At 68.3% G+C, this 57,671-nt stretch carries 41 protein-coding genes and 1 pseudogene (2 of these 42 running past the window's edge); 26 read left to right on the top strand and 16 right to left on the bottom strand.

Features of this window, described 5'->3' with window-relative positions; all coding sequences use genetic code 11:
- From ACH4YP_RS14255 to ACH4YP_RS14230, 6 genes are all read left to right on the top strand, one after another.
- Positions 1–21 carry the final stretch of a CHAT domain-containing protein gene (locus ACH4YP_RS14255; RefSeq protein ID WP_361062444.1) on the top strand. Its footprint begins 1,185 nt before the window's first position, so only the last 21 of its 1,206 coding nucleotides appear in the window; its start codon lies off the left edge, out of view; the stop codon is at positions 19–21.
- A 186-nt stretch (positions 22–207) separates the two neighbouring features.
- A complete protein-coding gene (locus ACH4YP_RS14250; protein ID WP_361062447.1) occupies positions 208–2,760 on the top strand; it encodes a hypothetical protein in 2,553 nt (850 codons plus the stop codon).
- 360 nt (positions 2,761–3,120) lie between these two features.
- Positions 3,121–3,570 carry a DUF4158 domain-containing protein gene (locus ACH4YP_RS14245; RefSeq protein ID WP_398490723.1) on the top strand — a complete coding sequence of 150 codons (450 nt, stop codon included), beginning with the start codon at positions 3,121–3,123 and terminating at the stop codon, positions 3,568–3,570.
- A gap of 73 nt (positions 3,571–3,643) precedes the next feature.
- The gene (locus ACH4YP_RS14240) at positions 3,644–4,039 is read left to right on the top strand and encodes a hypothetical protein (RefSeq protein WP_361062453.1); all 396 of its coding nucleotides are present in this window, start codon (positions 3,644–3,646) and stop codon (positions 4,037–4,039) included.
- A complete protein-coding gene (locus ACH4YP_RS14235) occupies positions 4,036–4,626 on the top strand; it encodes a hypothetical protein (RefSeq protein ID WP_361062456.1) in 591 nt (196 codons plus the stop codon). Before ACH4YP_RS14240 ends, ACH4YP_RS14235 begins: the two co-directional genes overlap by 4 nt.
- Positions 4,623–5,018, top strand: coding sequence for a hypothetical protein (locus ACH4YP_RS14230; RefSeq protein WP_398490722.1), 396 nt, complete (start codon positions 4,623–4,625; stop codon positions 5,016–5,018). Before ACH4YP_RS14235 ends, ACH4YP_RS14230 begins: the two co-directional genes overlap by 4 nt.
- Positions 5,019–5,096: 78 nt before the next feature.
- On the opposite strand, the gene ACH4YP_RS14225 is transcribed toward ACH4YP_RS14230, so the two are convergent.
- The gene (locus ACH4YP_RS14225; RefSeq protein WP_361062462.1) at positions 5,097–6,023 is read right to left on the bottom strand and encodes an alpha/beta hydrolase; all 927 of its coding nucleotides are present in this window, start codon (positions 6,021–6,023) and stop codon (positions 5,097–5,099) included.
- 130 nt (positions 6,024–6,153) lie between these two features.
- On the opposite strand from ACH4YP_RS14225, the gene ACH4YP_RS14220 reads away from it, so the two are divergent.
- On the top strand, positions 6,154–7,032 hold the full coding sequence (locus tag ACH4YP_RS14220) for a helix-turn-helix transcriptional regulator (RefSeq protein WP_361062465.1): 879 nt from the start codon (positions 6,154–6,156) through the stop codon (positions 7,030–7,032).
- Between the two features lie 541 nt (positions 7,033–7,573).
- Positions 7,574–8,059, top strand: coding sequence for a recombinase family protein (locus ACH4YP_RS14215; RefSeq protein WP_398490721.1), 486 nt, complete (start codon positions 7,574–7,576; stop codon positions 8,057–8,059).
- 561 nt (positions 8,060–8,620) lie between these two features.
- Here the strand turns inward: ACH4YP_RS14215 and ACH4YP_RS14210 are convergent.
- The 4 genes and pseudogenes from ACH4YP_RS14210 to ACH4YP_RS14195 all read right to left on the bottom strand — a co-directional run.
- Positions 8,621–9,190 carry a hypothetical protein gene (locus tag ACH4YP_RS14210; RefSeq protein WP_398490720.1) on the bottom strand — a complete coding sequence of 190 codons (570 nt, stop codon included), beginning with the start codon at positions 9,188–9,190 and terminating at the stop codon, positions 8,621–8,623.
- Between the two features lie 240 nt (positions 9,191–9,430).
- A complete protein-coding gene (locus tag ACH4YP_RS14205) occupies positions 9,431–12,787 on the bottom strand; it encodes a S8 family peptidase (RefSeq protein WP_398490719.1) in 3,357 nt (1,118 codons plus the stop codon).
- Between the two features lie 287 nt (positions 12,788–13,074).
- Entirely contained in the window at positions 13,075–13,386 is a 312-nt protein-coding gene (locus ACH4YP_RS14200) for a hypothetical protein (RefSeq protein ID WP_398490833.1), read from the bottom strand.
- A gap of 104 nt (positions 13,387–13,490) precedes the next feature.
- Positions 13,491–13,793, bottom strand: a pseudogene (locus ACH4YP_RS14195) (ISAs1 family transposase); the annotation flags it as partial.
- Positions 13,794–14,807: 1,014 nt separating this feature from the next.
- Here ACH4YP_RS14195 and ACH4YP_RS14190 point away from each other — a divergent pair.
- A complete protein-coding gene (locus tag ACH4YP_RS14190; RefSeq protein WP_398490718.1) occupies positions 14,808–15,401 on the top strand; it encodes a tyrosine-type recombinase/integrase in 594 nt (197 codons plus the stop codon).
- A gap of 106 nt (positions 15,402–15,507) precedes the next feature.
- On the opposite strand, the gene ACH4YP_RS14185 is transcribed toward ACH4YP_RS14190, so the two are convergent.
- The 3 genes from ACH4YP_RS14185 to ACH4YP_RS14175 all read right to left on the bottom strand — a co-directional run bounded on the left by ACH4YP_RS14185 (position 15,508) and on the right by ACH4YP_RS14175 (position 18,520).
- Positions 15,508–17,037: a UDP-N-acetylglucosamine 1-carboxyvinyltransferase gene (locus ACH4YP_RS14185; RefSeq protein WP_361062482.1), complete on the bottom strand. Its 1,530-nt coding sequence runs from the start codon at positions 17,035–17,037 to the stop codon at positions 15,508–15,510.
- 63 nt (positions 17,038–17,100) lie between these two features.
- Positions 17,101–17,304: a DUF4236 domain-containing protein gene (locus ACH4YP_RS14180; protein ID WP_055614328.1), complete on the bottom strand. Its 204-nt coding sequence runs from the start codon at positions 17,302–17,304 to the stop codon at positions 17,101–17,103.
- 478 nt (positions 17,305–17,782) lie between these two features.
- On the bottom strand, positions 17,783–18,520 hold the full coding sequence (locus ACH4YP_RS14175; RefSeq protein ID WP_398490717.1) for a dienelactone hydrolase family protein: 738 nt from the start codon (positions 18,518–18,520) through the stop codon (positions 17,783–17,785).
- 620 nt (positions 18,521–19,140) lie between these two features.
- On the opposite strand from ACH4YP_RS14175, the gene acnA reads away from it, so the two are divergent.
- Complete coding sequence (gene acnA / locus ACH4YP_RS14170; RefSeq protein WP_398490716.1) at positions 19,141–21,858, top strand: aconitate hydratase AcnA; 2,718 nt, start codon at positions 19,141–19,143, stop codon at positions 21,856–21,858.
- Positions 21,859–22,007: 149 nt separating this feature from the next.
- On the opposite strand, the gene ACH4YP_RS14165 is transcribed toward acnA, so the two are convergent.
- Positions 22,008–23,009: a helix-turn-helix transcriptional regulator gene (locus tag ACH4YP_RS14165; protein ID WP_361062491.1), complete on the bottom strand. Its 1,002-nt coding sequence runs from the start codon at positions 23,007–23,009 to the stop codon at positions 22,008–22,010.
- Between the two features lie 124 nt (positions 23,010–23,133).
- On the bottom strand, positions 23,134–26,865 hold the full coding sequence (locus ACH4YP_RS14160) for a S8 family serine peptidase (RefSeq protein WP_398490715.1): 3,732 nt from the start codon (positions 26,863–26,865) through the stop codon (positions 23,134–23,136).
- Positions 26,866–27,123: 258 nt separating this feature from the next.
- On the opposite strand from ACH4YP_RS14160, the gene ACH4YP_RS14155 reads away from it, so the two are divergent.
- The 5 genes from ACH4YP_RS14155 to ACH4YP_RS14135 all read left to right on the top strand — a co-directional run bounded on the left by ACH4YP_RS14155 (position 27,124) and on the right by ACH4YP_RS14135 (position 35,655).
- On the top strand, positions 27,124–27,486 hold the full coding sequence (locus ACH4YP_RS14155) for a hypothetical protein (protein WP_398490714.1): 363 nt from the start codon (positions 27,124–27,126) through the stop codon (positions 27,484–27,486).
- A complete protein-coding gene (locus ACH4YP_RS14150; protein ID WP_398490713.1) occupies positions 27,483–29,141 on the top strand; it encodes a sensor histidine kinase in 1,659 nt (552 codons plus the stop codon). The genes ACH4YP_RS14155 and ACH4YP_RS14150 overlap by 4 nt, the downstream gene beginning before the upstream one ends.
- A gap of 308 nt (positions 29,142–29,449) precedes the next feature.
- Positions 29,450–30,544 (top strand): lytic polysaccharide monooxygenase, encoded by a 1,095-nt coding sequence (locus ACH4YP_RS14145; RefSeq protein WP_398490712.1) that lies wholly within the window; start codon positions 29,450–29,452, stop codon positions 30,542–30,544.
- A gap of 341 nt (positions 30,545–30,885) precedes the next feature.
- Complete coding sequence (locus ACH4YP_RS14140) at positions 30,886–34,194, top strand: GH92 family glycosyl hydrolase (RefSeq protein ID WP_398490711.1); 3,309 nt, start codon at positions 30,886–30,888, stop codon at positions 34,192–34,194.
- A gap of 96 nt (positions 34,195–34,290) precedes the next feature.
- Positions 34,291–35,655 carry a hypothetical protein gene (locus ACH4YP_RS14135; protein ID WP_398490710.1) on the top strand — a complete coding sequence of 455 codons (1,365 nt, stop codon included), beginning with the start codon at positions 34,291–34,293 and terminating at the stop codon, positions 35,653–35,655.
- A gap of 40 nt (positions 35,656–35,695) precedes the next feature.
- Here ACH4YP_RS14135 and ACH4YP_RS14130 read toward each other — a convergent pair whose 3' ends face one another.
- Complete coding sequence (locus ACH4YP_RS14130) at positions 35,696–39,535, bottom strand: GH92 family glycosyl hydrolase (protein ID WP_398490709.1); 3,840 nt, start codon at positions 39,533–39,535, stop codon at positions 35,696–35,698.
- Between the two features lie 595 nt (positions 39,536–40,130).
- Here ACH4YP_RS14130 and ngcE point away from each other — a divergent pair.
- The 9 genes from ngcE to ACH4YP_RS14085 all read left to right on the top strand — a co-directional run bounded on the left by ngcE (position 40,131) and on the right by ACH4YP_RS14085 (position 52,291).
- Complete coding sequence (ngcE, locus tag ACH4YP_RS14125; RefSeq protein WP_361068842.1) at positions 40,131–41,582, top strand: N-acetylglucosamine/diacetylchitobiose ABC transporter substrate-binding protein; 1,452 nt, start codon at positions 40,131–40,133, stop codon at positions 41,580–41,582.
- A gap of 75 nt (positions 41,583–41,657) precedes the next feature.
- Positions 41,658–42,581, top strand: coding sequence for a sugar ABC transporter permease (locus ACH4YP_RS14120; protein WP_361068844.1), 924 nt, complete (start codon positions 41,658–41,660; stop codon positions 42,579–42,581).
- An 11-nt stretch (positions 42,582–42,592) separates the two neighbouring features.
- A complete protein-coding gene (locus tag ACH4YP_RS14115) occupies positions 42,593–43,522 on the top strand; it encodes a carbohydrate ABC transporter permease (protein WP_361068847.1) in 930 nt (309 codons plus the stop codon).
- Between the two features lie 196 nt (positions 43,523–43,718).
- Positions 43,719–44,918, top strand: a complete 1,200-nt coding sequence (locus tag ACH4YP_RS14110; RefSeq protein ID WP_361068850.1) for an ROK family transcriptional regulator — start codon at positions 43,719–43,721, stop codon at positions 44,916–44,918.
- A 133-nt stretch (positions 44,919–45,051) separates the two neighbouring features.
- Positions 45,052–46,158, top strand: coding sequence for a sugar ABC transporter substrate-binding protein (locus ACH4YP_RS14105; RefSeq protein ID WP_361068866.1), 1,107 nt, complete (start codon positions 45,052–45,054; stop codon positions 46,156–46,158).
- A gap of 218 nt (positions 46,159–46,376) precedes the next feature.
- Complete coding sequence (locus tag ACH4YP_RS14100) at positions 46,377–47,168, top strand: ATP-binding cassette domain-containing protein (RefSeq protein WP_361068853.1); 792 nt, start codon at positions 46,377–46,379, stop codon at positions 47,166–47,168.
- Positions 47,165–48,457 (top strand): sugar ABC transporter permease, encoded by a 1,293-nt coding sequence (locus ACH4YP_RS14095; RefSeq protein WP_361068855.1) that lies wholly within the window; start codon positions 47,165–47,167, stop codon positions 48,455–48,457. The genes ACH4YP_RS14100 and ACH4YP_RS14095 overlap by 4 nt, the downstream gene beginning before the upstream one ends.
- Before the next feature lie 231 nt (positions 48,458–48,688).
- Positions 48,689–50,608, top strand: coding sequence for a 1-deoxy-D-xylulose-5-phosphate synthase (dxs, locus tag ACH4YP_RS14090; RefSeq protein WP_398490708.1), 1,920 nt, complete (start codon positions 48,689–48,691; stop codon positions 50,606–50,608).
- A 159-nt stretch (positions 50,609–50,767) separates the two neighbouring features.
- Positions 50,768–52,291, top strand: coding sequence for an amino acid permease (locus ACH4YP_RS14085; protein WP_361068861.1), 1,524 nt, complete (start codon positions 50,768–50,770; stop codon positions 52,289–52,291).
- Between the two features lie 160 nt (positions 52,292–52,451).
- Here the strand turns inward: ACH4YP_RS14085 and ACH4YP_RS14080 are convergent, their stop codons facing one another.
- Positions 52,452–52,826, bottom strand: a complete 375-nt coding sequence (locus tag ACH4YP_RS14080) for an NTP pyrophosphohydrolase (RefSeq protein WP_361073163.1) — start codon at positions 52,824–52,826, stop codon at positions 52,452–52,454.
- Between the two features lie 69 nt (positions 52,827–52,895).
- Here ACH4YP_RS14080 and ACH4YP_RS14075 point away from each other — a divergent pair, with 69 nt between their 5' ends.
- A complete protein-coding gene (locus ACH4YP_RS14075; protein ID WP_398490829.1) occupies positions 52,896–53,915 on the top strand; it encodes a hypothetical protein in 1,020 nt (339 codons plus the stop codon).
- Positions 53,916–54,300: 385 nt separating this feature from the next.
- Here ACH4YP_RS14075 and ACH4YP_RS14070 read toward each other — a convergent pair whose 3' ends face one another.
- On the bottom strand, positions 54,301–54,612 hold the full coding sequence (locus ACH4YP_RS14070) for a hypothetical protein (RefSeq protein ID WP_361073160.1): 312 nt from the start codon (positions 54,610–54,612) through the stop codon (positions 54,301–54,303).
- An 8-nt stretch (positions 54,613–54,620) separates the two neighbouring features.
- Entirely contained in the window at positions 54,621–55,130 is a 510-nt protein-coding gene (locus ACH4YP_RS14065) for a SigE family RNA polymerase sigma factor (protein WP_361073157.1), read from the bottom strand.
- Between the two features lie 196 nt (positions 55,131–55,326).
- Between ACH4YP_RS14065 and ACH4YP_RS14060 the strand changes: the two genes are divergently transcribed.
- On the top strand, positions 55,327–55,695 hold the full coding sequence (locus tag ACH4YP_RS14060; RefSeq protein WP_361073154.1) for a hypothetical protein: 369 nt from the start codon (positions 55,327–55,329) through the stop codon (positions 55,693–55,695).
- Between the two features lie 93 nt (positions 55,696–55,788).
- Here the strand turns inward: ACH4YP_RS14060 and ACH4YP_RS14055 are convergent, their stop codons facing one another.
- Together ACH4YP_RS14055 and ACH4YP_RS14050 are read right to left on the bottom strand one after the other, a co-directional pair.
- Positions 55,789–56,535, bottom strand: coding sequence for a hypothetical protein (locus ACH4YP_RS14055; RefSeq protein WP_398490707.1), 747 nt, complete (start codon positions 56,533–56,535; stop codon positions 55,789–55,791).
- A 505-nt stretch (positions 56,536–57,040) separates the two neighbouring features.
- Positions 57,041–57,671 carry the end of a 3-hydroxyacyl-CoA dehydrogenase NAD-binding domain-containing protein gene (locus tag ACH4YP_RS14050; RefSeq protein WP_361069736.1) on the bottom strand. The gene runs 1,496 nt beyond the window's last position, so only the last 631 of its 2,127 coding nucleotides appear in the window; its start codon lies off the right edge, out of view — the gene reads right to left on this strand; the stop codon is at positions 57,041–57,043.

Raw genomic sequence — 57,671 nt, 5'->3', positions numbered from 1 at the left:
TTCACCCACACCGGACCCTGAACCTGCACCCGCGGAGGGCAGGGCCCTGGACGACTGGAATGCACAGGACTCCGGCGGAGGCCCGCATGCCGGGAAAGAATGAACCCGACCGGGACCGGCACATTGTCAGCCTGTCTGTATGACCGAGTTGGCGAAAGCGGTCCTGCACTCAGAAAACCGAAGTGACTACAGATACTGGTACTGATCATGACGCAGAACAGCCAAGACTTCAGCGAGATGCGCGACGTGATCAGATCGGCTGCTGCCGCACTCACGGTCGACGCCAATCCCGCAAGGGTCAGTTGTCGGATCGACTCGCTGGCGCGGGAGTTCTTGCGATGCGCTGATCAGTTGCCTTCGGATCCGATTGCCGACAATGGGGTATCGGATGCCGCGACGTTGGCGTGGATTCGTATCCTGGCAACTACAGACCTGAGCGGCATTGCCGCCCGTCAAAATCTGGCATCGATTGCGAGGGACAGCCTGGCGAATGATTTCAACGTTGAGATCCAGGAGCGAGTGAGTCAAGTAGTTTCAGGCGGATCTCGTGACCTCTTCGGCAGCATTGTGGAACTCGTGGCTGCTGTCTCGGCCTCTTCTGGAATAAATTTGACAATTTTGGCGCTGGAAGGCCTTGGCGGGGCGGCGAAACCTGACGATCCGTTTCGCTGGGTTGTGCGGTCCATTCTAGCGTCTGCATTTAGGGACCGATATCGCTCACATGGACGCCGGGATGATCTCGCGAAATGTCTGCAGTATTTTTCCGAAGTCTTCGAATCTGATTCGGATCTGAGGGTTCTTCATGGATCCCGATACGGTGCGGCTCTTCGAGCTCAATTCGAGCAATCGGGCGAATTGTCGGACTTTGAAAAGGCAACCTCTCTATTGAGGACGATCTGCGTTTCGGGTGACGGTGCATTTCTGGCGACGGCGTGCCTCGAACTCGCAACGACTCTCCTCGTCGGATTTCAGCACCTGGAGAATACCGACCTCCTCGATGATGCGATCGTGGAGCTGCGTTCCCTGGTTGAGCTGGATGACACGGAAAATTTCGACGAGAATCGAGCTCGGAATAACTTGGGAAGCGCACTCTATCTGCGATTTGAAATAGGGGGAGACGGCTGCGACCTTGACGAGTCGATTGATGCGTATCGGAGAGCCGTTGATTCCGAATCCGAATTGGACGAGCGCGATAGGTCGATGTATCGAGAGAATTTGGGAGCAGTACTGTGTGTGCGCTTTTCGGAGCGAGGGGACTATCGTGACCTGCAAGAGAGTTTGTCAACTCTGGAAATGTCACTTGGTGAACCGTCGTCGGATCCGGGTGCGCGTGCAGAAGTGATGGGCAACTACGTTACCGCGCTTCAGCTGGACTATGCCCATACCGGAGATGTAGCCAGTCTCGACCGGGCTATTGGCGTCGCAAAGGAAACTGTTTCTATAGCGATTGAAAGTGGCCCCAAGGTGACCGCGAAGCGAAATCTCGCCCATTTGCTTTGTGGCCGCTACGCGACCTCAGGTGACTTGGTGGATCTCGATACGGCAATTATCGAATACGAAGAGGTGTTGGAGCTTGTTTCGGAGTCTGGCTCCGACATGGCTACACATCTTGTCGACCTCGGTGGATCTCTTTGCGATAGGTTTAACTATACGGGAGACGAAGCGGATCGTGACAAGGGAATCAATTTCCTGCGGCAGGGTTTTTCTCTTCGGTCGCGAGTCTCGCCGTACTGGTGTATTGATGCGCACGCTCTTGGTGTGGCGCTCCATACTCGTTTTCAGGTTCGTGGCGCAATCGGAGATCTGGAGGAGGCGACCGGGCTGCTGCGAGATTCTCTCGATGCAATGCCAGGGGGTCATGTTTACAGATCAGTCCATTTGAGCTCTTTGGCGACTTGTCTGCACACCAGGTTTGAGACGTTCCATGAGGGTGCCGACATTGATGATGCCGTCGAGTTGCTTGAGCAGGCGCATGCAATCGGATTTCGCGGCCCGGTTGGTACAACCGCCCTTTCTAATCTCGGTGGCGCGTTGGTCGACCGGTATAGATTTTTCCATGACTTGGATGATATCGAAAGAGCAATCAGCTTCCATCGCATGGCTGTTGAAGAGTCGGATGACTTCGCAAACAACTGCTCGTACCGGGCAAATCTGGGAGAGGCTCTCGCCCTCAAGGCGCGTGAAACTCGCTCAATGGAGGACATAGACCTTGCTCTGGCGGTCTTGTGCGAGACCGTTCGCGTTGCCGATGAACGCCATCCGGACTTCATTTCAATGATTCTTTTCTGCGGTCGGGCTTACGCAGTAAGGGCAGATCTGGCTGGAGATGACAGCGATCGGAAGCTAGCCATTGGAGAATTTCGTCGGGCGGCTCGGCTTCATACCGGATCCCCTCGAAGAAGGTGGGAGGCTGCGCAAGAGTGGGTGACCCTTGCCGAACAGTCGGGTAATTCGCAAAGTGCGACCGAGGCTCACTCTGAGAGAGTCTCGCTGCTGACTCTTCTGGCGTGGACCGGGTTGCCCAGAGGTGACCAGGAAAGAATTCTAGCCGAGTCGCAAAATGTAACCGCCGACGGCGTTTCATGGGCTATCGGAAATTCTGATCCTGAACTAGCGCTCCAGTTCGCTGAACAAGGACGTTCGGTTCTCTGGGCGCAGACATTGCATACTCGCGTAGATCTCGCTCGACTGCTTTCTGTGCGACAAGACCTTTCTATGGCCTTGACCGCCGTGACGATAAAGATGAACAGTTTGGCATGAGTGCGGTGTGCTGGAGGCTATGTCTCCACTATGGCGGCCGGAGAAAGTAGTGCGGCCGGCCGTGGCAGCCCATGATCGGCCCCGAAGACGAGGGGCGGCCTGTTGGTAATGACGCTCGTTTGGCGCTCTGGTGTGCCCGCGCGCGAGACTGCGAGCCGAGGGGCGAGGTCTGACCTGGTCTTTTCCGAGAACTATGCAGGTCGGCATGTTTCCGATGACGCATCATGTGGAGTGCGTGTTTGACGCACGCAGTGCACGTTTGACGCACGTTCTGACGAGCAGTCAGGTGATGAGAAGTTGCGAGCCCACGCCCCTTTCGATGGGTCGCCAGGTACCTCTCGTCCTTGATCCAAGTGGCGGATGGGTCGCCTTGGCATGAGTGCGCGCCGGTCTTGGACGTCGCCTGGGCCGGTCATCTGCAGACTGCGCGGCGTGCCTCTCGTTGGACGGGGCAGGCAGTCTGAACGAGTGACGGTCAGGGGTGGGGTGGATGCGGCAGGACTGGGAGCCGGAAGACCTGATCGAGGTCTGGACGCTGCTCGAAGACGACATGAAGAGGGTGCGGAACAAGTCGGGGCGACCCGGTTGGGCTTCGCGTTGTTGCTCAAGTCTTTCGAGGTGGAGGCCCGGTTCCCGGAGTCCGCCAAGGAGATGCCTGCGGCGGTGGAGTACGTGGCCCAGCAGGTGAAGTTTCCGGCCGGGGCGTGGGCGGACTACGACTGGCAGGGCGACCGGATCAAGAGGCACGCACGGAGATCCGGGAGGCATACGGGTTTAGGGCGAACACCGAGGAGGACCAGGAGCGGCTAGCCGAGTGGCTGGCTGCCGAACTGCGTCCGGTGGAGTTGTCACGGGAGCGCTTGGCTGCGGCGGTGGTGGCCCGGTGCCAACGACCGCATCGAGCCGCCGGGTCGGGCGGCTGGTGGGCAAGGCGGTCAAGGACTTCGAGGTCCGGTTCTGCCGCAGCATGGTGGAGCGGATCTCGCACGCGACGCACTCGCGCCTGGAGGACCTGGTCGCCGGCAGCGAGGACGAGACGGGCGAAGGAGCGGACGGTGAGGGTGCCGTGTCGGGCGGCGGGCGATCGCACTTCACCGAATTGAAGGCCGACCCGGGGGCGCCAAGGCTGGAAAGTCTTCTGGCGGAGGTGAACAAGCTCCAGCGGGTGAGACGGCTGGAGCTGCCCGCAAACCTGTTCGCGGACGTGTCGGAGAAGCTGGTGGACGCGTGGCGGGCTCGGGCGTCGAAGGAGTACCCGGCGCGAGCCTGGAGTGGATGAAGCCTCCAAGGCGCCTGACCCTGCTGGCCGCGCTGTGCCATGTGCGGCAGACGGAGATCACGGATTCACTGGTGGACCTGTTTGCCCAGCTCGTGCTGAAGATCAACACACGGGCGGAGCGGAAGGTCGACAAGGAGCTCAACGCCGAGCTGAAGAAGGTCCGGGGCAAGGAGGGCATGCTGCTGCGGGTCGCGGAGGCCGCGTTGTCCGAGCTGTCCGGCACCGTGCGGCGGGTGATCTACCTGGTGGTCGGCGGGGAGAAGACGCTCAAGGCACTTGCGGCGGAGGCCGCGGCGAACGAAGCCCGCTACAAGGCCCGGGTCCGCACGGTGCTGCGGTCGTCGTACTCGGCGCACTGGCACCGGATGCTCTCGCCACTGCTGTGCGTGCTGGAGCTGAAGTGCAACAACACCGCCTACCGGCCGGTGATGGACGCGATCGGCCTGCTCCAGCGCTACCTGGACCAGCCGTTGAAGGAGGGCGCGTTCTTCGATCCGGCGGAGAGCGTGCCGCTTGCGGGGGTGGTGCCCGAGCGCTGGCGGCCGGCGGCGGTGGACGACAAGGGCCGTGTAGCGCATCCCGTATGAGCTGTGCGTGCTGGTGGCGCTTCGGGACGCGGTGCGGTGCCGGGAGGTCCGGGTGGTGGTGGTGGTGGTGGGCGAACCGGTGGCGTAACCCGGAGGACGACCTGCCTGCGGACTTCGAGGACAACCGGCACGTGCACTACGCCGCGCTGGGCCAGCCGCAGGACGCCGGGGAGTTCATCGGCGCCCTGCAAGGCAAGCTCCGTACCCCGCTGGACCGCTTCGAGCAGGCCCTGGCGGAGGGCACGACGGGCGGGGCGGCGATCGTCAAGAAGCACGGCGAGCCGTGGATCAGGGTCTCCCCGCAGGCGAAGCAGGAGGAGCCCGAGAGCCTGGTGGCGATCAAGGACGAGATCGAGCGGCACTGCGGGACAGCGACCTGCTGGACATCCTGAAATACGCCGAGTTCGACACGGACTTCATCGTCGAGTTCACCTCGGTCGCCACCAGAGAGATGCTTGGGGGTGAGGGTGTCAGACCGTCGCGTGCGCGGGCTGCGCCGCGAGGTTCTGGGTGAAGAACGGGAGGAGTTCGGTGGTGACCTGGGGTACGTAGCGGTCGTAGAGGTCGACGTGGCTGGCTCCTTCGATCCGGTGCAGCCGCTTGGGCTCGTTCGCCTTCTTGACCGCTTCCTCGGACATCCAGGCGGTGGCCGCTTCGTTGCCGGCGACCATCAGGAGCGGTCGCGGGGCGAGCAGACCGATGAGATGGAAGGCGTCGAAGTTCACGATCTTGTCGACGCTGGAGAAGGTGAACTCGTCGGCCTGGCGCGGGTGCCGGCCGCGGTCGGTGCTGTAGTACTCCCAGGCTTCGTAGGCGTAGCGGCCGCCGGCGCGTGCCTCTTCCTCAGCCGGGCGCACGGACATCGTCGGGAGCGGCTCGCCGGCCGCCTCGGTGGTGCGTGCCGCGGCCGCCGCGTCGAGCAACGCCTGGAGGACGGCGGGGTCCTGGGTGCCGTCGGCGCCGACCCGGAAGTACAGTCCGAGGTCGACGGCGCTGGCCGTCGCGACCGCGCGGATGCGGTGGTCGGTGACCGCGGCGGGAATGACGTAGCCGCCGGAGGCACAGATGCCCAGGGCGCCGATCCGGTCGGAGTCGATCTCCGGGCGGGTGGTGAGGTAGGAGACGGCGTTCTTGATGTCCTCGACACGCTGGGCGGGGTCCTCGGTGCCGCGCGGGGTGCCGCCGCTCTCGCCCTGGTAGGCGGCGTCGTAGGTGAGCGCGACGAATCCGGCGTCGGCAAGTCGCTGGGCGTAGGCGCCGACGGTCTGCTCCTTGACGCCGGCGCCTGGGTGAGCGACGACCACGGCGGCGAGCGGGCCGTCGGCAGCGGTGTCGGGGGTGTACAGGTGGCCGGCGAGGGTGATCCCGGCGCTGGTGAAGGTCACATCGGTTCGCATGACCCCACCGTGCCCGCTGTGCTCCATGTGCGGGAGAGGAAGGTTCCTGCCTGGGGAAAGGCGTGCCGGGGAAGATTCTTTCCCCCCTTGACGGCCCGAGTCCGCGGCACGGTGGAACCATAGTGGTGTCATGTCCGATTCGAGTTCATCCCGATCCGAGTTCGGTGCGTTCCTCAAGGCTCGCCGGGCCGAGCTGACGCCCGCGCAGGTGGGTCTCGCCGATGACGGGACCCAGCGGCGTGTCCCGGGGCTGCGCCGCGACGAGGTCGGCCGCCTTGCCACGATGAGCACCGACTACTACACCCGCATCGAGCAGGGGCGCGTGCGGGCCTCCGCGACCGTCCTTGCCTCCCTCGTACGGGCGCTGCGGCTCGACGAGGCACAGCAGGCTTACCTGTACGAGCTGGCGGGCAAGACCCCCGCCCCGCGCCGCCGCGCTGGGCATCGGGTGCGGCCGTCGGTGCAGTGGATGCTCGATGCCCTCGGCCACTTGCCGGCGATGGTGCTGGGCCGCTACAACGACATCCTCGCCTGGAACACGGCCGCGGCGGCCCTCTACCAGGACTTCGGCAAGCTGACGCCGTCCGAGCGCAACTACACCAGACTGCTGTTCCTCGACCCGGCCATGCGCAGCCTCTTCACCGACTGGGAGGACACGGGCCGGCTCAGCGCGGCACTGCTGCGGATGGAGACGGCCGGCAACCCCGACGACCCGCGCCTGGCCGCACTGGTCGGCGAACTGTCGGTACGCAGCCCCGAATTCCGCGAATGGTGGAACGGACGGATCGTCTCCGACACCACCTACGGCTCCAAACGCTTCCGGCACCCCCTCGTCGGCCCCCTCACCCTCGGCTGCGACACCTGGACCAGTCCGAACGACCCCGACGTCATGTTCATGGTCCTCACCGCCGAACCTGGCACCCCTGAGGACCACGCACTGCGGATCCTCAGCTCCTGGCAGACCGCCCCCGCCCCGGCTACACATCCGGCCGACACCCCCCACGACTGATCCGGTGATCCGACACGTCCGGACCCGCCACCCCATCGCCTTGGCGCCCAGTCACGCGGGACAGGTGTTCCCACCGCACTCACGTCCGAAGCGGACGACGTCGAGGACCACCCCTGCCCACGCTGTGACGCTCAGCCAGGCTCGCCCTGTCGCTCACGCTCCGGCGCGGTCGCCGGCGTCTACCACACCGGCCGCTTCACCAAGATGCCCCGGCTCGCGAAACTCCTGCGCGTGCCCACCCCCGCCGACCGCGGCCCCGGCCGGCCGTGGCGACCAGGCATCCCGGCGCCTGCGCCCGTCGACCCGGACACCCCGACGGCTGACATCCGCATCGGATACGCCAGCTGTTCGCCCCCCCCACCCAGGAACTCCGGACACAGCTCGACGCCCTCGCCGCCAAGCGCATCCCCAGGGACAAGATCTTCTCGGAGGAGATCAGCACCCGGGTCCGGGTCCGCCCGCAGTTCGAGGCAGCCCTCACCGCCGCCCGGGAGATCAAGCCCACGCCCCGCACTGCCGGGTGATCTTCACGGTGTACGAGATGAAGCGTCTCGGGCGCGATGCCGCAGAGCTGACCGCGCTCGCCGACCACCTCACCGCCCACGGCCTGGTCCTGGAAATGCTTGCCGGACCCCTCCCTGGGATGTACGACCCCAGCGGTCCGGAGCGCCTGCTGTTCGGGTTCTTCGCGGCGATGGCAGAGACCGAGCGCGAGAACCTCCGTGAGGCCACCCTCGAAGGACTCGACACCGCTGCCCGCAAGGGCAACCACGGCGGCCGGCCCCCGGTCATCACCGACGACATGCTGCACACCGTGCTCCGCCGCCGCGCGAACGGCGAGACCGTCGAGGACATCCGGCCCGACCTGCTCATCCCCACCGGCCGCCGCAAGGGACAGAGCCCCAGTCTCTCCAGCATCTACCGGGCGCTCGCCGAGTATGAGAAGGCCCGGGCGTACCCGGGGGCCGTCGAGACCGCGCACACCGACTTCGCCGCTCTCCAGCAGCGTGACCGCAGCCCCAAGTAGTTACTCAGCGCTACGCGCCACCTGGCGGTAGCCATACGCGAACAGGCCCAAGTCCGATGGCGAGGTTGCGCAGGGTGGCCGTGGCGCGGGGGTGTGGTGCCGGTGCGTATTCGTGAGGTGTCCTCGCCGTAGATGACGTCTCGGATGTGGTGCGGGGCCTCAACCGGCCAGTGATTCTGCGTGAGTTCGGTGAGTTGTGGCGGGCCGGTCTGCTCGGGCGGGAGGCCGCTGATCGCGTGGACGGTCTTCGGCTCGGCCTTGCCGCTCTTGCGGTGGGTGCGGCGGCGCTTGATTTCCATGGCCTGGACAGGGTGCGGGGACTTCTCCCGCGAGAAGGCGGCGGCCTTGATCCGCCGTTCGAAGCGTCGGCGGGCCCTGTCGCCGCACTTGGCCATCAGCGGTTCGGCGAGGAACCCGCGACACGACATCTGGTCGCGAGCGGCGGCTTCGGCCAGGTCGGGGAACTGAGCGCGGATGGTCGGCAGCCGCGGCATGCGGCATGCCTGGGCGACGGCGGCGTCGGCGGCCTGTTCGGTGTCAGCCCGCGGTGGCGTTGGAATGTCACGGCGTCACTCTCCCTGGATCGCGGGGCGGTCGGCCGGCTGCCTGGTTTTCAGCGGCTGGTCGTAGGCCGCAACCGAGGGCGGCGGCCGGGTGTCGGGCGGCAGGTGGGCCAGCCGCCGTTGAGCCAGGAACGTCACCGTTGCCCGGTCCGACGGGCGGGAACGGGCGGCTCGTCGATGTCGTCGGCCTCGGCTGCTTCCGCGACTCCAGTGCGACCGCGTCCGCGGTCAACGCGCCGGCCCGCAGAGCGGTGGCGAGTCCGGCGACCAGGTGCTCGTGAGTGAGGTGGCGGCCCAGCAGCAGGACCTCGATCGGAGCCCGAGTGCCGTCCCGGTCCCCATGAGCCTTGCAGGCCGCGGCCCACCAGGCGTCATGGACCGGGGTGAACTTGCCAGCGGACTTCGCCTGTTCCCACGCGGTCGCGCCCGGGAAGGCGCCAGGCTTCTTGACCAGCGCCTCCAGGTGGTGGTCCAGCACGAGGCGGGCCTGACCTTTGGCGATGAGGCGCTCGTGCCGGGCGACTTCCTTCTGCCCGTCGCAGACCACCAGCTCGGAGGCATGCAGCATGATCCGCACGGTCCGCAGCGTCTCCGCCGGCGCTCCCGCCCCCTCGGTCGACCGGAGTGACAAGAACACCCGCGACAGCCCGATCCGTTCCAGGCCGTCGACGACCGTCCGCTGTCTGCCCCGTGACGACAACCGGGTCGGATCGCTGTCGTCAGCCGAAGCGGACCGGCTCCGGGCCCGGGGGATGATCCCCGGGCACGGAGCCGGTGTCGTGTGCGGCCTTGCGGCCTTGGGGTCTTCTTAGTCGAGCAGGTAGGCGTCGGTGATCGTCAGGTCGTAGGTGTTGTCGTCGGTGTCCTTCAGGTTTGCCTTGAGGGAGACCGACTTCGCCGACTTCGGGTGGGACAGGGTCAGGCTCTTCTCGCCGTTCTCGGTGGTGGAGACCTCCACCGGCTTCCAGGTGGTGCCACCGTCGTACGACACCTTCACGGCGAGCGACTTGAAGCCCGGGCCGGCGGCCGGGCCCTGGATCGTTACCGGGACCGTCAGCTTCCTGCCCGCCTTCGCGGTGCTCTCCGGGGTCAGCTTCGGGGCGAATCCGAGCGTCGACATCGGCAGGTTGGCCTGGTCGTCACCGGGTGACTCGGACGCGAACGTCCAGCTTGCCTGGGTACGGGTGCTGGTGCCCGCCACCTCCGTGCTCCGTGACACATCGGTGGATATCTTGTACGTGGCCTTGGAGGCGCTCAGGCCGTCCACTCCGATGCAGGGCTCCTTCTCGGCGTCGTAGATCGTCTCGCCATCGGCGGTGATCACGGTGCGGGCCTTGGACAGCAGGGATTCGCCGATGTGTCCGGCACCGTCGGCGTGCGCCGACACGCAGGCCCAGATCTCGTTGCCGTACCGGTAGACATTGCCGGGATCGCCGATCCTCGGGCTGACGACGCCCACGTTGTAGGTGGTGTCGTAGGTCTTCCCCGCCTCGTATGTCTGGGGGTCCCTGAACGCGAACGACACCTCTTCGTCCTCCGGGCCGGCCCCCACCGCCTGCTGGGTGACGGCGAAGTCCCACTGGTATCCGTCCGGGGTGTTCATGTACTGCTTGGAGACGGCGGGGAGCGGGAACGGCTTCACGGGGGTGTGGATCGACATCCCGCCCTTCTGGCCGGAGTACTGCCAGATGGCCTGCACCCGCCCTTGCTTGTTCTTCGCCGAGGTGCCGGTCGCGACGTTCACCAGGGCGAGTTCGCTCGGGTCGACCTTGTGGGCGTAGCCGGTGAAGAAGCTGCCCCGGCGGCTGTAGAGCAGGTTGTAGGCGGTGGAGTCCTTGACGTACCGGACGCCGAGATTCGCCACGAACCGCTCGGCGGGCTGCGCGTCGCCGACGTTGGCGAAGGTGAAGCCCTCCGCCGAGTCGACCCAGTCCAAGCCGCTGTAGACGCGCTCACCCTCGGCGTTGAGAGCGTCGAACGTCCACCAGCCACCGTCGAACTCCGTGGCCTCCGGAGTGGTGATGGCGAGTGGTTTGGCCTCGCGGCCGTCCATGGTGATCGTGGTGTCCGCGGTCAGGTTCAGCTTCGGCTGGACCAGCTGCGCGATCTCGGCGGTGCCGCCCGCGGCCGGGGTGTGGACCTGGGTGTCGACGACGTACTCGCCCTTCGGCAACCGGACGGTGACCTGGCCGTCGCCGTCCTCGGAGGAGACGGACTCCTCGATGCCGCTTTCGAGGCTGACGAGGCTGGAGTAGGCCTCGGCGGGCGCGCCCTTGTTGTCGAGGAACTTCATCGTGACGTCGTACATCTCGACCTCGCGGAAGGCGCCCACGGTGGTACGCGCACTCTGGCCGCCCTCGGAGGCGGTCGCGACCACCGTGCCGGAGAAGGCACCGTCCACGGTGCCGAGCGAGGTGTCGGCGGTGACCTCCACATCGGCGGTCGCCCCCGGTTCCACGGTGATCTTCTGAGCGCCCAGTGTGAAGAACCCGGTCGGAGCGGCGCTGCCGTCCGGGCCGTAGCTCTCCAGTGCCAGGTCGAGGGTGACGGCCTTGGTGCCGTCGTTGCGGTAGGTGACCTTCTTCGCCACCGGCTTGTCATCGGTGTGCGGCCACCGCTGGGTGCCGAAGTTCACCGACACCTGTTCGCTGACGACGGTCTGGCCCATCGCCTTCGCCACGTCGGTACGGCCGGCCCCCTGCTGGTACGGGGTCAGCCCGGCCCCGGACTTCGCCGACGCGGTCAGCGCCTGCTTGATCCGCTCACCCGACCACTCCGGATGCCGCTGCGCGGTGATCGCCGCCGCACCCGCGGCGTGCGGGGCCGCCATCGATGTCCCCGACGCCGACACATAGCCGTCCGCCGCCGGGTCACCCATGTCGCCCTGGGCGGCCTTGGCCGCCACGATGTCCACACCGGGAGCGGTGATGTCCGGCTTCAGGGAACCATCGGCCGTCGGGCCCACACTGGAGAATTCGGCGATCTTGTCGGTCTTGTCCACCGCGCCGACGGTCAGTGCCGCCTCCGCGCTCCCCGGCGAACCGACGGTCTTCGCGTCGGGGCCCGAGTTGCCGGCCCCGACGACGAAGAGAATCCCCGTCTCCTTGGAGAGCCGGTTGACGGCCTCCTCCATCGGGTCGATCCCGGGGGTGTCCGCGATGCTCAGGCTCATGTTGGCGACCTTGGCCCCCTGATCGGCGGCCCACTGCATACCCGCGATGATCGATGAGTCGTAGCCGCCACCGTTGTCGTTGAGGACCTTGGCGTCCAGGATTCTTGCCCCCGGGGCGACACCCTTGTACGTACCGCCCGACTTGGCCCCGGAGCCGGCGGCGATCGACGCCACGTGTGTGCCATGGCCGAAGTGGTCGATGGAGTCGTCCGAGCCGGAGAAGTTCTTCTGCGCGATCTCGACACCCGCCAGATCCGGGTGTGTCTCGTCGACACCCGTGTCCAGTACGGCGATCTTCACGCCCTCGCCGGTGTAACCGGCCTCCCAGGCGGTCGGGGCGCCGATCTGCGGCACGCTCTTGTCCAGGGTGGCCTTTCGCTTACCGTCCAGCCAGACCCGCTCGATCCCCGTCGCCGCGACCCCCCTGAGCGACGGGGAGACGGAGCCGGTCAGCGACTGCCACACCTTCGACCCGCCGGTCTTCGGCGCCAGCACCGCCTCACCGCGCACCGCGGGCAGACTCCGCCCCGCCGACGCACCCGCCGCCGCGATGTCCGACTTCGCCGCCGCGGCGCCCTTGCCGTACGACACGATCAGCGGCAGCGTGTCCCGGCTCGCGTCGTCGTAGCCGGCCTCGATCAGCCCCGTCACATCGAACAACCGCCGGTCGAGCGTCCCCTTGGCGATCAACCGCTGGGTGTCCACCGGAATCACATAGGTGTTGCCCTCGATCTGCCGTACGGACATCTGAACGGACTCACGGCCCTTGGCGTTACTGATCTCCGTCACGGCGCCCTCGGCGTTCACGTGCACCCGGTCCCCGGTGATCAGCGTCACCACCGACGCGCCACGCGCATCGCCGCCGGCCCTGTCGGCGTTCGACAGGATCACCTCCGCCACCGGGGGCAGCGGCACCGCCGATGCCCCCGTCGCGAGCCCCGCCGCGAGTACAACCGCCACTGCGGCCGCGATGGTTCTGTTACTGCTGGTCACTGATCTCCCCAACCATGGACGAAGAATCGATTCCGCCTTTACCGGCCGGACGATTCACTGCACATCCATGACGGAGCGACGGTGCCGATGCGTTGATCGGTATCCAGCCATCGCGGCGCTTTTTTTCGGACCGTCCGGAACGATCGGACCGTCCGGAACGACAGGGCGGGCTCCGTATCCGGGGAGGTTTCCCGGATACGGAGCCCGCCCGCCCGCATTCAGGCGAGGCGGTTCATCCCCCGTTTCCACGGCGGATCTCGGGCAGACTCAGCGGAACAAGGTGCTGTTCATCGGGTTCTGGGCCCCCTTTTTTTGAGTTCGTCCGCGCGAACGGTGGTCAGACAGGCGTGGGCCGCCATGGCGAGGTTGCGCAGGGTGGCCGTGGCGCGGGGTGTGGTGCCGGTGCGTATTCGTGAGGCGTCCTGGCCGTAGGTGACGTCTCGGACGTGGTGCGGGGCCTCAATCGGCGAGTGATTCTGCGTGAGTTCGGTGAGTTGTGGCGGGCCGGCCTGCTCGGGCGGGAGGCTGCTGGTCGCGTGGACGGTCTTCGTCTCGGCCTTGCCGCTCTTGCGGTGGGTGCGGCGGTGCTTGGTTTCCATGGTCTGGACAGGGTGTGCGGGAAGAGCGGACCTGGCCGGACGGTGCAGGCCTTCGGACGGCGGGTCTCACGGCGGCCGCGCCCGGCCCCGGCGGTGCGGGCCTGCAGCGGGATCTGTTTCCAGGGCAGGCGTCGCAGTTGCTTGCGCAGCTTCTTCTGGTTGCCCTTCACGGCCAGGAGGTAGTGGCCGCCGACGGTGATCACGTGTTCGGCGTGGGCGCGTTGGGTGTGCATCGCATCGGCGGTGACGACGACGCCGCGCAGGTCGATCCGGTTCAGCGGCGGGGCGAAGGCGGGTATTTCGTTGCTCTTCGCGGCGATCTGGCGCTGGGCGATCACGGTCCGGCATGCATGGAGCGCGGCGGCGGGCAGGTGGACGGCGGTGCCGTCGGTGCGGGATCCGCGCACGGTCTTGTCGTCGCCGGCCAGACCGGCCAGACCGGCCAGACCGGCCAGGGTGTCGCCGGGTTCGTCGACCGGGTCGGCGGCGTACTGGGCGAGCCGGGCGCCCACGGCGTCGTCCAGGGCGTCGCCGTCCAGGCGGGCCGGGAGTCGTCCCGACGTGGAGGCGTTCGGCGTGCTGGAGGTCGGTCCGAGTTATCCACGTACGTCGGATTCGGTATCGGCGGCGAAGTGGGCGATGGCGGCCAGGGATGTGGCTCTGCCGAGGACGGCGACCATGCACAGCGCAAGCAGGGAGCCCGGGCGATAGCACGCGGCCCGGGCCCGGCGGGGATCGGGTATCCGGCCCAACACGTCCGCCAGGCAGGTGAGCTGTGACGGTTCCGATTCCCGGAAAGTGGAATCGGTATCCGCGCAGTGGCGCTGCAGGACAACGACCAGAGAGGACGGCACGCGAACGCGACCCCTGTTCGTGATCAAAGGCTTCGAGAACCTTGATCATCAGGGGTCACGTCTCTCCTTGCCGAACCGGGCGAACCGACTACGGCGGCGCGTAGCAGGCGATCAGCTCATCCCGCCGACTGAGAACGCATCAGCCCTGGCCCAGACCGACGCACGCCGAGGCGAGTTCGCCGATCCCCGCGATGGGGCCATCTCCTTCAAGGACTACATTGCAACGCACTGGTGTCCCACCCAGAGCGGTGCCCCGTCCACGATCGAGCGGAGAGTACGGAGACGCGTCGTTCCCCATCCGGGTGCTCAGCCGCTCAACGCCATCGGCACGGAAGTCCTGTGTCACTGGAAGAAGCGGCTGGAGACGGAACTCGGTCCGACCGCCATCCGTTTGGTTTGGGCGACGCTCTCCAGCGTCCTCCAGGCTGCGGCCGAGGACCGTCGCCCGGTACGCAACCCATGCCGGCCCAGCACGGTCGGCCCTCCGGCCGCCGCACCTGGCAGGGCAGAGGACCTGGCAGGGCAGAGGCGTGGCCACCAGAACGGGTGCTGGCCGTACGGGAGGTATTGCCGGACCGCTACGAACTCCTCGTCGTGATCGGCGCGGGCCTTGGGCTCCGACCGGGAGAGGCGCTCGGGCTCGCCTTGGACGACATCGATTTCGCCAAGGAAGTCGTCCACGTCCGGCGGCAGGTCAAGATGCTGCGGGCGAAGCTGTGTTCCGCACTTCCCAAAGGCCGCAAGGCCCGGGACGTGCCACTGCCGTCAAGCGTGGCCCGGGCTGTCCGGCAGCATATGGAGCAGTTCGCGCCGGTGCCGGTCACGCTGCCTTGGGACGACCCGACTCCTGCCGAGACGCCGGTGGAAGCCGAACACCGGCGGCCGAGAACCTACAGCCTTCTGGTGAACGGACGAGAGCGGAAGGCCGTCAACCGGAACAATCTCAACTCCCATGTGTGGAAGCCCGCTCCGGCCACAGCGGGCGTGATCGCTCCGCTGGAAGAGGAGGGCACCGACGGCGCCCGTGTGCGGGAGCCGTCCCGGGAGCGCGGAAGTACTCCCACTTCCTGCCCCGCGCCGGTGCACGCGGCAGCGCCGCCATCGACGCGATCTTCGCGCAGCCTCGAACGGGAGGCGCCGGGCCCGGAAAACAGCTCGTAGGAGCCCGGCTCGGTCTCAAAGTCCCAGAGAAGTCCCACGAGTGCCGCCGCACCCCTCCCCGACCGGCTTCACTGCAGGTCGGACGGGGTACGGCGGAATTCGCACATCAAATGTCCCGGAAGATCTCGATCTGTGCCCCCACCGAGTTGAGCCGCTCGGCCAGGTCCTCGTAGCCGCGGTTGATGACGTACACGTTCCGCAGGACGGACGTGCCCTCGGCCGCCATCATCGCCAGCAGGACGACGACGGCGGGGCGCAGGGCGGGCGGGCACATCATCTCGGCCGCGCGCCAGCGGGTCGGGCCCTCGACCAGTACCCGGTGCGGGTCGAGGAGCTGGAGGCGGCCGCCGAGGCGGTTCAGGTCCGTGAGGTAGATCGCGCGGTTGTCGTAGACCCAGTCGTGGATCAGCGTCTTGCCCTGCGCCGAGGCCGCGATGGCCGCGAAGAACGGGACGTTGTCGATGTTCAGGCCCGGGAACGGCATCGGGTGGATCTTGTCGATCGGCGCCTCCAGCTTGGAGGGCCGGACGGTGAGGTCCACCAGGCGCGTACGGCCGTTGTCCGCGAAGTACTCCGGCGTACGGTCGTGGTCGAGGCCCATCTCCTCCAGGACCGCGAGCTCGATCTCCAGGAACTCGATCGGCACCCGGCGCACGGTCAGCTCGGACTCCGTGACGACCGCCGCGGCCAGCAGGCTCATCGCCTCGACCGGGTCCTCGGAGGGGGAGTAGTCGACGTCCACGTCGATCGTCGGCACGCCGTGCACCGTGAGCGTCGTGGTGCCGATGCCCTCGACGCGTACGCCCAGCGCCTCCAGGAAGAAGCACAGGTCCTGGACCATGTAGTTGGACGAGGCGTTGCGGATGACGGTCGTGCCGTCGTGGCGCGCGGCCGCGAGCAGTGCGTTCTCGGTCACCGTGTCGCCGCGCTCGGTCAGCACGATGGGGCGGCCCGGGGTCACCTTGCGGTCCACCTGCGCGTGGTAGAGGCCCTCGGTGGCCGCGATGTCCAGACCGAACCGGCGCAGCGCGATCATGTGCGGCTCGATCGTCCGGGTACCCAGGTCGCAGCCGCCCGCGTACGGCAGCGTGAAGCTGTCCATACGGTGCAGCAGCGGACCGAGGAACATGATGATCGAGCGGGTGCGACGGGCCGCCGCCGCGTCCATCGATCCCATGTCCAGCTCGGCCGGCGGCACGATCTCCAGGTCGACGCCACCGTTGATCCACCGGGTGCGTACGCCGATGGAGCCGAGCACCTCCAGAAGGCGGTACACCTCCTCGATGCGCGCGACGCGGCGCAGCACTGTGCGGCCCCGGTTCAGGAGCGTCGCGCAGAGCAGCGCCACGCACGCGTTCTTGCTGGTCTTCACGTCGATGGAGCCGGAGAGCCGACGGCCGCCGACCACCCGCAGATGCATCGGACCCGCGTAGCCGAGCGAGACGATCTCACTGTCCAGCGCTTCACCGATTCGGGCGATCATCTCAAGGCTGATGTTTTGGTTGCCGCGTTCGATGCGGTTCACCGCACTCTGACTGGTGCCGAGCGCCTCGGCCAGCTGCGTCTGTGTCCAGCCCCGGTGCTGACGGGCGTCACGGATGAGCTTGCCGATGCGTACGAGGTAGTCGTCTGCCATGGCGGCAGGCTATCTCACATATGAGATGTGGCATCTCGGGGGGTCCGAGTGGGTGACGGTCCCTCAGCCGCGCTTGGGGCGCTTGGTCGTGGTGCGCCGCCAGCCGAAGGGGCCCGGCAGATCCATCGAGGTGGTCCGGCGGCCCGTGCTGCTGTGCGTGCGCCGCGGTCCGTTCTTGCCGCCGCTGGTGATGGACCACGAGCGACGGTTGATGTTCAGCCGTACCCCGGGCAGGATCCGGAAGCTCTTACGGAATGTGAGGGGCATGCGTGCCTCCTTGTCGTCCGTCGCCGGGTACCCCGGATGCCGGTCGATACGCCGAACGCGCTGGCGCCCAGGCCCGGTTCGGATCCCGCTCCGGATCCCGGTCCGCGTCAGAGTTGCTCCGGGTCCGGGTTCGCGGCTGCCCCGCGGTCCTGTTTCGGCCGTCTTGGGATGGCTCCCGGGACAGGCCGGCGGGCGTTCCCGTGCAACAGGACACACCTGTCCTGTTCGCACGTGGTCAGCACAATGAGGCCGCAGTAAATGCGTAGACCTCGCCCTGGCGGCCGGAACGGACCGCCGCGGTTCGTGAGGATCACGGCAGGGGCTCCGTCGCAGTGGATCCGGTATTTACTGCGGCAGTTGCGAACGCGTCTCCGCGATCGAGCATCCGCCCGAATGCGGTTCTGCTACGGGGACTTGAGGGGAGGGGACTGTGAGTGCCCGACGCGGACCAGGCCTGGCGCCAGGCTGTTTGCCTGGGTCAGGCCCGCAGATCTTCCGTCACGGGCAGGCACTCGGCGAGCAGGTCGACGACGTCGCGCCAGGCTCGCCGCGCGTGCTGTGGGTGGTGGCCGACGCCGGGGACCGTGGGGTGGTCGACCGGCGGGTGGTGGAAGGCGTGCAAGGCGCCGCCGTAGACCGAGAGGCGCCAGTCGACGCCCGCGGCCTGCATCTCGGCGGTGAACGCGTTCCGTTGTGCGGGCGGCATGATCGGGTCTTCCGACCCGACGCCGGCCCACACCGGGCAGCGAATGCGCGCTGCCTCGCCCGGTCGGCCCGTCGTCAGTGCGTTGACTGTGCCGATCGCGCGCAGGTTGACGCCGTCACGCCCGAGTTCCAGCCCGACGGCGCCCCCGGTGCCGTAGCCGACGGCGGCGATCCGGTCGGGGTCGGTCCGCGGTTCGGTGCGCAACACGTCGAGCGCCGCATGGCCGATGCCCCGCATCCGGTCGGGATCGGCGAGCAGCGGCAGGCAACGGGCCAGCATCTCCTCGGGGTCGCTCAAATAGCGCCCGCCGTGCAGGTCGAAGGCCAGCGCTATGTATCCCAGCTCGGCGAGAGCATCGGCCCGGCGGCGCTCGACGTCGCTGAGCCCCGTGCCCTCTGGTCCGAGCAGCACCGCGGGTCGGCGGTCTGTACCGGCCGGGAGCGCGAGGTGCCCGATCATCGTCAGACCGTCGGCCGGGTACTCGACCGTACGCGTCGTAATCGTCGTCATGAGACCGGACTGTAGTGATCGTCGAGCCCGGTCCGGCCGGTGTTCTGCTGCTGGCAGAGCAGTGCGGGTGTCCCTCTGAAATACGGGACGGGCCCGGCGCTCAGGGCTTCAAGATCATCTCGTTGCCCCTTTGGCGCGCACCTCGGACACACCCCAAGTACGCGCGTGTCGAGAGGGAGAGACGGTTCTTGCTGGCAGGGCCTCCGGCTCCCACCCGGAAAGTGCCCGCCGATCGGCGGGTGCCAGAAGCCCGCTGCGTCCAGCTCGGCCTCGGACAGCCAGCGCTGACGCGGTACAGCGAAGGTACGAAGGCCCGGACAGCCGTGCCCAGGGAAGACTGAGACAGGGCACCGTTTGCCCGCAGACGACTGAGACGCTGACCGATTTGCCCAGAGAAGACCGAGACTGCCCAGGGTTCATTGAGGCAGGACACACCCTCCGGGCATGACCGCCCAGCGGTCATGTACTAGAGTTATCTCGACATCGAGATATCTGCCGAGGCGTGCCGCAGCCGCCCGGACCGGTAAGGGTTACCTAACTTAGCCTTACCTTAGCGGATCGGCCAAGAGGGCGTGGCGGCAGGATGCGGTGGTACGCGCACATGAATGAAGGAGACTGTCGTGTCGGCGAACAGCTTCGACGCCCGTAGCACGCTCAGCGTGGGCGACGAGTCGTACGAGATCTTCCGGCTGGACAAGGTGGAAGGCTCGGCCCGCCTTCCGTACAGCCTGAAGGTCCTGCTGGAGAACCTGCTCCGTACCGAGGACGGCGCGAACATCACCGCCGACCACATCCGTGCTCTTGGCGACTGGGACTCGCAGGCCCAGCCCAGCCAGGAGATCCAGTTCACGCCGGCCCGCGTGATCATGCAGGACTTCACCGGTGTGCCCTGTGTCGTGGACCTCGCCACCATGCGTGAGGCCGTGAAGGAGCTGGGCGGCGACGCGGCGAAGATCAACCCGCTGGCCCCCGCCGAGCTGGTCATCGACCACTCCGTCATCGCCGACAAGTTCGGCACCAACGAGGCGTTCGCCCAGAACGTCGAGCTGGAGTACGGCCGCAACCGCGAGCGCTACCAGTTCCTGCGCTGGGGCCAGACCGCCTTCGACGAGTTCAAGGTCGTCCCGCCGGGCACCGGCATCGTCCACCAGGTGAACATCGAGCACCTCGCCCGGACCGTCATGGTCCGAGGCGGGCAGGCGTACCCCGACACCCTCGTCGGTACGGACTCGCACACCACCATGGTCAACGGCCTGGGCGTACTGGGCTGGGGCGTCGGCGGTATCGAGGCCGAGGCCGCGATGCTCGGCCAGCCGGTCTCCATGCTCATCCCGCGCGTCGTCGGCTTCAAGCTCACCGGTGAGCTCACCCCCGGCACCACCGCCACCGACCTCGTGCTGACCATCACCGAGATGCTCCGCAAGCACGGTGTCGTCGGCAAGTTCGTCGAGTTCTACGGCGAGGGTGTGGCGGCCACGAGCCTCGCCAACCGCGCCACCATCGGCAACATGTCGCCGGAGTTCGGCTCCACCGCCGCGATCTTCCCGATCGACGGCGAGACGCTGAAGTACCTGAAGCTGACCGGCCGCAGCGAGCAGCAGGTCGCCCTCGTCGAGGCGTACGCCAAGGAGCAGGGCCTCTGGCTCGACCCGGCCGCCGAGCCCGACTTCTCCGAGAAGCTGGAGCTGGACCTCTCGACGGTCGTCCCGTCGATCGCCGGCCCGAAGCGCCCGCAGGACCGCATCGTCCTCGCGAACGCCGCCGAGCAGTTCAAGAGCGACGTCCGCAACTACGTCGACACCGCCGACGAGGCCGGCAAGGAGTCCTTCCCGGCCTCCGACGCCCCGGCCAACCACCCCAACGGCGCCCCGTCCAACCCGGTCACCGTGACCGCCGCCGACGGTTCCACGTACGAGATCGACCACGGTGCGGTGACGGTCGCGGCCATCACCTCCTGCACCAACACCTCGAACCCGTACGTCATGGTCGCCGCCGCGCTCGTCGCGAAGAAGGCCGTGGAGAAGGGGCTCACCCGCAAGCCCTGGGTGAAGACCACCCTCGCGCCCGGCTCCAAGGTCGTCACCGACTACTTCGACAAGGCGGGGCTCACCCCCTACCTCGACAAGGTCGGCTTCAACCTCGTCGGCTACGGCTGCACCACCTGCATCGGCAACTCCGGCCCGCTGCCGGAGGAGGTCTCCAAGGCCGTCAACGACCATGACCTGGCCGTGACCTCGGTGCTCTCCGGCAACCGTAACTTCGAGGGCCGGATCAACCCCGACGTCAAGATGAACTACCTGGCCTCCCCGCCGCTGGTCGTCGCGTACGCACTCGCGGGGTCCATGAAGGTGGACATCACGCGCGACGCGCTCGGCGTCGACCAGGAGGGCAAGCCGGTCTTCCTGGCCGACATCTGGCCGACCGAGGCCGAGGTCAACGACGTCGTGGCGAACTCCATCGGCGAGGACATGTTCAACAAGTCCTACGCCGACGTCTTCGCGGGCGACGCCCAGTGGCAGGCGCTGCCGATCCCGACCGGCAACACCTTCGAGTGGGACCCGCAGTCCACCTACGTGCGCAAGCCCCCGTACTTCGAGGGCATGACGATGGAGACCACCCCGGTCTCCGACATCACCGGCGCGCGCGTCCTCGCCAAGCTGGGCGACTCGGTGACGACGGACCACATCTCGCCCGCCGGTGCCATCAAGGCCGACACCCCGGCCGGCAAGTACCTCACCGAGCACGGCATCGAGCGGCGTGACTTCAACTCCTACGGCTCGCGCCGTGGCAACCACGAGGTCATGATCCGCGGCACCTTCGCCAACATCCGCCTGCGCAACCAGATCGCGCCGGGCACCGAGGGCGGCTACACCCGCGACTTCACCGTCGACGGAGGTCCGGTCTCCTTCATCTACGACGCCTCGCGCAACTACATCGAGCAGGGCACCCCGCTGGTCATCCTGGCCGGCAAGGAGTACGGCTCCGGCTCGTCCCGCGACTGGGCGGCCAAGGGCACCGCGCTCCTCGGCGTCAAGGCCGTCGTCGCCGAGTCCTACGAGCGCATCCACCGCTCGAACCTCATCGGTATGGGCGTCATCCCGCTGCAGTACCCGGAGGGCCAGTCCGCCGAGAGCCTCGGCCTGACCGGCGAGGAGGCCTTCTCCATCGCCGGCATCACCGAGCTGAACGACGGCACCACCCCCCGTACGGTCAAGGTCACCACCGACACCGGTGTGGAGTTCGACGCGGACGTCCGCATCGACACCCCCGGCGAGGCCGACTACTACCGCAACGGCGGCATCCTGCAGTACGTGCTGCGCAGCCTGATCCGCAAGTAGACGGGCCACCGCAAGTACGCGGTCCCGTACGGCAGTTGAGGGCCGCACTCCCGGAGACGGGGGTGCGGCCCTCTGCCGTGCGGAGGACGACCGGTGAGTGCGGCGGCGGTGACCGACGTCTGTGGAGGGTGGCTCGGGCGCGCGGCCCGCTACACCCAGCCGCGCTGAGCCGCCCGTACCCCCAACTGGAACCTGCTCGCCGCGCCCAGCCGTTCCTGGAGTTCGCTGACCCGGCGCCGCAGGGTTCTGAGGCTCACGCCCAGATGGCGGGCCACCGCCTCGTCCTTCATGCCGGCCGACAGCAGCCGGATCAACGTCCGTTCGCCCTCGGGGAGTTCACCGTCGGCTATCGTCTGGCCGAGCGGGGTCGCCTGCTGCCAGGCCAGGTCGAAGAGCTTCTGCAGGGCCTCGGTCACCGCCGAGTGCCGTACCACGACGGCGCAGTAGCCGCCCGTCTCGGAGGCGGTCAGCGGGAGCATCGCCCGACGCCCGTCGACCAGCAGCATCTTGACCGGTACCGAGGGCAACACCCGGGCCTGCTCGCCCAGTTCGACCATCTTCCAGGCGTGCGTCAGGACGTCCGGGTCCTCCAGGGCGGTCGCCGCGTAGACCGCGCGATAGACGACCCCGCGGCTGAGCAGATCGGCCTGGAGGTCCAACTGCGGGGTGCGCGGGGCGAGATACGGGGGAGTGTCGAAGAGGCACACCTCGTGCTCGGCGCGTGCGTACAGCTCCTCAAGGCGGGCCGCGTTGGCGCCCTCGCCCGAGACGACCTCGACCAGCCGGGCGGGCTCCTCGCGCAGCAGCCCGGCCTCGTACGCGGTGGCCATCTCCTCGGCGGTGGCGGCGAGCAGTTCGGACTCCGTCTCGCGCCGCCGGATCAGCGCGCGGATCCCCACCCGCGGGTCGACCGCGCGTAACCCGCCCATGGAGTCCGGGGGTTGGAGAAGTCCGAGCGCGAGCAACCGGTTGCAGGACTCGCGCACCCGCGCCGGCGGGCCACCGGTGAGCAGCGCCCAGCCGGCCGCGCCGGAGTCGGGCTGATTGAGGATCGCCTGGTACACCAACTCGTCGAAAACGGAGACCCCCACCGCGGCCCAGGGGCTCGCGGCGGGGGTCTGTCGTGCCGTGTCGTATGCCGTGTTCACCATGGCCCGGCACGCTAGAGGATCTTTGTTAAGGCTGATACACCGTGCCGGGCGGACGGCTGCACCGGGCCGCCGCGATGGGCCGGCGGACGGCTGCGTCAGGCCGACGCAACAGGCCGGCCGACGGCTACTTCAGGCCGAAGGCCCGCAGTACCGTCTGGTCGATCCCGTTGCCGTCGCGGTCGGTGGCCCGCACCCGCAGCGACACCGACTCGGCGCCCTTCGCCGGCTTGAACCGCGCCGTGCCGTTCTTGACCTTCACCTCCTTCCAGGACGCGCCGTCGTCGTAGGAGGCCCATGCCTTGAGCGTGTTCGCCCGGACGCTTCCCAGTTGGTTGGAGACCGGCAGCCCGATCTCCAACTCCCGTCCGCTCCTGGCCCGGTTGAGGAGGTCGAGGCCCTTGGGCGCGATGCCGACGGTGAGCAGCGGCAGTGCCGTCTCGGTGCCGGTGTGGGCTGAGGCGAAGGTCCATTCCGTGTGCGTGTCCGTGGAGTACTTGGCCCAGGCGGCCCGGCGCTGTACGTCCAGGTCGAAGCGGTACGAGGCCTTGGCCGCCGCCACGTCGAAGACGCCGTACCCGCCGAGTGTCGAGTCGCCGACCAACTGCCCGTCCGCGTAGAGCCTGCCCTTCGCGGTGCTGTCGGTGCCGTCGATGTACCCGTAGTGGCCCGGCGTGGAGTCGGTCAACTCCGCCACCGACAGGGTGAGTTTGTCACCGTCGCGCACGGAGAGGCCGTACTCCTCGCTGGTGCCGGGGCGGACCACCTGGCGCAGCCAGTTCTCCGTGGGCTCGGTGGCCGGCTTGCTGAAGGTCCGCAGCGGGCTCCACTGGCCCCTGGCCGCATTCCAGTTCGGGTAGGCGACGTGCCAGGTACGGGTGTCGGGGTCGACGTAGTAGTACTCGTCGCGTTCCGTGCCCAGCTGCAGGTACTTGCTGTTCTCGATGCCGAAGAGCTGCCAGGGGCGGAATGTGTACAGGGTGTCCGCGCCGAGCTCGCCGGCCGTGGCTCCGTGGTAACGGGCCGTGCGCTTCACCGTGTTGGACCTGCTCAGGTCGTACGTCTGGTTCTTGGAGACGGAGCCGCTCCCGGCGGCGAGCAGGTTGTAGACGTACGGGCTGACCGGCGTGCCGCCCAGCTTCAGCGTGACCTTCTTGCCGGTCTTCTTGCCGGACTGCAGCAGGCCGGTGAGCTTGGCGCCCTCCTCGCCGGTGGCGATCATCACCGGGACGGAGGTCGCGCGGTCCACGGCCTCGATCCAGAAACCGGGTGTCTTGCGGTACACGATGAGGTAACCGGCCCCGGCCCTGGTCGCGTTGTCCAGGGCGCCTTGTGCCCGCTCCGTGGCGCCGACCCCGACCACCGCCACCTTGCCCTTGACGTCGAGACCCGCGAAGTCGGCCTCGGTGCCGCCGCCCGCGTCCACCGCCTGGACCTTGCGGTCACCGCTGATCTTCAACGGGTGGTCGTTGTACGTCTGGGAGTAGTAGAGCGAGGACAGCTCGGATTTCTCCGGGCTGGTGACGCTCGCCGTCAACTCCTTCGCGTACAGCCGGAACTTGGCGGAGAACTCGAAGGTTCCCTCGGTGACCTTCTCGGTCGGCGTGACATAGACGTGGTCGGTCCACCAGCCCTGGCTGTACGTCAGACCCCAGGCGCTGCCCGGCCCTTCGCGGTGCACATTGGTGGCGAAGCCCTGGAACTCGGAGTCCTGCTTGGTCTTCGGCTTGATCTCCACCGCCTTGCGGGCGTCCAGGACGACCTCCGTGTCCTTGCCGACCTTGATCTCGGGGTTGACGACGATCGAGGTGCCGACGGCCGTCCCGCCCCCGTCGCGGTCCGGGACCCAGGTCGAGATGGAGTAGGTGCCGGCCGGAACCTGCCAGGTCCAGCCGGTGCCGAGGAAGCCGTACTCGTCGGGGAAGGCGCCGTTCAGCTCCATGAGCGTGTAGATCGACCCGCCGGTGGGCGGTTTGCCGTCACGGCCCAGGAGCGAGACCTTGAGGTCGTACGTCTTCGGCGCCTTCTCGAAGCCGACGGCCGTGGTGACCTGGATGCCGTCGGCGGTCGCCGTGACATGGCCCGTGTACCGGCCCTGGGCCTCCTTCGCGGGGTCGACGCCGACCGGGACGGTGGCGCTGCCCTTGGCCGGAACCGTCACCGCACCCGAGCCCGGGACGGCCTCGGCGAGCGACGAGGCGACCTTCAACTCCACTGCAGTGTCAGTGGTGTTGGTGTACGTGATGTCCTTGCTGACGACCTCGGCGTCGCCGTCCTCGAACTTGCCGAAGCTCAGAGCCGGGGTCGCGAAGACACCCTGCTTCACCGCCCGTACGGCGTCGACCCTGCCGTCGCCCTGCTCGAACACGGAGTTGTCGGGGTTCGTCTTCGCGGTAGTGGCCAGCGCCTGCTTGATCTGCTGGCCCGTCCAGTCCGGATGGGCCTGCGCGACCAGGGCAGCCGCGCCCGAGACGTGCGGTGTCGCCATCGAAGTGCCGCCCGCCGTCGTGTAGTTGGCGTCGACGGGCGTGCCCATGGAGGTGCCCGAGGCGCGGGCCGCCGTGATGGCCGCGCCCGGGGCGGTGATCTCCGGCTTGACCGCGGAGTCGCCGAGGCGCGGGCCGCGGCTGGAGAACGGGGCGAGCTTGTCGTCCTTGTCGACCGCGCCCACCGTCAGCGCCGAGTCGGCGATGCCCGGGGTGCCGATGGACTGCTCGTACGGTCCTGAGTTGCCCGCCGCGATGACGAAGAGGGTGCCCGTGGAGGCGGACAGCTCGTCGACGCTCTGACTGAGCGCGTCGGAGGGGCCCGACGCCGTACCGCCCAGCGACATGGACACGATCTTCGCGCCGGAGCGGGCCGCCCACTCCATGCCCGCGATGATCCACGAGGCCTGGCCGGAACCGGCGTTGTTCAGCACCTTGCCGACCAGCAGCTCCGCGCCCGGGGCGACTCCCTTGCGCTTTCCGTCCGAGGCCGCGCCGGAGCCGACGATCGTGGACGCCACATGGGTGCCGTGGCCGTGGCCGTCCTGCACCGCCTGGTCCGGTACGAAGCTCTGGGACTCGGCGACTTTCCCGGCGAGGTCCGGGTGCCCGGCGTCCACTCCCGTGTCCAGGACCGCGACCTTGACGCCCTTGCCGTCGTAGCCCGACCGCCACACCTCGGGCGCGCCGATCTGCGGCACGCTCACGTCGAGGGACGCCTTCACCTTGGCGTCCAGCCAGATCTTCTCGATGCCGTCGCCGAGCTGCCGTGCGGCCTTCGAGGTCGCTTGGGTGCCGAGCGCCGGGGCGATGTCCGCCCAGAAGGCGGTGGACTTCTTCGCGCTGAGCGCAGCGCCGTCGATGCCGGGCAGCGCGAGTGTGCGGCGTGCGCCGTCGGGGGTCGAACTGCCCTTGCTGTAGGTGGCGATGACCGGGGTGGTGCCGGTGGTGGCGTCGGTGTACCCCTGCTTCACCAGCTGGGTGATGTTGAACAGGGCCGGGTCGAGGCGGCCCGCCCGGATCAGCGGGACGGCGTCCGCGGGGATGACGCTGATCTCACCCTCGCGTTCGCTGGACAGGAAGGTGGCGGCCTCACGGCCTTTGCCGCGCCGTACGTCGACGGCGTTCTTGCCGTCCGCTCCGGTGGTGAGCGACACGGTGTCGCCGGTGAGAAGGGTGACGGTCCGAGTGGTTCCGGCGCCGGTCGCGGCGTCGGTCTTCTTGGTCGCGGCGCCGCTTGTGGCGGCGCTCTGTACGCGCGTGGTGTCGGGCATGGTGACCGCGGCACCGGGACCGGCCGTCGCGGGCGTGATCGCCCCCGTGAGCAGTCCGGCCGCTCCGGCCACGGCCCAGAGGGCGTGGAGTCTTCGCATGGGTGGACGTCCTCCCCTGAACGCTGACAACGCTTCCGGCCTGGTGGGCGGAAGCCAGTGATCAGAGTGGGCGCCGGGCGGAGAGGTGCTCAAGGGGTTGCGGTGGCCGGGGCGTGCCAATGCCCCTTTTGGCCAGGGGAGTTGGTGGGTGCGCTACGCCCCGGGACGGGTCGCCGTCTGCCCCGGTCCACCGGGTCGCACGGCTGCGGCTCAGGCGGAACACAGGCTTCTGCCAGCCAACCGGGACAGGATCAAGACATGTCTGGCATCCGAAGGGAGCACGTCCGCGTGCTGAACGTCGACGACGAAACCGGCCACACCGAACCGCGCGCCGCGGCCGGCGCCGGGGTCGTCAACGAGGTCGTCGCTGAGGTCACCACCGCGGCCGGTGGGCGGCCTTGCCGGATGGCGGACGGCGCGTCCGAGGCGCGCGTCGCGCGGAGCGGCATCGGGTACAGCGGCATCGCGCGTGGCGGCGTCCCGCATGCCGACGTCCTCGACGGAACGCGACACGACACAGACAGGCCGGAACACCGCACAGACGGACTCGCTCCGGCGTCGGCGATCCACGCCGGGCGGGGTGCCGGGTACGTCGGCAGCCCGACGGAGGACGGGAGATGAGTTCGCGACTGCGACTGCGGGAGCGGGAGCGGCCGTGGCAGCGACTGTGGGGGCGGTCATCGCGGGACCATCGTTCCCCGCGCGGGCGCTCGCTGCGGTTCCGCCTTCCGCTGTTCGTCGGAGTCACCCTCGTCGCCGTCTGTGTGGTGACCGCGCTCGCTGTCTTCTTCGTCCAACGCGCCTATCTGCTCGGCGATCTGGACCGGCGCGTCACCGGCGCTGCCGAGCGCGCCCAGGGAGGGACCCGGGGCACGGACCTGACGTTCCTAGACCAGCGGGGTCAGGCCGTCGGCACGATCGGGGGCACGCTCGATGTCGACGGGTACGTATCCGCCGCCCGGGTCGTTCCCCAGGACGGCGGCCCGCGAATTCTCAGCGCCGCCCAACGCGCCGCTCTCGACGGCATCGAGGCCGACGGCTCCCTGCACACCCGGACCGTGCCCGGACTCGGCACCTACCGGGTCGCCGCCCTCGCCGACAACGGGCACGCCGTGCTCACCGGCCTGCCGATGGACGGCGTACGGGACATGATCCGGGACCTGATCGTGGTCGAGGCCGTGGTCGCCGTCGTCGGTCTCGCCGCCGCGGGCTGCGTCTGCGCCGTCGTCATCCGGCGTCAGCTGCGGCCGCTGGGACGGGTCGCCGCCACCGCCGTCGAGGTGGCCGGCTCGCCCCTGGACCGGGGCGAGGCCACCGGCCTCACCCGCGCGTCCGGCCTCACCCGCGTATCCGAACGGGACACCGACCCCGGCAGCGAGTCAGGCCAGGTCGGAGCCGCGCTCAACCGCATGATCGACCAGGTGGAGTTCTCGCTCGCCCAACGGCAGCGCGGCGAGGAGGAGATCCGCCGCAGTGAGGAACGCGTACGCCGCCTCCTCGCCGACGCCAGCCATGAACTCCGTACGCCGCTCGCGGCCATCGCCGGATACGCGGAACTGATGAACCGCGGCGCGGGCATGATCGAGCCCACGCTGGCCTGGCGGAGGGTCTCCGCCGAGTCGGCCCGCATGACCGGCCTCGTGGAGGACCTGCTGCTGCTCGCCCGGCTCGACGAGGGACGGCCGTCGCACTCCGCCGAGGTGGATCTCGCGGCCCTGGTCGCGGAGGCGGTGTGGGACGCGCGGGCAGCCGGGGGCGACCACGACTGGCAGCTCGGACTGCTCCTCGACACCCCGGCGCTCATCGTCGGCGACGCGGCCCGACTGCACGAGGTGGTGGCCAATCTGTTGGCCAACGCGCGTATGCACACACCTGTGGGCACGATCGTCGTCACCTCGGTCGAGGCCACGAAGGAGCGCCGCGTCATCCGGGTACGCGACAACGGCCCCGGCATCCCGCCCGCCCTGCTCCCCAGAGTCTTCGAGCGCTTCACCCGCGCCGACGCCTCGCGCTCCCGCCCGGACGCCAGGTCCGGCGGCTCCGGTCTGGGCCTCGCCATCGCGGCGGCGATCACACAGGCGCACGGGGGCCGGATCGGAGTCGAGAGCGAGCCGGGACGCACGGAGTTCACCATCGAACTGCCCGCCATCGGAACGCCTCGACCGCTACCCGCGGACACGACCTCGGCCCCCTCGCAGCCGCAGCCGCCGACCCCGCGCTCGCCGACGGGCGCAACGGTACGAGCGCCCGCCCCCGGGGTCGTAAGTGGGCGGTGAGTCCCAGCGACACGCCGTGAACACGGCGTGTCGCTGGGACTCTCGCGCCAGTCGCCTCGCCCTACGGGGCCGCCAACAGCATCCCGCCCGGGTGCGGCCCTTGTGCGTCAGGCGTTTACAGGTGTAGAGGTACGCGCTAGCTTCAGAACCACGTGGGGTGGGAGCGCTCCCACATTCGGTGGACCGGAACCCGCCCCGGGCTCGCTCCCATCTCGCGCATCCGCACACGGACACCATCCGCACACGGACACCAACGGACATCAACGGACACCCCACGGCCCCTGAACGAAGGGACGGACAGACCTGTCATGATCCTGACAACCACTTCGCCCACCCCACGCCCCCCACGGCGATTACCGCTACCCGCCCGCGGCAGAGCCTTCCTCCTCATCCTGCTGGCCCTGGTCGTCACGATCCCGGCGCTCGGTCTGGTCGTCTCGGCCGGTGGTGAGGCGAAGGCCCACGGCACCCCCATGAAGCCCGGCAGCCGGACCTTCCTGTGCTGGCAGGACGGGCTCACCGACACCGGTGAGATCAAACCGGTCAACCCGGCCTGCAAGAAGGCGCAGCAGGTCAGCGGTACGACCCCGTTCTACAACTGGTTCTCGGTGCTCCGCTCCGACGGCGCGGGCCGCACCCGCGGCTTCGTGCCCGACGGCGAGCTGTGCAGCGGCGGCAACACCAACTTCACGGGCTTCAACTCCCCGAGCGCCGACTGGCCGTTGACCCATCTGACCTCGGGCGCGACCGTCGACTTCTCGTACAACGCCTGGGCCGCGCACCCGGGTTGGTTCTACGTCTACATCTCCAAGGACGGCTTCGACCCGACCAGGTCGCTCACCTGGAACGACATGGAGGAGCAGCCGTTCCTGAGCGTCGACCACCCGCCGCTCAACGGCTCCCCGGGCTCGGTCGAGGCGAACTACTCCTGGTCCGGCCGGCTCCCCTCGGGCAAGTCGGGCCGCCATCTGATCTACATGGTCTGGCAGCGCTCGGACAGCGCGGAGACCTTCTACTCCTGCTCCGACGTCGTCTTCGACGGCGGCAACGGAGAGGTGACGGGCATCCACGACCCGGGCAACCCGACCGAGCCCCCGCCCGGCGCCTGCTCCGCCACCCGCCGTACGACGGGCAACTGGTCCGGCGGCTACCAGTCCGAGGTCACCGTCACCAACACCGGTGAGGTGCCGATGCTCGGCTGGATGGTCGACTGGACGCTGCCGGGCGGTCAGTCCGTCGCCAGCCTCTGGAGCGGCAGCGCCACGTACAGCGGCCAGAACGTGATGGTGCACAACGCCGACTGGAACGGGTCGCTCGATCCGGGCGAGAGCGCCTCGTTCGGGTACGTCGTCCAGGGGTCCGGGGGTGATTCGGCGACGGCCCTCGCCTGTCGGCCGGGCTGAGCCGGGCCGGTGGACCCGTGACACCACTTGCTCGGGGCGGACCCGGTGGCCGTAATCCACCGGGTCCGCGAGCCGGGCAGGCTCGGGGGAAGGTCTGCCCGGATGGAAAATGGCTTGTGGACCAGAGGACGCGACAACGTTGTCGAATGGTCTGGGCGCGACTCTACTCCTCCAACGGACAACGCTGTCAAACCTGTTGGGCCTTGAGCCGTCCGAGTGTCGGCCACGCGCGCCCCTCGTCCGGCCGGCGCTCTTCCGTGGTACAGGTGCGGCACGCTACTGTCCCTGCGGCTTGTGCGACCTGTGGTGCGCGACCCGTCCGAAGGAGGAGGGGCCGCGTCATGCGTTTCCGTCCGTCATCCGTGCTCCCAGCCGTTGCCCTTGCCGCCGCCATGACCGTCGGCGGCGGAGCCACCCCCGCCCTGGCCGCCGCGCCCACACCGGGACCGGCGCTCGTCCAGGACCCCACCCCGTACGTCGACCCGCTCATCGGCACCAGGAACGGCGGCAACGTCTTCCCGGGCGCCGTCGTCCCCTTCGGCATGCTCTCCTGGAGCCCCGAGAACACCCGCGGCGACGCCACCCGCACCGCCGCGCCCGGCGGCTACCAGTACGACGCGACCCGTATCCGCGGTTTCAGCCTCACTCACATGTCCGGTACGGGCTGCGCGGGCGGCAGCGGCGACATCCCGTTCTTCCCGTACGCGGGCGAGGTCACCTCCTCCCCGGCGAGCGACACCAAGGACGCGGTGTACGCGGCGGACTTCGCGCACGCCGACGAGAGAGCCGAACCCGGCCACTACAAGGTCGGCCTCTCCTCCGGCGTCACCGCGGACCTCACGGCGACCGCCCGCACGGGCTCCGGCCGCTTCACCTATCCCGCCGACAAGCCGGCCTCGCTGCTGATCCGGACCGCCAACTCCGAGGTTGGGTCCACGACTTCGGACGTCCGCATCGACCCCAGGACCCGTACGGTCTCCGGTTCCGTCACCTCCGGAAACTTCTGCGGCTACCTCGACCCGGAGGGCCAACGCGACTACTACACCCTCCACTTCACCGCCCGCTTCGACCGCGCCTTCAAGGCCACCGGCACCTGGCAGGACGACAAGCTGAACCCCGGCGCCACCGAGGCGAGCGGTGGCACCGGCGGGTTCGGCACGAGCGGACGGCCGGTCGCGGGCAAAGGCGCGGGCGGATACGTGGAGTTCGAGCCCGGCGCGGGACCGGTGAACGTCAAGGTCGGTATCTCGTACGTCAGTCGGGCCGGCGCCGAGGCCAACCTCGCCGCGGAGAACCCGCCCCGCCGCTCCTTCGACGACGTGCGGGACGCCGCGCGGAAGGCCTGGCGCGACCGGCTCTCCGCCGTCAGGGTCGGCGGCGGCACCGACGACGGGCGCACCACCTTCTACACCGCGCTCTACCACGCCCTCCTGCACCCGAACGTCATCAGCGACGCCGACCGCAGATACAGAGGCGCCGACGGCAAGGTGCACCGGGTCGGCACGGGCCACCGGGCCCAGTACGGCACCTACTCCGGCTGGGACGTCTACCGCTCCCAGGTCCAGCTGCTCACCCTGCTCGACCCGCGCACCGGCTCCGACATCGCTCAGTCGCTGCTCGAACTGGCCCGCCAGAACGGCGGTGTCTGGGACCGCTGGCTGCACGGCGCGAGCGGCACCCACGTCATGAACGGCGACCCGGCACCGGCGACCCTGGCGGGCATCCGGGCCTTCGGCGGCCGGGACTTCGACCTGCGCGGCGCGCTCGACTCACTGGTGAAAGCCGCCACCGTACCGACCGAGCTCGACCTGAGCCCGGCCGGGAAGCCCATCATGTCCGTCGGCCAACGCCCCTCCCTCGACAAGTACTTGGCGAAGCACTACATGCCGTCCGTGTCCAACGCGTGGGGCGGCGCCGCCGAGACCCTGGAGATGTCGGGCGCCGACTTCGCCCTGGCTCAACTCGCCACCGCGGCGGGGGAGAAGAAGACCGCCGAGACCTTCACCCGGCGCTCCCAGTGGTGGCAGAACAACTTCAACATCGCGGCCGACCCCACCGGCGGCTACATCGCCAACCGCAAGGCCGACGGCAGCTGGGTCACCGGCTTCACCCCGGCCACCGGCAACGGATTCGTCGAGGGCACGGCGGCCCAGTACACCTGGATGGTCCAGCACAATCCGGCGGGCCTCTTCGCCGCGATGGGCGGTCAGGACAAGGCCGTCGATCGCCTGGACACCTTCTTCCACGACGCCGACGGCGGCTGGGCCTTCACCGGCAGCGGCGGCGACAAGTCCGAACTGGACAACGAGCCGTCCATCAACGTGCCCTACCTGTACGCGTACGCGGGCGTGCCCTACAAGACCCAGGAGACCGTGCGGGCCGCGATGGGCAAGCTGTGGTCCACCGAGCCCGGCGGGATCCCCGGCAACGACGACCTCGGCGCGATGTCGTCCTGGTACGTCTTCTCCGCGCTCGGCATGTATCCGCAGGTGCCGTCGCGGGCCGAACTCGTCCTGGGCTCACCGATGTTCCCGAGGGCGCACATCTCCCGCCCGGACGGCAACGACATCGACATCCGGGCGGCGGGCGCTGCGGCGGGCGCTGCGGCGGACTCGCCGTACGTCCAGTCGCTGAAGGTCAACGGCCGTTCCAGCGACCGGGCTTGGCTGCCCGCCTCCTTCGTGCGTGACGGCGGCACGCTCGACTACACCCTCGCCGGCACCCCGAACCGAGCCTGGGGGAGCGGCACCGAGAATGCCCCGCCGTCCTTCCGCGGCGGGGAGCAGCCGTACCAGATCGGGGTCGGCCCGACCACGGCGACGGTCGCCCCCGGCGGCAGTACGAAGCTCGACATCCGGGCGCTCGCGCTGAGCGGCGGCACCGGCCCCGAGGTTCGCTTCCGCGTCGAGACCCCCGAAGGCGTCGTGGCGACTCCCGCCGAGGGCACGGTCACGGACGGGGCCCAGGAGATCACGCTGGCCGCGGACGAGAACGCAGAGCAGGGCTTCTACGACGTCTTGGTCAGCGTGACGTCCGGCGACAGCGACACCTCGTACGACCAGCCCGTCGCCCTCACCGTTGCGGCACCGGGCTCCCTGCTCGCCGCGTACAACAACACCGGGACCACGGACGACGAGGGTGACCATGCCGAGGGCGACTACGACGGTGGCGGCTGGAGCTACTCCCGTCAGGCCCTCGCCGCCGCCGGTCTCACCCCGGGCGGGCAGGGTTCGGTGAACGGTCTCGCCTACACCTGGCCGGACTCCCCGGCGGGCCGCCCGGACAACGCCTCGGCGACCGGCCAGACCGTTGAACTCACCGAACCAGCGGCCGAGTTGAGCTTCCTGGGCAGCGCGGTCAACGGCAACCAGCAGACGCGGGCGACTGTCACGTACGACGACGGCACCACCGACTCCGTCGACCTGTCCTTCACCGACTGGACCGTCGGTGGCGGAGGCGGCACCGTCCAGTACGGCAACGAGGTCGTCGCCCGGGCCGCGTACCGGAACGTCGCCGGTGCCGACAAGGACCCGGTCGCCACGTACGTCTTCGCCACGAAACCGTACGCGGCGCCGGCCGGACGGACGATCAGGAGCGTGAAGCTGCCGGACAACGCTGACCTGCACGTGTTCACCGTCGCGGTGAGCTGAACTCCCTTTCCCAGCAAGGCAGTCCGCCTCCGCCGGTGCCTCAATCGGCGGAGGCGGTAGCGTGTGCGATTCCGACGATCTCCCGGGGGATGAGCCATGCGCGCGCGAGGGACAGTGCTGCGGCCCGCCGCCGTCTGGCTGGCGCTGGTGATGGTGCTGGGCGGACTCGCCGGGTGCGGTACCGGCGTCGGCGGCGCGAAGGAGTCGTGGATCGCGGTGCCGGAGCAGTTCTATCTCCGGCCGCCCGGGGACAAGTCCGGTCCGACGAGCAAGGTGCCTTTCCATGTCCAGGCCGAGGATGTGAAGGCCAGGAGCCGTGTCGGAACGCAGGACCATCGGCTCACGGTGGATGTCACCGGGTCCGAGCGGGCCGTACGGCTCAAGATCTCGGAGATCCGCAAGAAGAATCCCAGGTGCGCCGGGACCGACACCCGGGTCGTCTGCAAGGTGAGCGGCGTCTACAACAGCTGGTCCGACATCGATCGCGTCTATCCGTACGCCGCCCCGGGCAGCAATCCCGGCGACAGCGGAACGGTCCGATTCAGCTTCACCACCGAGAGGGGGAAGAAGCTCAGCGCCCGCACCCGGGTGGTCGTCGGCGAGCCCGTGGTGAAGGTGCGGACGACGAAGGTGTTCAAGGACGTCGGGCCCGGCTCCGTCCTCAGCACGCCTGTCGTGGTCCGCAACACCGGGGAGGTGCCTGTGCGTGGCGTCGGCCTGCAACTCTCCGTCGGCACGGGCCTGCGCTTCAAGCACCAGTACGGCAACTGCCGTTACCCGGAGCCGCAGAAGGGCTCCCTCGCGATGTGCGAGTTCCCCGGCGTGCGCATACCGCCCGGGCAGGCGGTCGTCCTCCGCCCGGCCCTGGCACTGGACGTCGCTAGGACGGAGATGTACTCCTCGTTCCGCCAGCAGGCGTGGGCCCTCGACATGGGCCCCGCGAAGAACAGCGTGGTGCCCGACGGCGGCGACCGCGGCGACGGGCCCCGGCTGACGACCGCGAACGCGAACGGCTCCGACCTGAAGGGGACGTTCGCCGGCGGCGACGTGTGGAGCGAGGTGCAGGTGGACACGTACGCCGACTTCGAGGTCTTCGCGGTCGAGGTGAGCGGCGAGCGCGGCAGTGAGCACACCGTGCGCCTGAAGGTCCGCAACAACGGGCCCGCCAACCCCGGGAGCACGACACTGCTGTTCACCCCGCCGGACAGCGCCACCGTGGTGAAGCAGCCCCAGGAGGCCATCGACGAGGACGTGTACGAGTCCTACTGCGACCTGGACAAGGGCACGTACTCCTGCTCCGTGGGGAGCGGGCTCCAAGCGGGCAAGACGCGGACCTTCGACTTCACGCTCCGCCTCGGAGGACCGGGCGAGGGCACCGTGCGGGTGACGGACGCCCCCGACTCCGACCGCCGGGACCCCGACCCCGCCAACGACACGGCACCGGTTACCGTCCTGCCGTAACCGGTGCCGTGCGCGCTGAGAGCGCCTGCCGTGCCGTGCGTCAGCTCAGCAGTTCCACCTCCGCCAGCGTCGCCTCACCGTCGAGGACCAGGCGGTACTTCGTGTACGCCCCGGGCGCCTTGACCGAGAACGCCCGTGTCTGTCTGTCCCAGGTGAAGGACTGACCGGACCGCTTGTCGAGGTCCTTCCAGGTGGTCCCGTCGGACGAGCCCTGGAGGACCCAGCCCTGTGGAGCCTTGGAGCGCTCGGCCGATGTCAGCGTGTACTGAACGGCCTTGGCCCGGGCGGCAGTCGGCAGCTCCACCGACTCGACGGTCGCGTTCGTCGCCGAGGTGTTGTCGAACAACTCGCCCTCGCCCTCGATGACATCGCTCCGGGGCGACGGCACCTTGTCGTCCTGGGCGATCGAGACGGGCGCCGCGTTCTTCCCGGTGCCCCACGAGGACGGCTTCGACCCCATGTCGAACTCCAGCACGCCACCACGGGAGATGATCGAGTGGGGGAGCGAAGTCTTCGTCCATGCCTTGCCGTTGACCTTCAGACCCTGCACGTAGACGTTCTTCGCGCTGTTCTTCGGGGCCTTCACGACCAGCTCCCGGCCGTTCTCCAGGTGCACGGTCGCCTTGGTGAACAGCGGTGAGCCGACGGCGTATTCGCCGCTGCCCATCACCAGCGGGTAGAAGCCGAGCGAGGAGAAGAGGAACCAGGCCGACTGCTCGCCGTTGTCCTCGTCGCCGTGGTAGCCCTGCCCGATCTCACTGCCGGTGTAGAGCCGGGACAGCACCTCGCGGACGTTCTTCTGCGTCTTCCAGGGCTGGCTCGCCGCGTTGTACATGTAGTTCACATGGTGGGCGACCTGGTTGGAGTGCCCGTACATGCCCATCCGTACGTCACGCGCCTCGGTCATCTCGTGGATGACGCCCCCGTACGAGCCGACGAACTCGGGCGAGGCGGTCTCGGGTGTCGCGAAGTACGTGTCGAGCTTCTCCGCGAGCCCGGAGCGGCCGCCGTAGAGGTTGGCGAGACCGCGGGAGTCCTGCGGCGCGGTGAAGGCGTACCCCCAGCCGTTCGTCTCGGTGTAGTCGTAACCCCACACCCTCGGGTCGAACTTGGACGACTCGACCCGCCAGTCGCCCTTCTGGTCACGGCCCTGGAAGAAGCCGGCCTTGTCGTCGAAGAGGTTGACGTAGTCCTGGGCGCGGTTGAGGAAGTACTCCGCCTCCTCCTTGTAGCGCTTCTCGCCCGTCTTCCTGTAGAGGGCCTGGCCCATCTTCGAGATGCCGTAGTCGTTGAGGTAGCCCTCAAGCGCCCACGAGAGGCCCTCGTGCGTGTCGGTGCTCGTGTAGCCGAGGAACGGCGAGGTCGCCATGCCCTTGCGGCCCACGCCCGAGGAGGGCGGCACGACGGTGGCGTTCTTGACCGCCGCGTCGTACGCCGACTTCGCGTCGAAGTCGACCCCCTTCACGTACGCGTCAGCGAACGCCACGTCGGAGGAGGTGCCGGTCATCAGGTCCGCGTAACCGGGCGAGGACCAGCGGGAGGTCCAGCCGCCGTCCTTGTACTGCTGCACGAACCCGTCGACCATCTCACCCGCCTGACCGGGCGTCAGAAGTGAGTAGGCCGGCCAGGTCGTCCGATAGGTGTCCCAGAAGCCGTTGTTGACGTACACCTTGCCGTCGACGATCTTCGCGCCGGTGTGCGTCGGGGTGTCCGGGCCGGGCATCGGTGAGAACGGCGAGGCGTACTGGTACTTCGAACCGACCTTCTCGAAGCCGGAGTTGGGGTACAGGTACAGCCGGTAGAGGCTGGAGTACAGAGTCGTCAGCTGGTCCGGTGTCGCGCCCTCGACCTCCACCTTGCCGAGGATCTTGTCCCACTGCTTCTGGGCGCGCGACTTGACCGCGTCGAAGGACGTGCCGTCCGGGATCTCCTGGCGGAGGTTGTCCTTGGCCTGGTCGATGCTGATCAGGGAGGTGGCGAGGCGGAGCGTGACCGTGCGGTCGTCGCCCGCCTTGAACTTCAGATAGCCCTTCACACCGGAGGAGCTGCCCTCGGCGACCTCCGCGTCGAAGACCCCGTACACGAAGAGGCGGGTCGCGCCCGTCGACAGCCCGGACTTCACGTCCGAGTAGCCCGTGAAGGTCCCGTTCTCCTTGTCGAGGGTGAGGCCCGCCTGGTCGGTGACGTTGTCGAAGACGACGCTCGCGTCGTCTCCGGGATAGGTGAAGCGCAGGGCCGCCGCGTGGTCGGTCGGCGCCATCTCCGTCTTCAGCCCGTTCTCGAACCGCACCCCGTAGTAGTACGGGCGTGCCGTCTCGTTCTCGTGCCTGAAGGGCAGCGCGCGGGCGGTACGGCCCGTCTCCGGGGTGCCGGACGCGGCCGACGGCATCACCTGGAAGGTCTGCCGGTCGCCCATCCAGGGGCTCGGCTCATGACTCGCGCTGAACGCCTGTATGGTCGGCAGATTGTCCGCGTTGTTCGCGCGCGCGTAGTCGTAGAGCCAGCTCAGCGAACCCGCGTTCGTCACCGGCGTCCAGAAGTTGAAGCCGTGCGGCACGGCCGTCGCCGGGAAGTTGTTGCCGCGCGAGAAACCGCCGCTGGAGTTGGTGCCGCGGGTGGTGGACGCGTAGTCCGAGAGATGCGCCTTCGGCTTCTCCGGCTTCTGCACGCTCAGCTTCACGTCGTCCAGCCAGCCGCGGAACTTCGCGGGCCCCTTCGGGGAGTCGTACGCGACCAGGATCCGGTCGACCGTCCGGCCGGCCGCGACCGAGCCGATCCGCGAGACGACGTTGTTCCACTGGTTGACGTACAGCACCTTCGACGCGCCCTGGCCCTGCGGAGTCAGCGCGAACCCGTGCTGGTCCTGGGCGCGCAGGTCGCTCAGGTAGGTGCCGTCCGTGAAGGCCAGGTCCACCGACACGTTCGTGGCGTCGTAGTCCCGGTCGCCGTCCGCCATCGACGGGAAGACCCGGTACGCCAGCTCGGTGTCGCGGCCCACGGCCACGTTCACGTCGAAGACCTTGTTGTACGAGTAGGCGCGGCCGTCCGACTTGTGCGTGCCCGCGTACCGCAGGGCGCGCTTGCCCGTGAAGCCCGCGCCGGACTTCGCGGTCGGGGAGCCGCTCGGGCCGCGGTCCACCAGCGAGAGCATGTCCTTGGGTGTCGGCTCCTCCCCGCCGCCCGTGGAGAACTGCACGTCGGCGAGTTGCGTGGCGTCGGAGGCACCGTTGTTCTTGGTGATGTCCAGCCGGAAGTGCTGGTACTCCGCGGGCTCCGCGAGGTCGTACGACTTCGTCTGGAAGCGCTCGCCGAAGGACTCGCCGGTGCGGGTGTCGAGGGTCTTCCAGTCCTTGCCGTCCGTGGACCCCTGGAAGGTCCAGTCGACCGGGTCGCGCTCGTCGTGGTCGTTGGCCGACGTGAGCGCGTACGTCACCAGCTCGACCGGGGCGTCCAGCTCGAACTCCACCCAGCCGGTGGGCGCGAAGGTCAGCCATTTGGTGCCGGGCTCGACGTCGACGAGGTTCTCCTTCACCTCGCCCGAGCCCGCGTTCTCGCCGCTCGCGGCGACGTCCGTGACGTGCTCGGTCACATTGCCCGGAATGCCGGTGCTGAAGCCGCCGTCGACACCTGACGAACGCTTCGAACCATCGGGCGCGGAGTCGACCGTATTCAGCCAATCGGGTGCGGGTTCACCCGCCTCGAAGGAGGAGCCGAACTCCCGGTCCGCGGCGGCGGCTTCGGCCGGACGGGCGACCGCGGCGCCCTGCGAGGCCACCACCAGCGCGAAGGCGGTCGCTCCGAGGACCGCGGTGGAACCCCATCCGTGCCGTGCCCTGATCCGAGATCTGTGCGGAGATCCTTGCCGAGATCTGTGGTGCATGCGCCAGCACCCTCCCTGTCACGTGCGCCTGGACAACGTTGTCAACTTTGCTGCGCAAGGTCCAGTAGGGAGTCAAGTGGTCAGCGATGTCAAGGGTGTTGGACGTGGCGTACGGGGGTAAATGGGCGGCCGACCCGATGGCCCATCCACGGGCTCACCTGTCGGCTTGCTGTTCGGCCCCTGATCGTTCCCTGATCGCCCGCTGTGCGGCGGGGTCCCCGGTCAGCTGATATTTCCGCGAGGTCTCACTTCGGGAAAGAGTGTCGGCCAACTGTGCATTCGATCTTGCTCAGCTGGCGGGAAGTGGACTATACCTGTCGGCGTCCGCCCAGTCGTTCGACGGGCCGCGGACAGGCACAGGCCAGGGAGAAGAAGGGGGCGTGGCGATCAGCGACTGCCGCGTATTCCCGCCGATCCCGGTATTCCACGCACGATCCAGCTCTACGTCCCCCCGCGGAAAGCGCCGGGCAAGCCGTCCGACCTGCTTTTCCTGCCGGGGGTCCGGGGGTTGACCCCCGGGTAATGCAGTACCGACCGCGGTGCCGGGGAGGGTCCGGTTCACCGCCTGAGTCCTGATGAAGGCGAGGACTTGAGCATGGGATCCACTTCCGCCCACAACAACCGTGAGGGCGTCGGCCGCCGCGATCTGATCAAGCGGTCCGCTGCGCTCGGCCTGATTTCCGTACCCACGATGAGTTTCCTGTCGGCGTGTGCCACCGGCGGTGGCGGAGACGACAAGGAGACAAAGGCCCCCGGCGCCGAGAAGTCCGCGACGAACCCCCTGGGGGTGAAGAAGGGCGCCGCGATGGAGGCGTTCATCTTCAAGGGCGGTCTGGGCGACCAGTACGCCAAGGACGCCGAGGCCGACTACAACAAGACGTACGGCGTCACGGTCAAGCACACCGGCACCCAGCAGGTCGGCCCCAAGCTGACCCCGCGCTTCGCGGGCGGCAACCCGCCGGACGTCATCGACAATTCCGGCGCCGACCACCTCGACATGAACAAGCTCTCCACCCAGGGCCAGCTGCAGGACCTCCAGGCCCTGCTCGACGCGCCCTCGATGGACGACGCGGACAAGAAGATCTCGGACGTCATCCACCCGAGCACCATCGAGAAGGGCAAGCACGGCGATGTCTTCGACGTGCTCTACTACGCCTTCACGATCTACGGCACGTGGTACTCGCAGAAGGCCCTGGACGACAACGACTGGGAGTACCCGAAGACCTTCGACGAGATGGTCAAGCTCTCGGGCGACATCAAGAAGAAGGGCATCGCGCCCTGGACGTACCCGGGGAAGTATCCGTACTACGTCCACTTCAACCTGTTCGGCCAGATCGCCAAGATCGGCGGTATGGACGGCTGGATCGCGATCGACAACCTGGAGCCGAACGCCTGGACCAGCAACGACTCGGTCAAGCAGGTCGTCGAGTTCTACGAGGAACTGGCCGCCAAGAAGTACTTCCTGGAGGGCAGCCAGGGCCTGACCCACATCCAGTCGCAGACCGCCTGGAACAAGGGCAAGGCCGTCTTCATCCCGAACGGCTCCTGGGTGGAGAACGAGTCGGCGCCGACCACGCCGAAGGACTTCGGGATGGCCGTCGGCGCCCTCTTCGACGGCGGCTCCGGCGACAAGATGCCGCACGGCACGCTGCGCGCCGAGCCCAGCGAGCCCTACATCGTCGCCAGCAAGGGCAAGAACCCGGCCGGCGGTATGGAACTCCTGCGCATCATGCTCTCCAAGAAGCACGCGCAGAACTTCGCGACCAAGGTCAAGTCGCTGACCTGTGTGGTCGATGCAACGGAGGGCATGAGTCTCTCGCCGGGTCTCGCCTCCGCGAGCAACGTGTTCAAGGAGGCCGGTGACAACCTCATCAGCCTCCAGCTCCAGGAGTGGTACCCCGCGCTCACCGACGAGAAGATCGGCGGTCTGACCGGCCAGCTGCTCACCGGTGACCTGAAGGCCGCCGACTGGATCAAGAAGACGCAGGCGTACGCCGACGCGGTCGCCAAGGACGACTCCGTCAAGAAGTTCAAGCGCGAGAAGTAGCCCGCGCGAGAACTTTCGCGACAGACCGTCAGACCGGCAACGCGGCAGACAAAAGGGGAAGGGCCGGGAAGCGCAATGCAACACGGCAAGTACCGATTCATCGTGGGCTTCCTGGCCCTACCCGTGATCATCTATGCGATCTTCGTGATCTCGCCGTTCGTCCAGGCGTTCCAGATCTCGATGACCGACTGGTCGGGCCTGGTCGGAACGGCGAAATTCGTCGGCTTCGACAATTTCGAGAAACTGTGGAACAGCGACGACTTCTGGAACGCGCTGCGCCACAACGTCTACATGCTCATCGCCGTCCCGGTCGTCACGCTCGGGCTCGGCCTGTTCTTCGCCTTCATGCTCAATCTCGGCGGAAAGAGCAAGAAGAACGAAGTGATCACCGGTGTCACCGGTACGAGCGTCTACCGCTTCGTCTTCTTCTTCCCGCAGGTCATTTCGATCACCATCATCGCCGTCATCTGGTTCAACATCTACAACCCGGACCCGGACGACGGAATGCTCAACTCGCTGCTCGGCGCGGTGGGTCTCGACAGCTGGCAGAACGCCTGGCTGGGCGAGAAGAGTCTCGCCCTGCTCTGCATCATGGCGGTGATGATCTGGTCCCACGTCGGTTTCTACGTGGTGCTGTTCTCGGCGGCGATGGCGTCCATTCCGCGGGACATCTACGAGGCGGCGCTCCTCGACGGGGCGAACCGTTTCCACACCTTCTTCCGCATCACGCTGCCGCTCCTGTGGGACACGGTGCAGACCGGCTGGGTCTACATGGGCATCATCGCCCTCGACGGCTTCGCGCTGGTCCAGATCATGTCCGTCAACATGGGCGGTCCGGACGGCGCCACGGACGTCATGCCGCTGCGCCTCTACCTCACGGCGTTCCGCGACAGCCAGTTCGGCTACGCGTCCGCGATGGGCATCGCGATGCTCATCGTCACCATGACGTTCGCAGTCCTCACCATGCGCTTCGCGCGGCGTGAGCGGATCGAGTTCTAGGGATACGGCGGATGACGACCGAAATCGACAAGGTGGCCGCGGCCGACGAGCCGCAACCCCGCCCGAGCATCACCAAAAAGCTCGGCCCGACCGACGGCCGCAGCTCCGAGGGCGGAGTGCTCCACGTCTTCTCGCACGGGATGCTCATCCTGTGGGCGCTCATGGTGGGCGTACCGCTGCTGTGGGTGCTCTGGAGCTCCTTCAAGACCAGCAACGGCATCCTCACCGACCCCTGGGGCCTGCCCACCTCGCTGCACTTCGAGAACTGGTCCAACGCTTGGAACAAGGCGAACATGGGCCAGTACTTCATCAACACGATCATCGTCGTGGGCGGCTCGGTGGTCGGCACGATGGTCCTCGGCTCGATGGCCGCGTACGTGCTGGCCCGCTTCACCTTCCCGGGCAACCGGCTGATCTACTACGCGTTCGTGGCAGGCATGTCGTTCCCGGTGTTCATGCTCGTCATCCCGCTCTTCTTCGTCCTGCGGGACTTCCCGGGATCCTCGCTGCTGGCCACGTACCAGGGTCTGATCCTCGTCTACATCGCGTACTCGCTGCCGTTCACGATCTTCTTCATGACGGCGTTCTTCCGGACGCTGCCGACCACGGTCGCCGAGGCCGCGCTGATCGACGGGGCGTCGCACTCCCGAACCTTCTTCCAGGTGATGCTCCCGATGGCCAAGCCGGGCCTGATCAGCATCGGGATCTTCAACTTCCTCGGGCAGTGGAACCAGTACCTGCTGCCCATGGTGCTCAACCAGCAGGAGGACAAGTACGTCCTCACCCAGGGCCTCGCCATGATCGCCCTGCAGCAGGGCTACGAGAACGACTGGGGCGCCCTGATGGCAGGCATGATGATCGCGATGCTGCCGGTCCTCATCGTGTACGTCATCTTCCAGCGCCAGGTGCAGTCGGGTCTCACCGCGGGCGCGCTCAAGTAACGGTTGGGCTGTCGGTTCGGTTTGCGAGGGTGGTCCCGGATTGATGCCGGGGCCACTCTTGTGTGTGCGGGCGCCGGTGCGCCCCTCTCTTCGCTCAACCTCTTGACGGGAGGCGACCCCAACGGCTCAGCTTAGAGTTCACTAGTTGGACATAGACGGGGTCTCACTGAGGCGACCCCGTACGCAGGAGGTCGTCGTGGAGACTCCGGGGTCGCAGTCGTCGCTGCACCGAGCCAATCTCGAACGGGTCGTACGCGCGGTGCGTCTGGCCGGGTCGCTCACGCAGGCCGAGATCGCGAGGACGACGGGCCTGTCCGCGGCCACGGTCTCCAATATCGTTCGGGAGCTGAAGGACGGCGGAACGGTCGAGGTCACCCCCACCTCGGCGGGCGGCCGAAGGGCGCGCAGCGTCAGCCTCAGCGGTGATGCCGGCATCGTGATCGGCGTCGACTTCGGGCACACGCATCTGCGCGTCGCGGTCGGCAACCTCGCCCATCAGGTGCTCGCCGAGGAGTCCGAGCCGCTCGATGTGGACGCCTCCGCCGCACAGGGCTTCGACCGGGCGGAACAGCTGGTCAGCCGCCTGATCGCGGCCACCGGCGTGGACCGTACGAAGATCGCGGGCGTCGGGCTCGGCGTGCCGGGGCCGATCGACGTGGAGTCCGGGACGCTCGGCTCAACCGCGATCCTGCCGGGCTGGGCCGGCACCAAACCCGCCGAGGAGCTGGGCGGACGGCTCGGTGTGCCGGTGCACGTCGACAACGACGCCAACCTGGGAGCCCTCGGCGAACTTGTCTGGGGGAGCGGCCGGGGCGTACGGGACCTGGCGTACATCAAGGTCGCCAGCGGTGTCGGCGCCGGACTCGTGATCAGCGGCAAGATCTACCGCGGCCCGGGTGGCACAGCGGGAGAAATCGGGCATATTACTCTTGACGAGTCCGGCCCGGTCTGTCGCTGCGGCAACCGGGGCTGCCTGGAGACCTTCGCGGCGGCGCGCTATGTGCTGCCGCTCCTGCAGTCCAGCCACGGCACGGACCTGACCATGGAAGGTGTCGTACGACTGGCGAGGGACGGAGACCCTGGCTGTCGTCGGGTGATCGCCGACGTCGGCCGACACATCGGCAGTGGAGTCGCCAATCTCTGCAACTTGCTCAACCCGAGCCGGGTGGTTCTCGGTGGTGATCTCGCCGAGGCCGGAGAGCTCGTGATCGGCCCCATAAGGGAGTCCGTCAGCCGCTATGCGATCCCCAGTGCGGCACGTCAGCTATCCGTTCTGCCAGGGGCACTTGGCGGCCGGGCGGAAGTCCTCGGGGCGCTCGCTCTCGCACTCAGCGAGATGGGCGATTCGACCCTTTTGGACGGCTCGCTCAGTACTGCCACGCCTGCCTTCACTTAGAGAACGGATGGCACCGTTGCCATCTCGTTAAGGATTTACTTCTTGACGTCGCACTTGCGGCCGAGTTGACTTCCAGCCACCTCGGCCGCAACGTCGCGGCCTCGTCAGGGAGGTTTCTGAAGTGAATACGCGTATGCGTCGCGCCGCCTTTGCTGTTGCCGCGGGTGCGATGGCTGTCTCGTTGGCCGCCTGTGGCAGTGCCAAGGAGTCCGGAGACGACAGCGACAGCACGAAGAGCGCCGCCAAGGGTGACGACATCAAGGTCGGCCTCCTCCTTCCGGAGAACGAGACGGCACGCTACGAGAAGTTCGACAAGCCCCTGATCGAGAAGAAGGTCAAGGAGCTCACGAACAACAAGGGCGAGATCGTCTACGCCAACGCCAAGCAGGACGCGACCACGCAGTCCCAGCAGGCCGACACGATGATCACCAACAAGGTCGACGTGCTGATCGTGGACGCGGTCGACTCGAAGGCCATCGCCAACTCGGTGAAGAAGGCCAAGGAGGCCGGCATCCCGGTCGTCGCCTACGACCGCCTGGCCGAGGGCCCGATCGACGGATACACCTCCTTCGACAACGAAGAGGTCGGTCGTGTCCAGGGCAAGGCACTCCTGGAGGCCCTGGGCGACAAGGCCAAGCCCTCCGCGAAGATCGTCATGATGAACGGAGCGATCACCGACCCGAACGCCGCCCTCTTCAAGAAGGGCGCGCTGTCCGAGCTCGACGGCAAGGTCGACATCGCGAAGTCGTACGACACCAAGGAGTGGAAGGCGGCCAACGCCAACGCCAACATGGAAGGCGCGATCTCCGCGATCGGCAAGGACAAGATCGTCGGCGTCTACTCCGCCAACGACGGCATGGCGGGCGGCATCATCACCGCCCTGAAGGCCGCGGGTATCTCCCCGCTCCCGCCGGTCACCGGCCAGGACGCCGAGCTCGCCGGTGTGCAGCACATCGTCGCGGGTGAGCAGTACATGAGCGTCTACAAGCCCTACCCGCAGGAGGCGGACATCGCCGCGCAGATGGCCGTCGCCCTCGCCAAGGGCGACAAGCTCGACTCCATCGCCAAGACCACGGTCGACAGCGGAACCACCAAGGGTATTCCGGCGGTGCTCGTCCCGGTCGTCTCGCTGACCAAGGACAACATCAACGAGACCGTCATCAAGGACGGCATCTACACGGTCCCCGAGATCTGCACGGCGAAGTACAAGGCCGCCTGCGACACGATCGGTCTGAAGTAGCCAAACGCAAGTCCCTCACCGCGTACGGGAATTCGCCATCGGATTTCCGTACGAGGCCTGATTCCCGCAAGGAATCCAGTCCGGGACTCGCGCACCCGAAGCTCCTCCGGCGCCCCGCAATCACCAGCCCCGCAAGCTAGGGCGGGGCGCCGGACGGAATCCTTCCCCCCTTCCCAATTCTTCTGCACAACCTCCCGCCGGGTCAGGCGGCGAAGGAGATGGTCAACGTGTCCGCTACGCCTGTCCTGGCGTTGCGCGGGGTCTCGAAGCGGTTCGGCGCCGTCCAGGCGCTCACGGACGTAGAGCTCGAGGTCCACGCCGGCGAGGTGGTCGCCCTGGTCGGCGACAACGGCGCCGGAAAATCCACGCTGGTGAAGACGATCGCCGGCGTGCACCCCATCGACGAGGGCGTCGTCGAATGGGACGGCAGGACCGTCCAGATCAACAAGCCGCAGGATGCCCAGCACCTGGGCATCGCAACCGTCTACCAGGACCTCGCGCTGTGCGACAACATCGACGTCGTCGGCAACCTCTACCTGGGCCGTGAGCTGAAGAAGCGCGGCATCCTGGACGAGGTCGAGATGGAGCGCCGCTCCCGCGAACTGCTCCAGACGCTGTCGATCCGTATCCCCAGCGTGCGTATCCCGATCGCCTCGCTCTCCGGCGGTCAGCGTCAGACGGTGGCCATCGCCCGCTCCATGCTCGGCGAGCCCAAGCTGGTCATCCTCGACGAGCCCACCGCGGCCCTCGGTGTCGAGCAGACCGCCCAGGTCCTCGACCTGGTCGAGCGGCTGCGCGAGCGCGGCCACGCCGTCCTGCTCATCAGCCACAACATGGCCGACGTCAAGGCCGTCGCCGACAAGGTGGCGGTGCTCCGGCTCGGCCGCAACAACGGAGTCTTCGAGGTCAAGACCACCTCGCAGGAAGAGATCATCTCCGCCATCACCGGTGCCACGGACAACGCCGTGACCCGTCGTGCGGCGCGCAGCAACGGGGAGGCTCAGAAGTGAGCATCGACAAGACCTCCGCCACTCCCGGGGACCACGTCGTGGAGAACCCCGAGGCCGCCGCGGGCGCCGACGTCGCCGTCGACCCCCGGCTGCTGGTGCGCGAGCGTGGCTTCGCCGGCTACCTCGACGAGTTCAAGCGCAAGATGCGCGCCGGTGACCTGGGCTCCATCCCGGTCGTCGTCGGTCTGATCGTCATCTGTGTCATCTTCCAGAGCCTCAACTCGGCCTTCCTCTCGGCCGAGAACCTCAACAACATCGCCGTCGCGATGGTCGCCACCGGCATGATGTCCGTCGGCATCATCTTCGTCCTGATGCTCGGCGAGATCGACCTGTCGGTCGGTTCGGTCAGCGGTGTGGCGGGCGCCATCACCGCCGTGCTCAGCGTCACGAACGATGTGAACGAGTGGCTGGCGGTGCTCATCGCCCTCGCCAGCGGTGCGGCCATCGGCGCGATCCACGGCTTCTTCTTCGCGAGGATCGGCGCGCCCGCGTTCGCGGTCACGCTGGCCGGCCTGCTCTTCTGGCTCGGCTTCATGCTCCAGATCCTGGGCGAGAACGGCACGATCAACCTCGACGGCGACGGCCTGGTCGGCAAGCTGACCACGTACTACTTCTCGGACGTCGCCGCCGCCTACGGGCTCGCGGTGGTCGCGGTGGCGCTCTTCTTCGTCACCTCGTTCCTGGACAGCCGTCGTCGGGAGGCGGCGGGCATCCCGGCCCGCCCTCTCATCGACATCGTGGTGCGCACCGCGATCCTCGCGGTCGTCGCCTTCGCCGCGGCGATCATGTTCAACCAGTACAAGGGGCTGCCGCTGGCGCTGCTGCTGTTCGTCCTGGTCCTGGTGATCACGGACTTCGTGCTGCGCCGCACGACCTACGGCCGCAAGATCTTCGCGCTCGGCGGCAGCGTCGAGGCGTCCCGTCGTGCCGGTATCAACGTCACGGCGGTACGGGTCTCGGTCTTCGCCATCGCGGGCTTCTTCGCCGCGGTGGGCGGTCTGTTCTGGTCCTCGAAGATCGCGGCGGCGAACCAGAGCGCCGGTGCGGGTGACCTTCTGATGAACGTCATCGCGGCGGCGGTCATCGGCGGCACCAGCCTCTTCGGCGGGCGCGGGCGTACGTGGAACGCGCTGCTCGGTGTCATGGTGATCACGTCGATCCAGTACGGGCTGGCCCTTGAGGGCATCGCCACACCGGTCCAGTACATGATCACTGGTGGTGTGCTTCTGGCCACGGTTGTCATCGACTCCATCACCCGGCAGACGCAGAAGACCGCGGGTCGCGCGTAACCCTCCGCGGTCGGGGCGCGAAGCCCCGTTCGGACAAGTGCCCGACACCAATGGCGGTGTCGGGCACTTTCGTCTGTGCGTGTGCGTTTGGTGGCGGGAGCCGTGGGCGAGATGTTTTACGGCCGAACGCGTGACGTACGACGCACAGCCCGGCCGCCGCCGTGAAAGGCGGAACATTAGACTCGACAGACCCGGTAAAAGCTCGATCAGCTCTACTGCAAGGAGGCACGGGTGCCGCTGCTGACCCGCATCAGGGGACCGCGCGATCTGGACCGGCTCAGCCTGGAGCAGCTGGACCAGCTGGCAGGCGAGATCCGGACCTTCCTCGTCGAAGAGGTCTCCAAGACCGGCGGCCACCTCGGCCCGAACCTCGGTGTCGTGGAGCTCACCATCGCGCTGCACCGCGTCTTCGAGTCCCCGAAGGACAGAATTCTCTGGGACACGGGGCACCAGTCCTATGTGCACAAGCTGCTCACGGGCCGCCAGGACTTCTCGAAGCTGAAGATGAAGGGCGGCCTGTCCGGCTACCCCTCGCAGGCGGAGTCCGAGCACGACGTCATCGAGAACTCGCACGCCTCCACGGTCCTCGGCTGGGCCGACGGCCTCGCGAAAGCCAACGAGGTCCTGCGAAAAGAGGACCACGTCGTCGCCGTCATCGGCGACGGAGCCCTCACCGGCGGCATGGCCTGGGAGGCGCTCAACAACATCGCCGACGCCAAGGACCGCCCGCTCGTCATCGTCGTCAACGACAACGAGCGGTCGTACGCCCCCACGATCGGCGGCCTCGCCAACCACCTGGCGACCCTGCGCACCACCGACGGCTACGAGCGGTTCCTGGCCCGCGGCAAGGACATCCTGGAGCGCACGCCCGTCGTCGGGAAGCCGCTCTACGAAACCCTGCACGGCGCCAAGAAGGGCCTCAAGGACTTCATCGCCCCGCAGGGCATGTTCGAGGACCTGGGCCTGAAGTACGTCGGTCCCATCGACGGCCACGACATCGAGGCCCTAGAGTCCGCGCTCGTCCGCGCCAAGCGCTTCGGCGGCCCCGTCATCGTGCACTGCCTCACCGAGAAGGGCCGCGGCTACCAGCCCGCCCTCCAGGACGAGGCGGACCGCTTCCACGCCGTCGGCAAGATCCACCCCGACACGGGCCTGCCGATCGCCTCCTCCGGCGCCGACTGGACGTCCGTCTTCGGCGAGGAGATGGTCAAGCTCGGCAAGGAGCGCAAGGACGTCGTCGCCATCACGGCCGCCATGCTCCAGCCGGTCGGCCTCGACAAGTTCGCCAAGGCCTTCCCGGACCGGGTGTATGACGTCGGCATCGCCGAGCAGCACGCGGCCGTCTCGGCGGCCGGCCTCGCCACCGGCGGCCTGCACCCCGTCTTCGCGGTCTACGCGACCTTCCTCAACCGGGCCTTCGACCAGGTCCTGATGGACGTGGCCCTGCACAAGTGCGGTGTCACCTTCGTCCTCGACCGGGCCGGCATCACCGGCACCGACGGCGCCTCCCACAACGGTATGTGGGACATGTCGATCCTCCAGGTCGTCCCCGGGCTCCGGCTGGCCGCCCCGCGCGACGCCGACCAGGTCCGTGCCCAGCTCCGCGAGGCCGTCGAGGTCACCGACGCGCCGACCGTGGTCCGCTTCTCCAAGGGCGCGGTCGGTCCCGCCGTACCCGCCGTGGGCCGGATCGGCGGCATGGACGTCCTGCGCGAGCCGGGCACCGACGCCCCGGACGTCCTGCTCGTCTCGGTCGGCGCCCTCGCTCCGATGTGCCTGGAGATCGCCGGGCTCCTCGACAAGCAGGGAATCTCCACGACGGTCGTCGACCCGCGCTGGGTCAAGCCCGTCGACGAGGCCATGGCCCCGCTCGCCGAGCAGCACCGGGTGGTCGTCACCGTCGAGGACAACTCCCGCGTCGGCGGCGTCGGTTCGGCCGTCGCCCAGGCCCTGCGCGACGCGGGCGTGGACGTACCGCTGCGCGACTTCGGCATCCCGCCCCGCTTCCTCGACCACGCCACCCGCAAGGAGGTGCTGGCCGAGATCGGACTGACCGCACCGGACATCGCCCGGCAGGTCACCGGCCTGGTATCCAAGCTCGACGGCAGGTTCGAGCAGGCGCACGCCACGGTGGAGTCCGCCCGCGACTGACACGCCCGGTCGCACGCGACCGACACGGCCGAGTGGGCCGGTTTCCACACCCTTTACGGTGATGAAACCGGCCCATTGGCGTGAAACCTGCCGCGCCGGGGCATACGGACCACGCCCCCTCTCGATCATGTCGAGGACGACAAGCGTGGGAGGTACGCCGTGAGCAGCACCCTCTTCAGGACGAAGAAGGTCGAACAGTCCATCCTCGATACCGAGGAGCCGGAGCACGCGCTCAAGAAATCCTTGTCCGCGCTGGATCTGACCGTCTTCGGCGTCGGTGTCATCATCGGCACCGGCATCTTCGTCCTGACCGGCACGGTCGCCAAGAACAACGCCGGTCCCGCCGTAGCCCTGGCCTTCGCCGTCGCCGGGGTCGTCTGCGCGCTCGCCGCGCTCTGCTACGCCGAGTTCGCCTCCACCGTCCCGGTGGCCGGCTCGGCCTACACCTTCTCGTACGCCTCACTCGGGGAACTGCCCGCCTGGATCATCGGCTGGGACCTCGTGCTGGAGTTCGCGCTCGGCACGGCGGTGGTCGCCGTCGGCTGGTCGGGCTACATCGCCTCGCTGCTGGACAACGCGGGCTGGCACCTGCCGGCGGCCCTCAGCGGGAGAGAGGGGGCTGACGGCTTCGGCTTCGACATCCTCGCCGCCGCCCTCGTGCTGGTCCTCACCGGCATCCTCGTGATCGGCATGAAGCTCTCCGCCCGGATCACCGCGGTCGTCGTCGCCATCAAGGTCACCGTCGTCATGGTCGTGATCATCGCCGGTGCCTTCTTCATCACGAGCGACAACTACGACCCGTTCATCCCGAAGGCGCAGGAGGTGCCGGCGGGCGGCGATCTCCAGTCCCCGCTCATCCAGCTGATGTTCGGCTGGGCCCCCTCCAACTTCGGCGTGATGGGCATCTTCACCGCCGCGTCCGTCGTCTTCTTCGCCTTCATCGGCTTCGACGTCGTGGCCACGGCCGCCGAGGAGACCCGTAACCCACAGCGGGACATGCCGCGCGGCATCCTCGGCTCACTGGTCATCTGCACCACGCTGTACGTCGCGGTGGCGATCGTCGTGACCGGTATGCAGCACTACACCGAGCTCTCCGTTGACGCCCCGCTCGCCGACGCGTTCAAGGCCACCGGACACCCCTGGTTCGCGGGCTTCATCAGCTTCGGCGCCGCCGTCGGCCTCACGACGGTCTGCATGATCCTGCTCCTCGGCCAGACCCGGGTCTTCTTCGCGATGAGCCGCGACGGACTGCTGCCGCGCTTCTTCTCGCACGTCCACCCGCGCTTCAAGACCCCGCACCGGCCGACCATCCTGCTCGGCGTGATCATCGCGATCCTCGCGGGCTTCACCAGCCTCAGCGAGCTCGCCGAACTGGTCAACATCGGCACGCTGTTCGCGTTCGTCGTCGTCGCGATCGGCGTGATCATCCTCCGCCGCACCCGCCCCGAACTGCCCCGCTCCTTCCGCACCCCGCTGGTGCCGTTCCTGCCGATCGTCTCCGTCCTCGCCTCGCTGTGGCTGATGCTCAACCTGCCCGCCGAGACCTGGCTGCGGTTCGGCATCTGGATGGCGATCGGCTTCCTCGTGTACTTCCTGTACGGCCGCTCCCACAGCCGTCTCGGACGCGGCGAGGAGGCCGTGGCCGTCGATACCGTCAAGCCGCAGCGCGGAGACACCGAGTAACCCGACCTTCGCGTTCGACCGACCCTCGCGATCAACCGGCCCCGTACGTCCCGCTTCGGCGGAGACCGCGGGGCCGGACCGCGTGCGCGGCGGGTGGGAGCGAGCGGGTGCGGTGTACGGGTCCGCGGGATGTCGGGTGAGGGCTGCGGGTGTGCGGGTGCTAGGGGCGGACCGTGCGTGGGCCCGTGACCTCCGCGCCCAACTCGCTCACCCGACGGCGCAGTTCACGGTCGGCCGTGACCACCAGGCGCGGGCGGTCCGCGGCCTGGGCGGTCAGTTCCACGATGCGGTCGTCGCCGCTGCCGGGCGCCTCGTCGACCCGTACGCCCGGGACGGAGGCGATGCCGCGAGCGCCGCCCTCGACCACGAGGACCAGCTCCAGGGGGCCCGGATGCCCCGGCAGCCCGTCGGTGGCGTACGGGACGAGCAGGTCCCGCAGGCGCTCCGCGGCGCCCCGGCGGTCGCGCCACCAGCCGTCGGGCACGGACCCGACCACATTGGCGGCGTCGACGATCACGAGCAGCGGGGCGTCCATGTGGCCAGGGTCGCACGGAGGGGGATCACACCACCCGATTAGAGTGGTGGAGTGTCAATGGTCCGCACAGTGAACGGTGACTGGCTCATATGCGGCCGGGACGGCAGGCTCGGCGCCTACGCTCCGCGTGAGGAAGCGGTGTGGTGCCGGGCCGAGCAGCACCCGGGCGGCGCCTGGTCGGCGCCCCGTACGGTCGGCGGCGACCAGCGTGTCCATCCCGCACTCGCCGTGGGGCAGGGAACCGACGGTTACGCCCATCTGGTGTCCTGGCGTCCCACCGGCGGGCAGGAGTCGGGGCTCGTCCACGCCACGCACTTCCGGCCGCATCTCGCGGCCCTCGACTGGAACCCCCTCGGGCATCCCAACAAGAACGGCGAGGCGACCGGCGTCCCGGCCGTCACGGTCGACGCGCAGGGCCGCGCCCATGTCTTCGTACCCAACCGGGGCGGCGGAGTCAGCATGCGCGGCCAGAAGGAACGCGGCGGGTGGGGCCCGTGGCGCGACCTCAAGGGCCGCGAGGTCGAGGGCGAACTTGCGGCCGTGACGCGGGAGTCCGGGCTCGTCGAGCTGTACGCGACCTCGCCGACGGGCATCCTGCGGTGGACCCAGCCGGGCCCCGGCCACATCCCCGCGCTCGACGAGGAGCCGCTCAAGGTGGCGGCGCGGCCGGGCACGCTGCGGGCCCTCACCACCTCCGAGGACCACGTGACGCTCTTCTTCACGGACGAGTCGGACACGGTGTGCGCCTGGCGGGCCGGCGGTGAGCCCGTGGCGCTCCTCACCTGTGCCGGGCCTGGGCCGGTGTCCGCGATCCGCTGCACGCTCGACGGTGTCGACTGCACGTTGCTCGCCCAGAGGTCCTTGAGCGGCCGGGTCGCCTTCGCCGCGTATCCGACCGAGGGGGAGTCGGCGGGTGCCTGGTGGACCGAGTCCGGTCCCCAGCTTCCCGCGGACGTCCAGCTGTCCCTGAGCCAGGACCACGAGGGCCGCGTCACGGCCGCCACCCTCCAGCCGACCACCGGCCAACTCCTACTGACCCGCCGCAAGGAAGAGCCGGGTTTGGCGCTGGAGGCATGGCGGACCATTTAGCTCGCCCCCGCCGCCCCTACCCTCCCCCACTCTCGGTTTCGATCGAGCGGGGGACCCCCATCGTCCCTTTCGGGGGCCAGCCCCCGAACCCCCGCTCCTCAAACGCCGGAGGGGCCAAAGATTTCGCAGCCCGGGCCGACACCCCCAGCCCGTCCGGCGTTTGAGGACGGAGTCACGCCGGTAGTGCTCCAGGATTGAACGCCAAGGAATGATCACGATCTGAGGGGTCTCGGTTCGGTCACTGCGGGGGCTGGCGGGGTTCCTGTTGCCCAGCGTCACCGCATGTGAAGGGGCTGCCGAGCTCGCGCGGGCGGTCATGGAGCGCGGAGGCCGTGTGGATCTACCCGGACTTCACAGCGTGATGCCGGGGCGGCCCCGGCGACTGTCAGTCTCCGGAGGGAAGGGGCTCCGCCGTGCGAGCGGGTTCGGGTGTGTGCGGCGTCGGGTGGGCGGTGCTGGCGGGGGCCAGGGGCGCCGGATCCTGTTCGCCGCCCAGCCAGGACAGGTTGACGGCCACGGCGGCCATGGAGGCCACGACGATCAGTGCGCCGGCTGTGGCGAGCGCGGCTCGTCGTCGGCGGATCCGGAAGCCGCCGACGACAGCCGCGTCGACAACGCTGGGGAGCGTCGGCTCCGGATCGGCGCTGAGGACTGCCTGGAAGGCGGCGTGCAGAGCGTCGTCATTGTGGTCATTCATGGCCGGTTTCACCTCCTGGTCCCTTCAATGTCAAGGCCTTCGACGATCTCGCGCAGCCGGGCGAGCGCGCGGGCGCTTTGGCTCTTCACCGTTCCCGGACTCACCCGCAGCGCGTGCGCGGTCTGCTCGACGGACCAGTCCTCCCAGAATCGCAGGACCAACACGGCTCGGAAACGGGGCGCCAGCTCCATCAGGGCTTCCTGCATCATCCATCGCAACTCCGGTGCGCCGGACACGTCCGAGGGAAGATCGGGTGGCTCGCTCACCGGCTCCTCACGCCAGCCCCTCTTGCGCCACTGGTCGATGAAGGTGCGGGTGAGGATGGTGCGAGCGTAGGCATCCGCATTGCCGTCCCGGTTGACCCGTCCCCAGGCCGCGTACAACTTCATCAAAGTCGTCTGGGTCAGGTCCTGTGCCTGGTGCCAGTCACCGCAGAGCAGGTAGGCGCTGCGTCGGAGCTGCGCCTGCCGCGCCTCGGCGAATTCCCGGAACTCGCGTTCCCGGGCCGTGTCCCTCACTCTTCGCCGGCCTCTCCCTTGCCCACCACTCCATCTGACATACATACGTGGAGTGGCCCTCCGGGGTTGCACGGTGCGGGCAGGAGAATCTTCCCGCCGCACCGTGCAACCTGACTGCGCCCGTCTCCGTACCTCTCTCCTGAACGGGCTCCCACGCACAGGTGGGGGCCCGGCGATCCGAGAAAGAGGCAGACTCTTGTCGAAGCACCGCAAGTTCTCGCAGAACCGCCGCGCCATGTTCAGCGTGGCCGCCGGAACCGTTCTGGCCGCCGCGGGGATGGTCAGCGTCGCCAACGCCGCGACCCCGGCCACCCACGCGAACCCGGTCCCGGCCACTCAGGCGGACCCGGTGCCGGCCACCCACGCGAACCCCGTCGCGGCCACCCACGCCAACCCGGTGCCGGCCACTCAGGCGGACCCGGTTGCGGCCACTCACGCGAACCCTGTCGCGGCCACCCACGCCAACCCGCTCGCAGCCACTCACGCGAACCCCGTCGCGGCCAAGTCCGCCGCCGAACCCCTCTCGTCGCTGAGCGCGGCCGAGCAGGCGAACTCGGTGGGCTGAACCGCACGCTGAGGAGTGCGCACGCCTCCCCGAGAGCCTCGGGCCTTTGCCCGGTGCGGGAGGCGTGCTGCTCCGCTCGACCCGCCGTGGACCTCATTGCCCCTCGGGGGGGTAGCAACGTGCCCTGGATGAAGATCGGGTGCCCCTGTGGGCGTGTCCCGGGAACGGTCCCTCTCTGACATCCTCGCTGCGGCCTTTGGCTTTCCCTTGGCTGGACCCCTGGCTCAGACACCAGCCGCAAACCCGTGAGGGGTGTTGGCCCTTCTTCGTGCCGGTGGAGGGCCATGGACAGCATGTCCTCGTCGGTGACGCCCGCGCCGCCGATGGTCTTGCCGCGCTTGCGGGCGGACTCGTGGCCTTCAAGGGGCCGTCGCGGATGTACTCGCGCTCCATGCCGGACATGGCCGCGAGCACGGTGAACACGATGCCGGAGGGGTCGTGCGAGCCCCTCAGTTCACCGGTGAGGAACTCCAGGCCGACGTCGCTCGCCTTCAGTTCCTCGGCGAGCGTGGCGAGTTCGATGCCGCGGCCGAGCCGCTTGTGCGCGTCGAAAGACTGCCGGGCGGTCGAGGCCCGTGCGTAGCCGAGGCGGACGTGCCCGACCGGCTTGGTGCCGGCGCTCATCGGCCGGGGCAGCTCGGTCCACACCGACCCCGGCTTGCGTACGGCGGGGGTCGGCACGCTGAGCACCTTGGCGAGTTGCGGCACGAGGCGGAGGCGGGCGGTGCGGTACTGCATCGTCGCCTTGCCCTTCCCGGTCCGAGGCAGGGAGCCTGCGGGGGCGGCGCAGGTGGACATCGGGCAGTCGTACGCCTCCACGCGCTTGAAGGCGTCGCTCACGACCCCGGACTGTTTCATGAGGAGTCGCCGGGCGGGAGGGTGTTTCACGAGCGACCGCCTATGAAACAACCTCAGTGTCCGCGTTGCCGCCTCTTCGAGTCGGCGGACGTTCTTGCCACCCGCCCACGACACCGATTCGCGCCCGTGACCTACCTGGCCGCTGGCGTGTGGCACTTTTCGCTCGTATTCCGGTCCCACCACTTCCGGGCCCCGGGCGGCCGCCCGGGGCCATGACAGCCCGCCGGACGCACGTCCGGCGAAGCCGGCAACCCTCCACCACCGGTGGGGGAACGAGATCATTCCTCAGCGTTCAATCCTGGAGCATTACCGGCGGGACCCCAGGACGAGGCCGTTCAGGCCGAAGCGGGGGCCTGGGGGGCGGCAGCCCCCAGGGGACGGGAATGGGTAGGGGCGGCGGGGGCGAGAAACGTCCTGCCGGGCACGAACGCCAAGTGCCCCGCACACCCGGCCGGTGTACGGGGCACTGCGCAACCCAGTGGAACGCCTACGCCGGGACGCTAGCTACACCCCGCCCCAGGAACGGCTTGCCGTTGACCCGGTCGGAGACACCCTCACGGTCCAGGTAGGGCGTGATCCCACCCAGGTGGAAGGGCCACCCCGCACCAGTGATCAGGCACAGGTCGATGTCCTGCGCCTCGGCCACGACACCCTCGTCGAGCATGAGCCCGATCTCCTGGGCCACGGCGTCGAGGACACGCTCGCGCACCTGCTCCTCGGTCAGCACGACATCGCCCTGCTTGAGCAGCGCGGCGACCTCAGGGTCGAGTTCCGGCTTCCCGGAGTCGTACACGTAGAAGCCACGCTTGCCCGCCTTGACGACGGCCGCGAGGTTCGGGGAGACGGTGAAGCGCTCCGGGAAGGCCCGGTTGAGGGTCTCGGAGACGTGCAGACCGATCGCGGGACCGACCAGCTCAAGGAGCACCAGCGGTGACATCGGCAGACCCAGCGGCTCGACCGCCTTCTCCGCGACCTCGACCGACGTGCCCTCGTCGATGACGTTCTGGATCTCGCCCATGAAGCGCGTGAGGATGCGGTTCACGACGAACGCAGGGGCGTCCTTCACCAGAACCGCGGTCTTCTTCAGCTTCTTGGCGACGGCGAAGGCCGTGGCCAGC

This window comes from Streptomyces sp. NPDC020747, from assembly GCF_044334695.1.
Taxonomy (GTDB): Bacteria; Actinomycetota; Actinomycetes; order Streptomycetales; family Streptomycetaceae; genus Streptomyces.
The sequence above is the reverse complement of the archived record's forward strand: the minus strand, read 5'-3'. Positions and strand labels throughout refer to the sequence as shown.

Excerpts from the sequence above, each read along its gene's own strand:
- ACH4YP_RS14140 (WP_398490711.1), top strand. The coding sequence starts at position 30,886 with ATGCGTTTCCGTCCGTCATCCGTGCTCCCAGCCGTTGCCCTTGCCGCC.
- ACH4YP_RS14100 (WP_361068853.1), top strand. The coding sequence starts at position 46,377 with ATGGTCAACGTGTCCGCTACGCCTGTCCTGGCGTTGCGCGGGGTCTCG.
- ACH4YP_RS14165 (WP_361062491.1), bottom strand. The coding sequence starts at position 23,009 with ATGGTGAACACGGCATACGACACGGCACGACAGACCCCCGCCGCGAGC.
- ACH4YP_RS14160 (WP_398490715.1), bottom strand. The coding sequence starts at position 26,865 with ATGCGAAGACTCCACGCCCTCTGGGCCGTGGCCGGAGCGGCCGGACTG.
- ACH4YP_RS14210 (WP_398490720.1), bottom strand. The coding sequence starts at position 9,190 with ATGCTGCATGCCTCCGAGCTGGTGGTCTGCGACGGGCAGAAGGAAGTC.
- ngcE (WP_361068842.1), top strand. The coding sequence starts at position 40,131 with ATGGGATCCACTTCCGCCCACAACAACCGTGAGGGCGTCGGCCGCCGC.
- ACH4YP_RS14180 (WP_055614328.1), bottom strand. The coding sequence starts at position 17,304 with ATGCCCCTCACATTCCGTAAGAGCTTCCGGATCCTGCCCGGGGTACGG.
- ACH4YP_RS14230 (WP_398490722.1), top strand. The coding sequence starts at position 4,623 with ATGAGCTGTGCGTGCTGGTGGCGCTTCGGGACGCGGTGCGGTGCCGGG.
- ACH4YP_RS14120 (WP_361068844.1), top strand. The coding sequence starts at position 41,658 with ATGCAACACGGCAAGTACCGATTCATCGTGGGCTTCCTGGCCCTACCC.
- ACH4YP_RS14200 (WP_398490833.1), bottom strand. The coding sequence starts at position 13,386 with ATGGAAACCAAGCACCGCCGCACCCACCGCAAGAGCGGCAAGGCCGAG.
- ACH4YP_RS14130 (WP_398490709.1), bottom strand. The coding sequence starts at position 39,535 with ATGCACCACAGATCTCGGCAAGGATCTCCGCACAGATCTCGGATCAGG.
- ACH4YP_RS14150 (WP_398490713.1), top strand. The coding sequence starts at position 27,483 with ATGAGTTCGCGACTGCGACTGCGGGAGCGGGAGCGGCCGTGGCAGCGA.
- ACH4YP_RS14245 (WP_398490723.1), top strand. The coding sequence starts at position 3,121 with ATGGGTCGCCTTGGCATGAGTGCGCGCCGGTCTTGGACGTCGCCTGGG.
- ACH4YP_RS14175 (WP_398490717.1), bottom strand. The coding sequence starts at position 18,520 with ATGACGACGATTACGACGCGTACGGTCGAGTACCCGGCCGACGGTCTG.
- ACH4YP_RS14225 (WP_361062462.1), bottom strand. The coding sequence starts at position 6,023 with ATGCGAACCGATGTGACCTTCACCAGCGCCGGGATCACCCTCGCCGGC.
- ACH4YP_RS14215 (WP_398490721.1), top strand. The coding sequence starts at position 7,574 with ATGAAGCGTCTCGGGCGCGATGCCGCAGAGCTGACCGCGCTCGCCGAC.
- ACH4YP_RS14080 (WP_361073163.1), bottom strand. The coding sequence starts at position 52,826 with ATGGACGCCCCGCTGCTCGTGATCGTCGACGCCGCCAATGTGGTCGGG.
- ACH4YP_RS14155 (WP_398490714.1), top strand. The coding sequence starts at position 27,124 with ATGTCTGGCATCCGAAGGGAGCACGTCCGCGTGCTGAACGTCGACGAC.
- ACH4YP_RS14250 (WP_361062447.1), top strand. The coding sequence starts at position 208 with ATGACGCAGAACAGCCAAGACTTCAGCGAGATGCGCGACGTGATCAGA.
- ACH4YP_RS14235 (WP_361062456.1), top strand. The coding sequence starts at position 4,036 with ATGAAGCCTCCAAGGCGCCTGACCCTGCTGGCCGCGCTGTGCCATGTG.
- ACH4YP_RS14135 (WP_398490710.1), top strand. The coding sequence starts at position 34,291 with ATGCGCGCGCGAGGGACAGTGCTGCGGCCCGCCGCCGTCTGGCTGGCG.
- ACH4YP_RS14105 (WP_361068866.1), top strand. The coding sequence starts at position 45,052 with ATGCGTCGCGCCGCCTTTGCTGTTGCCGCGGGTGCGATGGCTGTCTCG.
- ACH4YP_RS14220 (WP_361062465.1), top strand. The coding sequence starts at position 6,154 with ATGTCCGATTCGAGTTCATCCCGATCCGAGTTCGGTGCGTTCCTCAAG.
- ACH4YP_RS14115 (WP_361068847.1), top strand. The coding sequence starts at position 42,593 with ATGACGACCGAAATCGACAAGGTGGCCGCGGCCGACGAGCCGCAACCC.
- ACH4YP_RS14185 (WP_361062482.1), bottom strand. The coding sequence starts at position 17,037 with ATGGCAGACGACTACCTCGTACGCATCGGCAAGCTCATCCGTGACGCC.
- ACH4YP_RS14145 (WP_398490712.1), top strand. The coding sequence starts at position 29,450 with ATGATCCTGACAACCACTTCGCCCACCCCACGCCCCCCACGGCGATTA.
- ACH4YP_RS14070 (WP_361073160.1), bottom strand. The coding sequence starts at position 54,612 with ATGAATGACCACAATGACGACGCTCTGCACGCCGCCTTCCAGGCAGTC.